At 60.9% G+C, this 56,169-nt stretch carries 55 protein-coding genes and 7 pseudogenes (1 of these 62 cut by a window edge); 25 read left to right on the plus strand and 37 right to left on the minus strand.

Going from position 1 to position 56,169, the window contains the following annotated elements; translation table 11 throughout:
* Nucleotides 1–428 precede the first annotated feature (428 nt).
* Nucleotides 429–1,274 (plus strand): annotated as a pseudogene (locus Q2K57_RS15125) (IS5 family transposase).
* A 126-nt stretch (nt 1,275–1,400) separates the two neighbouring features.
* On the opposite strand, the gene merR reads toward Q2K57_RS15125, so the two are convergent.
* Complete coding sequence (merR, locus tag Q2K57_RS15130) at nt 1,401–1,847, minus strand: Hg(II)-responsive transcriptional regulator (protein WP_112056286.1); 447 nt, start codon at nt 1,845–1,847, stop codon at nt 1,401–1,403.
* A gap of 73 nt (nt 1,848–1,920) precedes the next feature.
* Here merR and merT point away from each other — a divergent pair, with 73 nt between their 5' ends.
* The 6 genes from merT (at nt 1,921) to Q2K57_RS15160 (ending at nt 5,018) form a co-directional block, all read left to right on the plus strand.
* Complete coding sequence (gene merT / locus Q2K57_RS15135) at nt 1,921–2,271, plus strand: mercuric ion transporter MerT (protein WP_112056284.1); 351 nt, start codon at nt 1,921–1,923, stop codon at nt 2,269–2,271.
* Nucleotides 2,272–2,284: 13 nt separating this feature from the next.
* On the plus strand, nt 2,285–2,581 hold the full coding sequence (merP, locus tag Q2K57_RS15140) for a mercury resistance system periplasmic binding protein MerP (RefSeq protein WP_006911918.1): 297 nt from the start codon (nt 2,285–2,287) through the stop codon (nt 2,579–2,581).
* A 2-nt stretch (nt 2,582–2,583) separates the two neighbouring features.
* Nucleotides 2,584–2,841, plus strand: a complete 258-nt coding sequence (merF, locus tag Q2K57_RS15145; RefSeq protein ID WP_008957403.1) for a mercury resistance system transport protein MerF — start codon at nt 2,584–2,586, stop codon at nt 2,839–2,841.
* A gap of 73 nt (nt 2,842–2,914) precedes the next feature.
* Nucleotides 2,915–3,160, plus strand: a complete 246-nt coding sequence (gene merF, locus Q2K57_RS15150) for a mercury resistance system transport protein MerF (RefSeq protein WP_112056282.1) — start codon at nt 2,915–2,917, stop codon at nt 3,158–3,160.
* Nucleotides 3,153–4,802: a mercury(II) reductase gene (gene merA / locus Q2K57_RS15155; RefSeq protein ID WP_304525588.1), complete on the plus strand. Its 1,650-nt coding sequence runs from the start codon at nt 3,153–3,155 to the stop codon at nt 4,800–4,802. The genes merF (Q2K57_RS15150) and merA (Q2K57_RS15155) overlap by 8 nt, the downstream gene beginning before the upstream one ends.
* Nucleotides 4,803–4,883: 81 nt before the next feature.
* On the plus strand, nt 4,884–5,018 hold the full coding sequence (locus tag Q2K57_RS15160; RefSeq protein ID WP_008957399.1) for a hypothetical protein: 135 nt from the start codon (nt 4,884–4,886) through the stop codon (nt 5,016–5,018).
* 25 nt (nt 5,019–5,043) lie between these two features.
* Here the strand turns inward: Q2K57_RS15160 and Q2K57_RS15165 are convergent, their stop codons facing one another.
* A complete protein-coding gene (locus Q2K57_RS15165; protein WP_146742507.1) occupies nt 5,044–5,247 on the minus strand; it encodes a hypothetical protein in 204 nt (67 codons plus the stop codon).
* Nucleotides 5,248–5,331: 84 nt separating this feature from the next.
* A pseudogene (locus Q2K57_RS15170) lies at nt 5,332–5,939 on the minus strand (transposase); the annotation flags it as partial.
* Between the two features lie 113 nt (nt 5,940–6,052).
* On the opposite strand from Q2K57_RS15170, the pseudogene Q2K57_RS15175 reads away from it, so the two are divergent.
* Nucleotides 6,053–6,668, plus strand: a pseudogene (locus Q2K57_RS15175) (recombinase family protein).
* Between the two features lie 259 nt (nt 6,669–6,927).
* Here the strand turns inward: Q2K57_RS15175 and Q2K57_RS15180 are convergent.
* From Q2K57_RS15180 to Q2K57_RS15250, 15 genes are all read right to left on the minus strand, one after another.
* Nucleotides 6,928–8,979: a bifunctional DedA family/phosphatase PAP2 family protein gene (locus Q2K57_RS15180; RefSeq protein ID WP_112056271.1), complete on the minus strand. Its 2,052-nt coding sequence runs from the start codon at nt 8,977–8,979 to the stop codon at nt 6,928–6,930.
* A gap of 39 nt (nt 8,980–9,018) precedes the next feature.
* On the minus strand, nt 9,019–9,567 hold the full coding sequence (locus Q2K57_RS15185; RefSeq protein WP_112056273.1) for a phosphatase PAP2 family protein: 549 nt from the start codon (nt 9,565–9,567) through the stop codon (nt 9,019–9,021).
* Between the two features lie 54 nt (nt 9,568–9,621).
* Nucleotides 9,622–10,785 carry a glycosyltransferase family 9 protein gene (locus tag Q2K57_RS15190; RefSeq protein WP_112056275.1) on the minus strand — a complete coding sequence of 388 codons (1,164 nt, stop codon included), beginning with the start codon at nt 10,783–10,785 and terminating at the stop codon, nt 9,622–9,624.
* A gap of 286 nt (nt 10,786–11,071) precedes the next feature.
* Complete coding sequence (locus Q2K57_RS15195; protein WP_112056277.1) at nt 11,072–11,926, minus strand: IS5 family transposase; 855 nt, start codon at nt 11,924–11,926, stop codon at nt 11,072–11,074.
* Nucleotides 11,927–12,315: 389 nt separating this feature from the next.
* Nucleotides 12,316–13,086 carry a copper resistance protein B gene (locus Q2K57_RS15200; RefSeq protein ID WP_112056280.1) on the minus strand — a complete coding sequence of 257 codons (771 nt, stop codon included), beginning with the start codon at nt 13,084–13,086 and terminating at the stop codon, nt 12,316–12,318.
* A gap of 9 nt (nt 13,087–13,095) precedes the next feature.
* Nucleotides 13,096–14,880, minus strand: a complete 1,785-nt coding sequence (locus tag Q2K57_RS15205) for a copper resistance system multicopper oxidase (RefSeq protein WP_304525589.1) — start codon at nt 14,878–14,880, stop codon at nt 13,096–13,098.
* A 56-nt stretch (nt 14,881–14,936) separates the two neighbouring features.
* A complete protein-coding gene (locus Q2K57_RS15210; RefSeq protein WP_304525590.1) occupies nt 14,937–16,304 on the minus strand; it encodes a sensor histidine kinase in 1,368 nt (455 codons plus the stop codon).
* On the minus strand, nt 16,285–16,950 hold the full coding sequence (locus Q2K57_RS15215) for a response regulator transcription factor (protein WP_304525591.1): 666 nt from the start codon (nt 16,948–16,950) through the stop codon (nt 16,285–16,287). Before Q2K57_RS15215 ends, Q2K57_RS15210 begins: the two co-directional genes overlap by 20 nt.
* 4 nt (nt 16,951–16,954) lie before the next feature.
* Complete coding sequence (locus tag Q2K57_RS15220; protein ID WP_112056397.1) at nt 16,955–17,425, minus strand: plastocyanin/azurin family copper-binding protein; 471 nt, start codon at nt 17,423–17,425, stop codon at nt 16,955–16,957.
* Between the two features lie 250 nt (nt 17,426–17,675).
* A complete protein-coding gene (locus Q2K57_RS15225; protein ID WP_240724526.1) occupies nt 17,676–18,116 on the minus strand; it encodes a DUF411 domain-containing protein in 441 nt (146 codons plus the stop codon).
* A 104-nt stretch (nt 18,117–18,220) separates the two neighbouring features.
* Nucleotides 18,221–19,006 carry a cytochrome c gene (locus Q2K57_RS15230; protein WP_112056399.1) on the minus strand — a complete coding sequence of 262 codons (786 nt, stop codon included), beginning with the start codon at nt 19,004–19,006 and terminating at the stop codon, nt 18,221–18,223.
* 337 nt (nt 19,007–19,343) lie between these two features.
* On the minus strand, nt 19,344–19,670 hold the full coding sequence (locus tag Q2K57_RS15235) for a hypothetical protein (protein ID WP_276605467.1): 327 nt from the start codon (nt 19,668–19,670) through the stop codon (nt 19,344–19,346).
* Nucleotides 19,671–20,243: 573 nt separating this feature from the next.
* Complete coding sequence (locus Q2K57_RS15240; protein ID WP_112056401.1) at nt 20,244–20,657, minus strand: hypothetical protein; 414 nt, start codon at nt 20,655–20,657, stop codon at nt 20,244–20,246.
* 106 nt (nt 20,658–20,763) lie between these two features.
* The gene (locus Q2K57_RS15245; RefSeq protein WP_112056403.1) at nt 20,764–20,997 is read right to left on the minus strand and encodes a hypothetical protein; all 234 of its coding nucleotides are present in this window, start codon (nt 20,995–20,997) and stop codon (nt 20,764–20,766) included.
* A 9-nt stretch (nt 20,998–21,006) separates the two neighbouring features.
* Entirely contained in the window at nt 21,007–21,222 is a 216-nt protein-coding gene (locus Q2K57_RS15250) for a multicopper oxidase domain-containing protein (protein WP_258396695.1), read from the minus strand.
* Between the two features lie 255 nt (nt 21,223–21,477).
* Here Q2K57_RS15250 and Q2K57_RS15255 point away from each other — a divergent pair, with 255 nt between their 5' ends.
* The 4 genes from Q2K57_RS15255 to Q2K57_RS15270 all read left to right on the plus strand — a co-directional run bounded on the left by Q2K57_RS15255 (nt 21,478) and on the right by Q2K57_RS15270 (nt 23,120).
* Nucleotides 21,478–21,993 (plus strand): Spy/CpxP family protein refolding chaperone, encoded by a 516-nt coding sequence (locus tag Q2K57_RS15255; protein ID WP_112056405.1) that lies wholly within the window; start codon nt 21,478–21,480, stop codon nt 21,991–21,993.
* Nucleotides 21,994–22,256: 263 nt separating this feature from the next.
* Nucleotides 22,257–22,469: a hypothetical protein gene (locus Q2K57_RS15260; protein ID WP_304525592.1), complete on the plus strand. Its 213-nt coding sequence runs from the start codon at nt 22,257–22,259 to the stop codon at nt 22,467–22,469.
* 67 nt (nt 22,470–22,536) lie between these two features.
* Complete coding sequence (locus Q2K57_RS15265; RefSeq protein WP_168709075.1) at nt 22,537–22,683, plus strand: hypothetical protein; 147 nt, start codon at nt 22,537–22,539, stop codon at nt 22,681–22,683.
* Nucleotides 22,680–23,120, plus strand: coding sequence for a DUF411 domain-containing protein (locus Q2K57_RS15270; protein ID WP_112056407.1), 441 nt, complete (start codon nt 22,680–22,682; stop codon nt 23,118–23,120). The genes Q2K57_RS15265 and Q2K57_RS15270 overlap by 4 nt, the downstream gene beginning before the upstream one ends.
* Nucleotides 23,121–23,337: 217 nt before the next feature.
* On the opposite strand, the gene radC is transcribed toward Q2K57_RS15270, so the two are convergent.
* From radC to Q2K57_RS15300, 6 genes are all read right to left on the minus strand, one after another.
* Nucleotides 23,338–23,835, minus strand: coding sequence for a DNA repair protein RadC (gene radC, locus Q2K57_RS15275; protein ID WP_112056409.1), 498 nt, complete (start codon nt 23,833–23,835; stop codon nt 23,338–23,340).
* Nucleotides 23,836–23,846: 11 nt separating this feature from the next.
* On the minus strand, nt 23,847–24,458 hold the full coding sequence (locus Q2K57_RS15280) for a lambda exonuclease family protein (protein ID WP_112056411.1): 612 nt from the start codon (nt 24,456–24,458) through the stop codon (nt 23,847–23,849).
* A gap of 60 nt (nt 24,459–24,518) precedes the next feature.
* Nucleotides 24,519–25,256, minus strand: a complete 738-nt coding sequence (locus Q2K57_RS15285) for an ERF family protein (protein ID WP_112056413.1) — start codon at nt 25,254–25,256, stop codon at nt 24,519–24,521.
* 11 nt (nt 25,257–25,267) lie between these two features.
* A complete protein-coding gene (locus Q2K57_RS15290) occupies nt 25,268–25,453 on the minus strand; it encodes a hypothetical protein (RefSeq protein WP_112056415.1) in 186 nt (61 codons plus the stop codon).
* 96 nt (nt 25,454–25,549) lie between these two features.
* Nucleotides 25,550–26,518 carry a DUF932 domain-containing protein gene (locus Q2K57_RS15295; RefSeq protein ID WP_112056417.1) on the minus strand — a complete coding sequence of 323 codons (969 nt, stop codon included), beginning with the start codon at nt 26,516–26,518 and terminating at the stop codon, nt 25,550–25,552.
* A gap of 1,481 nt (nt 26,519–27,999) precedes the next feature.
* Nucleotides 28,000–29,637 (minus strand): hypothetical protein, encoded by a 1,638-nt coding sequence (locus Q2K57_RS15300; RefSeq protein WP_112056421.1) that lies wholly within the window; start codon nt 29,635–29,637, stop codon nt 28,000–28,002.
* Between the two features lie 616 nt (nt 29,638–30,253).
* Here Q2K57_RS15300 and Q2K57_RS15305 point away from each other — a divergent pair.
* The gene (locus tag Q2K57_RS15305; RefSeq protein ID WP_181463124.1) at nt 30,254–30,355 is read left to right on the plus strand and encodes a helix-turn-helix domain-containing protein; all 102 of its coding nucleotides are present in this window, start codon (nt 30,254–30,256) and stop codon (nt 30,353–30,355) included.
* A gap of 196 nt (nt 30,356–30,551) precedes the next feature.
* Nucleotides 30,552–30,716: a hypothetical protein gene (locus Q2K57_RS15310; protein ID WP_304525593.1), complete on the plus strand. Its 165-nt coding sequence runs from the start codon at nt 30,552–30,554 to the stop codon at nt 30,714–30,716.
* 814 nt (nt 30,717–31,530) lie between these two features.
* Here the strand turns inward: Q2K57_RS15310 and Q2K57_RS15315 are convergent.
* The 4 genes and pseudogenes from Q2K57_RS15315 to Q2K57_RS15330 all read right to left on the minus strand — a co-directional run bounded on the left by Q2K57_RS15315 (nt 31,531) and on the right by Q2K57_RS15330 (nt 36,779).
* A protein-coding gene (locus Q2K57_RS15315; RefSeq protein ID WP_304525493.1) for an IS3 family transposase occupies nt 31,531–33,089 on the minus strand; the annotation gives its coding sequence in 2 pieces (ribosomal slippage) (nt 31,531–32,610 and nt 32,613–33,089; 1,557 coding nt in all).
* Nucleotides 33,090–33,751: 662 nt separating this feature from the next.
* A pseudogene (locus tag Q2K57_RS15320) lies at nt 33,752–35,054 on the minus strand (ISL3 family transposase).
* 29 nt (nt 35,055–35,083) lie between these two features.
* Nucleotides 35,084–36,457, minus strand: coding sequence for an MFS transporter (locus Q2K57_RS15325; RefSeq protein ID WP_112056430.1), 1,374 nt, complete (start codon nt 36,455–36,457; stop codon nt 35,084–35,086).
* 34 nt (nt 36,458–36,491) lie between these two features.
* On the minus strand, nt 36,492–36,779 hold the full coding sequence (locus tag Q2K57_RS15330) for a metal-sensing transcriptional repressor (protein ID WP_112056432.1): 288 nt from the start codon (nt 36,777–36,779) through the stop codon (nt 36,492–36,494).
* Nucleotides 36,780–37,376: 597 nt separating this feature from the next.
* Between Q2K57_RS15330 and Q2K57_RS15335 the strand changes: the two genes are divergently transcribed.
* From Q2K57_RS15335 to Q2K57_RS15345, 3 genes are all read left to right on the plus strand, one after another.
* Complete coding sequence (locus tag Q2K57_RS15335) at nt 37,377–38,291, plus strand: cation diffusion facilitator family transporter (RefSeq protein WP_112056436.1); 915 nt, start codon at nt 37,377–37,379, stop codon at nt 38,289–38,291.
* A gap of 140 nt (nt 38,292–38,431) precedes the next feature.
* Nucleotides 38,432–39,070, plus strand: coding sequence for a thioredoxin domain-containing protein (locus tag Q2K57_RS15340; protein ID WP_240724523.1), 639 nt, complete (start codon nt 38,432–38,434; stop codon nt 39,068–39,070).
* The gene (locus tag Q2K57_RS15345; protein ID WP_112056440.1) at nt 39,067–40,302 is read left to right on the plus strand and encodes a M23 family metallopeptidase; all 1,236 of its coding nucleotides are present in this window, start codon (nt 39,067–39,069) and stop codon (nt 40,300–40,302) included. Before Q2K57_RS15340 ends, Q2K57_RS15345 begins: the two co-directional genes overlap by 4 nt.
* Nucleotides 40,303–40,612: 310 nt before the next feature.
* Here the strand turns inward: Q2K57_RS15345 and Q2K57_RS15355 are convergent, their stop codons facing one another.
* Nucleotides 40,613–41,071 (minus strand): helix-turn-helix domain-containing protein, encoded by a 459-nt coding sequence (locus Q2K57_RS15355; RefSeq protein WP_112056442.1) that lies wholly within the window; start codon nt 41,069–41,071, stop codon nt 40,613–40,615.
* A gap of 89 nt (nt 41,072–41,160) precedes the next feature.
* Between Q2K57_RS15355 and Q2K57_RS15360 the strand changes: the two genes are divergently transcribed.
* The 4 genes from Q2K57_RS15360 to Q2K57_RS15375 all read left to right on the plus strand — a co-directional run bounded on the left by Q2K57_RS15360 (nt 41,161) and on the right by Q2K57_RS15375 (nt 46,454).
* Complete coding sequence (locus tag Q2K57_RS15360) at nt 41,161–43,356, plus strand: heavy metal translocating P-type ATPase (RefSeq protein ID WP_112056444.1); 2,196 nt, start codon at nt 41,161–41,163, stop codon at nt 43,354–43,356.
* Nucleotides 43,357–43,373: 17 nt separating this feature from the next.
* Nucleotides 43,374–43,856: a signal peptidase II gene (gene lspA / locus Q2K57_RS15365; RefSeq protein ID WP_240724858.1), complete on the plus strand. Its 483-nt coding sequence runs from the start codon at nt 43,374–43,376 to the stop codon at nt 43,854–43,856.
* Between the two features lie 4 nt (nt 43,857–43,860).
* Complete coding sequence (gene lnt, locus Q2K57_RS15370; protein ID WP_258396700.1) at nt 43,861–45,363, plus strand: apolipoprotein N-acyltransferase; 1,503 nt, start codon at nt 43,861–43,863, stop codon at nt 45,361–45,363.
* Between the two features lie 74 nt (nt 45,364–45,437).
* The gene (locus Q2K57_RS15375) at nt 45,438–46,454 is read left to right on the plus strand and encodes a L,D-transpeptidase family protein (RefSeq protein ID WP_240724521.1); all 1,017 of its coding nucleotides are present in this window, start codon (nt 45,438–45,440) and stop codon (nt 46,452–46,454) included.
* Nucleotides 46,455–46,654: 200 nt separating this feature from the next.
* Here Q2K57_RS15375 and merA (Q2K57_RS15380) read toward each other — a convergent pair.
* From merA (Q2K57_RS15380) to Q2K57_RS15415, 8 genes and pseudogenes are all read right to left on the minus strand, one after another.
* Nucleotides 46,655–48,061: pseudogene (merA, locus tag Q2K57_RS15380) on the minus strand (mercury(II) reductase).
* A pseudogene (merF, locus tag Q2K57_RS15385) lies at nt 48,054–48,309 on the minus strand (mercury resistance system transport protein MerF). The pseudogenes merA (Q2K57_RS15380) and merF (Q2K57_RS15385) overlap by 8 nt, the downstream one beginning before the upstream one ends.
* A 2-nt stretch (nt 48,310–48,311) precedes the next feature.
* On the minus strand, nt 48,312–48,608 hold the full coding sequence (gene merP, locus Q2K57_RS15390) for a mercury resistance system periplasmic binding protein MerP (protein WP_112055405.1): 297 nt from the start codon (nt 48,606–48,608) through the stop codon (nt 48,312–48,314).
* 12 nt (nt 48,609–48,620) lie between these two features.
* Nucleotides 48,621–48,761: pseudogene (locus Q2K57_RS15395) on the minus strand (mercuric transporter MerT family protein); the annotation flags it as partial.
* The gene (locus Q2K57_RS15400) at nt 48,742–49,146 is read right to left on the minus strand and encodes an RNase H family protein (protein ID WP_304525595.1); all 405 of its coding nucleotides are present in this window, start codon (nt 49,144–49,146) and stop codon (nt 48,742–48,744) included. The pseudogene Q2K57_RS15395 and the gene Q2K57_RS15400, both read right to left, overlap by 20 nt.
* A 103-nt stretch (nt 49,147–49,249) precedes the next feature.
* Entirely contained in the window at nt 49,250–49,384 is a 135-nt protein-coding gene (locus Q2K57_RS15405; RefSeq protein ID WP_181463086.1) for a viroplasmin family protein, read from the minus strand.
* Nucleotides 49,385–49,652: 268 nt separating this feature from the next.
* The gene (locus Q2K57_RS15410) at nt 49,653–50,852 is read right to left on the minus strand and encodes a site-specific integrase (RefSeq protein WP_112055403.1); all 1,200 of its coding nucleotides are present in this window, start codon (nt 50,850–50,852) and stop codon (nt 49,653–49,655) included.
* Between the two features lie 339 nt (nt 50,853–51,191).
* Nucleotides 51,192–52,094 carry a LysR family transcriptional regulator gene (locus tag Q2K57_RS15415; RefSeq protein ID WP_304525596.1) on the minus strand — a complete coding sequence of 301 codons (903 nt, stop codon included), beginning with the start codon at nt 52,092–52,094 and terminating at the stop codon, nt 51,192–51,194.
* A gap of 105 nt (nt 52,095–52,199) precedes the next feature.
* Between Q2K57_RS15415 and Q2K57_RS15420 the strand changes: the two genes are divergently transcribed.
* The 4 genes from Q2K57_RS15420 to Q2K57_RS15435 form a co-directional block, all read left to right on the plus strand.
* Complete coding sequence (locus Q2K57_RS15420) at nt 52,200–53,321, plus strand: muconate/chloromuconate family cycloisomerase (protein ID WP_304525597.1); 1,122 nt, start codon at nt 52,200–52,202, stop codon at nt 53,319–53,321.
* A gap of 13 nt (nt 53,322–53,334) precedes the next feature.
* A complete protein-coding gene (gene catC / locus Q2K57_RS15425; protein WP_112055400.1) occupies nt 53,335–53,625 on the plus strand; it encodes a muconolactone Delta-isomerase in 291 nt (96 codons plus the stop codon).
* Between the two features lie 68 nt (nt 53,626–53,693).
* Nucleotides 53,694–54,668 carry a catechol 1,2-dioxygenase gene (gene catA, locus Q2K57_RS15430; RefSeq protein WP_304525598.1) on the plus strand — a complete coding sequence of 325 codons (975 nt, stop codon included), beginning with the start codon at nt 53,694–53,696 and terminating at the stop codon, nt 54,666–54,668.
* A gap of 131 nt (nt 54,669–54,799) precedes the next feature.
* Nucleotides 54,800–56,169: the 5' portion of a Rieske 2Fe-2S domain-containing protein gene (locus Q2K57_RS15435; protein WP_112055398.1), read on the plus strand. 10 nt of this gene lie beyond the right edge of the window; the window shows 1,370 of its 1,380 coding nt (coding positions 1–1,370); it begins with the start codon at nt 54,800–54,802; the stop codon falls past the right edge of the window.

A 56,169-nucleotide genomic window follows, 5' to 3' on the forward strand; every position in this document is an offset into this window, starting at 1 on the left:
GAACTATCGGGTGGCTTCATATCGCAACCGCAGCCCTGTGCGGAACCGGATTGAGGCCCTCTCTGGCGCCGTTCTCCAGTTCCATACACATGCCGAGCAATTAGGTCATCGAGGTACAGGATAAAATGGTCGCCTTCTTGGGTGTTGGAGTCACACATGTTGGCTATGCTGGCTATATGGAAGGGCATGCCGTATGAACTTGGCTCTGTGCATTGGGGCCTAGCTCCTTACGGCGCGCTACGCCGCTGAAGGGGCGCACAGATGCCACGCTCGTGGCGTTCTAGGTTAGCAGTAAGACGAGCGCGAGCAGGAAGAATGGCGATAGCAATGAGTTAAGGCAACAAGGTGCATGACGGGGCAGTTGTTAGGTTTTGTCCGAAAAGTCTGATTTGCTAATGTTTCCGATGCCGTAACTGCATAGGTGATGCATGGCAGGATGTCACGAACTCTCAGACGCAAGCTGGCAGATGACCGAAGACATCGTCTCACCGCCTCAGACAATGGGCCGCCCGCTCCGGGATGACCGCCAAGTGCTGAACGGGATCTTCTGGATCAGGCACCAAATGGCGCGATCTCCCAGAGCGGTATGGTCCCTGGAAGACCGTCTATGACCGCTTCCGGCAATGGCGAGACGATGGCACCTTCGAGGCTATCCTGAATCGGCTACATCTCAAGCTACGGGAAGACGGGCTGATGGATTTGGATACCTGGATGATCGATTCCACCTCGATCCGGGCCACCCGGGCTGCCTCTGGAGGCGGCAAAAAGGGGGATCGAAAGAACCCATAGACCATGCGCTGGGGCGCAGTCGAGGCGGCCTGACTACCAAGATCCACATGCTTTGCGATCGGCATGGCTGGCCACTAACGTTCACCGTGTCGCCGGGGCAGGATTCGGATACCCGCCACTTTGTTCCTACCATGGAGCACGTCCATTTGCCTGGGCGAGTGGGACGACCACGTAAACGTTGCCGATACATCGTGGCGGACAAAGGCTACGACAGTGATTCCCTCCGCCGGTACTGCGACCGCCACCGGATGAAGCCGATCATTGCCAGACGCAAGATGCTCCGAAAGCCACGGCCGGGGGCGTCCAGGGGATTTGACAAGCCGCGCTACCGGGAAAGAAACGTCATCGAGCGTTGCATCGGCTGAATCAAGGAACTACGCCGTGTCTGCACGCGCTATGACAAGCTCGCCAGCAGTTTCAAGGCGTTGGTATGCCTGGCCTGCATAGACCGTTGTTTGCGTGCAGACTTTTCAGACAAAACCTAGGACGTGGTACTCGGGAAGGTGAAGGATGTTGTCAGGCAAGCTAGTCATGCAAACTTTCCTTGTCGACATGGTCCATAGATGATCGCGACTCTTTGACCGCGTTGTTTTCTACGAACTGAAGGTGAGTTACTCCCTTGGGTCTTCTGCTTCTCTGAGCCCTTCATGCAATGACGCAATTAGCGGGCAAGTGATATTGCCTTGTTTTGCATGGCATCGGTCGACCATTTCGCTCAGCACCTTCTCAATTCTTTCAAGCCTGTCGATCTTCTCGCGAACGTCCCCTAACTTGTGCTCTGCGAGAGCACTGGCTTCTTGACAGTGGGCGCCATCTTCCAGCCGAAGTAGGTCACTGATCTCATCCAGACTAAAGCCTAGCTGCTGCGCCGTTTTCACGAACGTCAACCTGTCGATATCGGCGGCACTATAGCGTCGAATACCTCCGGGAGGTCGTTCGGGCTCCGATAATAGCCCTCGTCGCTGGTAATAGCGGATTGTCTCGACATTGACGCCGGCCGCTTTGGCCAGGCCGCCAATGGTCATGGTGTCCGCCACTTTATCTGCATGTCTCTTCATGATGCTTGACTCCGTACCAAGCTACGGAAGTAACCTTATCGTAGCTCCCCCCATCCCGAAAGGAGAATCGTCAATGCGGACATCTAAAACGGGGCGAGGACCCCTGGCCGCCGGAGGAGTCGCGGCCCTCCTGGCCTCGGCGTGTTGCCTCGGCCCGCTGGTTCTGATCACGCTGGGCGTTTCCGGCGCCTGGATCAGCAATCTGGCGTCGCTGGAGCCCTATCGCCCGCTCTTTATCGGCGTCGCGCTGATGGCGATGTTCTTCGCCTGGCGTCGCGTCTTTCGGCCAGTGGAAAAGTGCCAGCCGGGAGAGGTGTGTGCCGTGCCACGGGTCAGGACGGGCTACAAGGCGATCTTCTGGCTCGTATTGCTGCTGGTGCTAATCGCCCTGGTATTCCCCTACGTCTTGCCCCTGTTCTATTAAAAGGAGATCTACCATGAAAGCTCGTTTCGCCTTCATCGCGCTACTCGCCCTGCTCAGCACGCCCGCCTTAGCGGCCCTGCAGACCGTGAAGCTGTCGGTGCCGGGCATGACCTGTGCCGCCTGCCCGATCACCGTCAAGGCCGCCCTCAACAAGGTGGACGGCGTCTCGCAAGTCGACGTGAGCTACGCGGATCTCGAGGCCGTGGTCACCTTTGACGACGCCCGAACGTCGGTGGAGGCATTGACCGAAGCCACCACCAACGCTGGGTATCCATCAACCCCGACATCCTCGCAAGCGGATCGAGAGTGATCATGAAGAATCCCAAGACCCTGCTGCGCGTGAGCGTGATCGGCACCGTCCTGGTGGCATTGTGCTGCTTTACGCCGATCCTGGTGATCCTGCTTGGCACGGTGGGCCTGGCGGCGCTGACGGGCTATCTCGACGTTGTGTTATTGCCGGCCCTGGCCTTCTTCATCGGCCTGACCATTTATGCGATTTGGCGTAAGAAGCAGTTCGACGCCTGTTGTGACAACGGCTCTATCAAATCAAGGAATACGCCCCCTGAGTGACATCAAGCAGCTGCACATCGCGGTCATCGGGTGAGTTGTTTACGAGCTTGTCCGCCACGGTGAAGGAATAAGCGTGAAAGATTCGCAGAAATTTTTAAGCGTCGTGCTTGGCACCGGGTTGATGGTGCTGTGTTGCGCCGGGCCAATCGCCCTGGTGCTATTCGGTACGGCGGGCCTGGCCGCGTTGGTAGGCTATCTCGATTACCTGCTGTTTGCCGCCCTGGCCATCGTCATCGGCTTACCTCTCTACGCGCGATACCACAAGCGGAAGCAGGATGCCGGCTTTACTAATGAAGACTCGGAGAAACGTGATGATTGAACTCAACGTGAGCGGCATGACCTGTGACCGCTGTGCGGATCATGTCAGGGAAGCCTTGGAGAAGCTGCCCGGCGTGCAGTCGGTGGAGGTATCCTATCCTCAGGGGACGGCATCGGTAGCCGTTGATCCGGGGACACCGGCCTCGGCGTTGACGTTTGCCGTGACCCGACTTGGCTACCAAGCTCGATTGGCCAACAGTGGGCCCACTTCCCCGGCAGGCGCATCGGTGTCCAAGGGCCGTGATGAAGACGCCCCGCACATCGCGGTGATCGGCAGCGGCGGCGCCGCCATGGCGGCGGCCCTGAAGGCCGCCGAGCGCGGCGCCCGGATCACCCTGATCGAACGCGGCACCGTCGGCGGTACCTGTGTCAATACAGGCTGTGTGCCTTCGAAGATCATGATTCGCGCGGCCCATATTGCCCACTTGCGTACGGAAAGTCCCTTCGATGCAGGCCTGAGCGCCCAGGCGCCGGTGGTGGATCGGGCCAAGCTGCTCGAGCAGCAGCAGCGACGTGTCGAGGAACTGCGTGACGCCAAGTACGAGGGGATTCTGCGCGACCACCCGGCCATCACTGTCCTGCACGGCGAGGCCCGGTTTATCGATGCCCATAGCCTGATGGTCAAGCTGAACGAGGGCGGCGAGCAGGTCGTCCATTTCGACCGCGCCTTCATCGGTACTGGCGCCCGACCGGCAGTACCGCCGATCCCGGGGCTTGCCGACACCCCCTACCTGACCTCTACCAGTGCTCTGGCCCTGGACACTCTTCCCGAGCGGCTGATTGTGATCGGCGCCTCGGTGGTGGCCCTGGAACTGGCCCAGGCCTTCGCCCGGCTGGGCAGCCGGGTCACGGTGCTGGCCCGCAGCCGCCTGCTGTCCCAGGAAGACCCGGCGGTAGGGGATGCGGTGGAGGCGGCGTTTCGCCGCGAGGGCATCGAGGTCCTCAAGCAGACCCAGGCGGGCCGCGTGGACTACACCGACAATGAATTCATTGTCGACACCAACGCCGGCACCTTGCGGGCGGATCAACTGCTGGTGGCCACCGGACGGACACCCAATACCGAGGCCCTGAACCTGGCGAGCCTCGGCGTGGAAACCGCACGTGGGGCGATTCTGGTCGATGAGCATCTGCACACCACGGTGCCGGGGCTCTATGCCGCCGGTGACTGCACCGATCAGCCGGAGTTCGTCTATGTCGCCGCCGCCGGGGGCAGCCGGGCTGCCGTCAACATGACCGGGGGCGAAGCCATCCTGGACCTGAGCGCCATGCCGGCAGTGATCTTCACCGACCCCCAGGTGGCCACCGTCGGCCTGACGGAAGCCGAGGCCATCGAGCAAGGCTTCAGCGTCGATACCCGCGAGCTGGACCTGGAAAACGTGGCGCGTGCGCTGGTGAATTTCGACACCGGTGGTTTCATCAAGCTGGTGGCCGAACGCGACTCGGTCCGGTTGCTGGGGGTGCAGGCGGTGGCGGGGGAAGCCGGTGAGCTGATCCAGACGGCGGTGATGGCGCTACGCGCACGCATGACCGTACACGACATCGCCAATGAGCTGTTTCCCTACCTGACCATGGTAGAAGGGCTCAAGCTCTGTGCTCAGACTTTCACCAAGGATGTGACGCAGTTGTCCTGCTGTGCCGGGTGAACGATATGAGCGCGACCGTGGTGCCACTGGGCGGCGGCACCACGGGTTTTGGGCATGGACACCACAGGGAGCCCTGTCACGATGAACACGACACTACCCGATTGCGGGATGATGGGGGCGATGGGCTGGATAATGCCAGTGATCGGAATTGCCCTACTATTGCTGCTGGTCCTGGGCATCGCCTGTTTGGTGAAGTATCTGCTCTCTAGCAAGTGAGCGTACTGAGCGAGCCATCAACCAGCTAATCCGTTGTGGGTTGAGTTTGTCGGCCACCTTTCTCTCTCGCATACCAACCAGATAATCCGGATACCCAGAATTCTTTGGCAATTTCAAACCCGGCGGCATCGAAATCCACAAATAAGTAGAGCGATATCTCGTAGGCCCAACCAGACAGCAACGCTTTCAGCTCGCGGGCTGCGTATTCTGCGCCATCTTGACAGGCCATGCCGTTTTATCGTGACCGATTTCGGGTGCTTTCCCGGAGTGCGTGGTCACGTTCCCGGAATCTCACCTAACGGGTCAGGCTCTAACCCTGTAGCGCCCGGTTCTCCAGCAGGCGCCTCAGCCCATGCAGAACCTGGTAAGCGTAGAGGCTCAGCAGCAGGCTCACATCGTTGCGGGCCATGACGTCCTGAACTTCGGAGGCGCCGCGATCGGTCGACAAGAGATGCACATCCAACGCCGACTTCACCTCGCCCATGCGCGCTTCGGCGCTGTCGCGTTTGCGGTTGAGCGCCAGGACTTTCTCCAGTGGCCAGTCGAACTTGCTGAGGATGGTGACTAGGAAGAAGGCATGCAGCAGTAGATCATTGGTGCCTTCCAGCGGAGGGGGGGGTTCGGTATCGCTGAGGTCGATCCATCCCATCGCACGCTGCAACATCAGGGTGCGCAGCTGACTGGCCAGCGAGTGGCGGATACGCAGCGGTTGGCGCGCGTCGACCAGGTTGTCCTCCAGCGCCCCGGTCACGTCGCTGTTATCGAGGGCTTCACGCAGCAGCATAGCGCCGCTGTCGCTGGTAGTGCGATGGCCGTCGAGCTCAACGCAGATGGACCCGTTGTAGGACGGAATCCAGGGAGATACGCTCTCCCTATAACGGATGGTCCTCGGGAATCAGGTTCTTGGCGGAGCTCACTGATTTCTCAAGAGAATACCATCTGCTATCTTCGTTTTCAGGCTGCCCTCATGAATACGCCGGGATCAGCGTTCGTAGCGCGTCATGGGCTCATTGTGTGGCGGTTACCGTCATCATGTGCTCATTGGCTACATGCGGGTGTCGAAAGCAGATGGTTCTCAAGCCACCCACCTACAGCGTGATGCGATGATAGAAGCGAGTATCGACCCGACGCACATTTATGAACACTAGGCCCCCGGCAAGCGTGAAGACCGCCCCGGACTGACGAACTTGCCTCAAGGCACTTCGGTCGGAAGACATGTTGGTGGTATGGAAACTCGATCGACTCGGTCGGGACTTTCGGCACCTGATCAATACCGTGCATTAACTCACCGGACACGGCATTGGCTTGAAGATCTTGACCGGGTATGGGGCTGCCATCGACACGACGACCCGAGCGGGTAAGATGGTGTTCGGGATCTTTGCTGCCATATCTGCATCCAAGCGCGAACAGATTTCTGAACGGACGCAGGCGGGGCTCGCCTCCACCCGCGCACACGGCAGGAAGGGTGGTCGGCCGTTCAAGATGACAGCCGCCAAGCTGCGCCTGGCAATGGCGGCTATGGGGAAACCTGAAACCAAGGTGAGTGATCTCTGCCAGGAACTCGGTATCACGCGGCAAACCTTGTACCGACACATTTCGCCCAAGGGCGAGTTGCGTCCCGACGGCGAAAAGCTGCTTGCACGAACCTGACGCGAGATAGGACGCAATGGCACAGACCACGGGTGGAGCGATACAGCTATGAGCGAGAAGGCCCTGGGATCAACTTGCCTGGAATCCAGGCCAGGTAGGCCACCATGCCGAATAGCTCGACTAGGGGCTGTAAGGCTATGACCACCACGGCAGCTAACCAGGCCTCAGGCAGCATCAGGGCGATGGGCGACAGCGCATAGTCGATCGCTAGAAGGCCAACCAGCGGGCCGCCGACGGGTAGAGGGCACCGATCAGGTCTTCAGTTGCTACCACATGGCGGCACGAGACTCGCGGGGGCGGCAAGCAGCAGCGATGTGTCGGCGGACGGGGTCAGAATGCGCGTGGCCGCGTCCGGTGCCTGCAGTGCCTGCTGCAGGAGGTCCGGCGTGTCGGTGACGCCGGAAACGTCACGCTCCAGCGCCAGCAAGCCGAACAGGTCGCGGCGTTGCTGGATCCTGAGCGAGGCGACCCACAGCGGCTGAGGTGACGCCTGGCAGGTGCCGGTCAGGGTGAAATCCGTGGGCCAGACATGCAGGACCCGGCGGCGGCCCGTCTGCCTGGCGACCAGGTGCGTGGCACGCAGAGCAGAGGGCTGACCGCCGTTGAGGCGCGGCAGCGTCGGCAGGCCGGCGGCGGCATGATCGGGACTCAGCCAATGCAGGGCGTTGATCAGGGTCCAGGGGACATCGACTTGCCAGCCGGCCTTGCTCAGGCGATGTCGCAGTCCCTCCAGATCCCCCGCCCATTGCAGGACAATGGGCTCCTCGCCTTCTCCGCCCAGGTCGGTGCGATGGTCCGGCAGCTGGTGATAGGCAGTCTGAGACCAGTCCTGCCAGGCCAGTTGCTGAACCGTGGGGTGAGGCACGTAGCGCGCGCGATCGGCGGACAGTTGTTGATAAAGGTGATACGGCCAGGCCACGGCCAGGGTCAGCAGCACCACGATCAACAGCCCACGCGCCTCCCGGAGCGGCGCGTGACGCCGCTGGTGGCTGATCGCCAGCAGGATCACCCAGGCGAAACCGATGGCGATACCGGCGCTGACGTCTGCCAACCAGTGGGCGCCCAGATAGAGACGCGAAACGGCGATCAGAGCTACTATCAGTGCCGCAGCGCCGACCACCCAGCCGCGTCGGCGGGCAGGTAGGGCCCGGGCGATGAGATAGGCCAGGAACCCGTAAAGCACCGTGTTGATGGTGGCATGACCGCTGGGGAACGAGAAGGCCTCCCAGCCGCTATAGAGCCCGGCAGTCGGACGCGGCCAGTGGACTAGCGCCTTGATCAATGGCGTGAACAGTGCCGCGCCTCCCACCGCGGACAGCCAGTAAAGCGTGCTGCGCCATGCCCGGCGTATCAGCAGCCAGGCGGCGACCGTTACGGTGAGACTGGTGGTCACGAAACCGTCGCCCAGCTCGGTGATCGCCAGCATCAGAGTGTCGCTCCAGTGGGTGCGCAGGGCCTGCAGGGCATGGAAGACCGCTTGGTTGGCCTGCACCAGCGGATCGCCGGTGAGCAGATCCTCGAGAATGCCCATAAACAGCCATAAGCAGCCGATCAGCACCGCGATGGCGATGGCCAGCATCAGCCCCTCGCCCCGGGCCGTGGCCAGCAGACGCGCTACGCCGCGCTGCGCGGTAGTCGTCTGCGGCGCACACCAGTGCTCCAGGTGGGTCACGCCAGCCTGCACCGCCTCCAGTCCCCATGTCAGCAATACGCGGCGGGTCAGCCAGACGACGGCCCAGACCAAGAGCGCCACCAGTACCATCAGCAACACCAGGCGCCCGGCGACCTGAGCGACCACATGGAGCGACTCGCCGAGCAGTACCCCGGCCAGTACGTGGGTGGTGGCCCATATGATCGCCGAGGCGATGTTGACGCTATAGAAGCGCACCGGCGACATGCCGCTCATGCCCGCTGCCAGCGGCACGAAGGCGCGCGGCCCCTGCACGAAGCGCGCCAGGAATACGCCCTTGCCGCCGTGACGTTGAAAGAACGCCTCGGCCCGCGCCACCCATTGCGGATAACGGCTCAGTGGCCAGATGCCGGTAATGCGTGACTCGTAGCGGTACCCGAGCCAAAAGGAGATGCCATCCCCGGCGATCGCCCCCGCCAGTGCAGCGAGTATCAGCGGCACGGTGCCCAATGCCCCGGTGCTGACCAGGGCGCTGATGCCGACGATCAGCACAGAGCCCGGCACCAGGGTGCCGGCAACCGGTAGCGCCTCTGCCATAGCGGATAGGGCCACGATGGCATATGCGATGGCACTGTGCTGCGACGACAGGTGCGTGATAGCGGTGACGAGCGTTTCCAGCATCGGGTAGCGGCTCCGGCCGGGGGGAATTGGAGGGATGGTTTACAGCAGGCGCACCAGACGACGGTTCAGCCAGCACTCGCGCGTATAGAAACCTCTGACAACCAGCGCCGCCAGACAGCCCGTCACCAGACCGCCGAGAACGTCGCTTGGGTAGTGGGTGCCGACGTAGACGCGCGACAACATCACCAGAAGGCCGGCTAGCGCGAAAGCACCGCCCGAGCGGAAACGGCGTTGCAGCAGGAACGTCGCCGCGATGGCGGTGACGGCGGTGGCATGGTCGGAAGGAAACGATGGGTCCGCACTCGGCGCAATGAGCAGATGTGACAGGCCGTCGGTATAGGGGCGGGCGCGTTGCACGAACAACAGGACCAGCTGGTTGAGCATCAGCCCACCGATAAACGCCAGGCCTGCCGAGGTTGCTAAGTGACGCTCCCGATCACGCTGCGAGCGGGCCCACCACAGCGGCACCACGGCCAGCACCATCAATAGTACGCCGAAGCGTGTGATGGCGATCATCAGGGTGTTGAGCGCGGGAAACTGGCTGGCCAGGCCGTTAATGGCATGCAGCAAGGCGATATCGGGTGACATGGGGGACTCCGGAGACGGGAACATTGCCGCGCTCCCTTCACTCTATCGCGACGCTCATGTCGCTGGATTGAAGGGAAGCACCGCCTTTCGCGACAGCTCGGCGGCATCGTGGCGTGTGTGGGTGAAGGCGATGTGATGGGAGGCGGACAGGCACAGCGTCGCGTAGTCGAGCGCAGCCACGATCTCCGCCGGGGAAGGCGACAGCAATACCTGATCGGCCCGGCCACGGGGTGTGAATTTCCGAGAAATTGAAGTGTTGAGCACGGCAGTAACCGGCACCCCGAGCGCGGCCGCCATGTGCATGGGGCCCGTGTCCGGCGTGATCAGGCGCGGCAGCTGCGTCAGTGTGGCGGCAAAGTCGCGCAGCGGCATGGTGGAGGCCAAACAGCCATGACCGCCGCTGCGGGCTTCCAGATCCGGCCGCATAGCGGCTTCTTCCGGGCCGATCAGCAGAAGGAAGCGTAGGCCGCGATCGTTGAGCGCATCGCATAGCGCCAGCCAGAAATACAGCGGCAGGCGTTTGTTCAGGTGGCCGCCCACGAACACGCCAATATCGAACGGTTTGTCGGCCAGTTGCTGGAGTCCGACTCGCGCCCGGGCTTGTTCGGCGTCCGAGACCGTCATCCAGGGACGTGCCTCGCAATCCAGCCCCAAGGCGCGAGCGATGACCGCGGCCACGTCATAGACATGCCTCTGGCCGGGCGGAACGCGGTAGACATGATCGTAGAGGCCGGCCAGACGCGAATCGGCGCCCATGGTGCGTCGGGCGCCGGCGGCCATCAGGCAGAGCCTGCCGGTCAGGGACGTGTCCGCCACCTGGATGGCCAGGTCATAGCGTCGCCGGCGCAGCGTGCGCCACAGCGCGACCAGTTTCCAGGGACGGACGAGCATGTCCCGGCCGAGAGCGTGGCAGTGGGTCAGTGGCATGCCCGCGAACAGGGAGACGGTGGTGTCGGTGGCCAGGTAGTCGATCTCGAGATCGGGGCGCCCTTCGGCCAGCGCGTGGATCAGCCGGGCACTTATCAGGGCGTTGCCGATGCGAAAGTTGGGGCGCACCAGCAGGACCCGCTGGACGTCCTCCAGGGTCGCCGGGGTCGCGGCGGCACCGGCGGCCGATGCGGCGAGCCGGCGGTACAGCCAGGCTTTGGCAAGCTTTTCCAGGCGCTTGCCCAACTGCCGCATGGCGGTGTGACGGCGTAGGCGGGTGAGCAGGAACATGACAGGGCCTCTCAGGGAAGCAAAGAGCGGCCACTATAGAGATGCTGTCTTAACGAACGCTTAATGACTTTTTGTTGCGCCGGGGAAGCGATCACTTACAGCCGCGAGGCGACCAGCGAGATGATCGCTTCGTGATCGCCTCTCAGCGTGCCCGATGGTAGTCGCCGAGCAGCGTCTCGCGGCGCTCGTCGAAATGACTCTGGGCGGCGATCATCGCCGACAGGCGAGCCTCGTTCTCGGCGACGAAGGCCAGTAGGATCGACTTGTGGAGTTCGGCGTGCAGGTACTAGGTTTTGTCTAAAAAGTCTGCGCGCAAACAACGGTCTATGCAGGCCAGGCATACCATCGCCTTGAAACTGCTGGCGAGCTTGTCATAGCGCGTGCAGACACGGCGTAGTTCCTTGATCCAGCCGATGCAACGCTCGATGACGTTCCTTTCCCGGTAGCGCGGCTTGTCAAATCCCCTGGACGCCCCCGGCCGTGGCTTTCGGTGCATCTTGCGTCTGGCAATGATCGGCTTCATCCGGTGGCGGTCGCAGTAGCGACGCAACGGTTCGCTGTCATATCCCTTGTCCGCCACGATGAAGCGGCAACGCTTACGAGGCCTGCCGGAGGGGCCAGGCAGCTGAACGCGCTCCAGGGTGGGAATAAAGTGCCGTGTATCTGAGTCCTGTCCCGGTGGCAGGGTGAAGGTCAGCGGCCAACCCTGCCGGTCACAAACCATGTGAATCTTGGTCGTAAGGCCGCCACGACTCCGTCCAAGGGCATGGCCTAAGGGGGTCTTGCTGCCCCCCTTTTTGCCGCCTCCTGAGGCGGCCCGGGTGGCGCGGACCGATGTCGAGTCAATCATCCATGTGTCCAGATCCATCAGCCCGTCTTCACGCAGCTTGAGGTGGAGTCGATTCAGGATAGCCTCGAAGGTGCCATCGTCTCGCCATTGCCGGAAGCGGTCATAGACGGTCTTCCAGGGACCATACCGCTCTGGGAGATCGCGCCATTTGGTGCCTGAGCACAGGATCCAGAAGATCCCGTTCAGCACTTGGCGGTCATCTCGGCGAGGGCGGCCCATCGGTTGGGAGGGCGAGACGATGTCCTTAATCATCTCCCAGCTTTGATCGGAGAGCTCGTAGCATCCTGCCATGCGGTCACCTATGCAGTTGCGGCATCGGTCACATTAGCAAATCCGACTTTTCGGACAAAACCTAGCAAGGTGTTCGTTTCTGATCTGGATCATCTGGGCCTGCTCCACATTGACCTGATAGAGCTTGGCGGGGCTCAGGATCTGGGAGTTGGTCACCCTTTTTCAATGATCACAGAACCACTTGGCTTATCGCCAGTGATGGCGAAGGATGAGGCAGAGACCAGGCGCAACATCGCGGCACCGTGGAAATGAGTTGACGTTTCATGGTCCACCTCCTTGATTGGTTGACGTTGTAATTATGAAAATAAAAACTGAAATGTGATAAAAATAGATAAAAACGCCACATTAATATGTGGCGCAGAAGAAATATCGAGATATGCAAAATGAGGTTAATACCATATCCTCACGCCGGCGACGACGCCGGTATCTTCGGTGGCATCCCCCGAGGCGCGGGCCAAGTCAGCCGTGTCACCATAGGACTTTTCCCAGTAGCCGCCGATATAGGGGGCGAACTTTCGGGTGATTTCATATCGCAACCGAAGCCCGGTGCGAACCGAGTTGAGGCCCTCACCGACGCCAAATTCCGGCACCTCATCGGCTGCCGCTGCGACTTCCAGGCGCGGTTGCAGGTAGGTCCGCTGGGTGATCCGCAGGTCGTATTCGCTTTCCAGGCTGGCCGAGACATCGCCGTCCTCGCTGACCCTCAGGTCGAGATCGGTTTCGAAACGATAAGGCACGAGCCCCTGGAGATTGATGACGCCGAAGTAGCGTTCGGGGTGATCGTTCGAAGCGATGCCACCCTGATAGCCGATACCGCCCTGGAGCTCCCAGAAATCGGTGATCAGACGGCTGTAGAGCAGATCGAGATTTTCGAATTCCGCATCCTCATTGTCACCCTGGACATTCTCGCCTTCCCCCTTTAGATAGACTCGATTGACATCGCCGCCGTACCAGGCCTGGAAATCCCAGACCAGGGCATCCTCGCCCTTGTCGGGGGAAGCATATTCCAAGCGATCGACGAGTATCGAGCCCCGTGAGTGTTCGGCCATCGGCGATGGCCAGTTCGCCGGGGCATCGTAGCCATCGCTGGCCTGAGCGCCAGCGGCCAACAGTATGGCGAGGGTAGAACCGGTACCGATAACGACAGTCTTGGACTTCATGAACATTCCTTACGCGACTTTGACGACCCGGAACATGCCGGCATCCATGTGATAGAGCAGGTGACAGTGGAAGGCCCAGCTGCCCTCGGCATCGGCGGTGATCAGGGCAGATACCCGTTCGCCGGGCTTGACGTTCAGGGTGTGCTTGCGGGGAATCAGCTCGCTGGCGCCGTTCTCCAGCTCCATCCACATGCCGTGCAGGTGAATGGGGTGTTCCATCATGGTGTCGTTAACCAGGATCAGGCGCAGCCGCTCATCCTTCTCGAAGTGGATGGGGCCGGTCACTTCGCTGAACTTCTTGCCGTCGAAGGACCACATGTAGCGTTCCATGTTGCCGGTCAGGTGCAGCTCCAGTTCACGACCGGGAGGACGCCGGTCCGGCCAGGGTGTGAAGGCCTTGAGGTCGCGATAGACCAGCACGCGGCGTTCGCTCGGGTCGATGCCGACACCGGCCTGATCATAGCGAGAGCCGGGTTGTGCGGCGCCCACGGGGAGTATCGCACCGGCCTCGTGGGAAGCCATGTCCTGCATGCCGGACGGGCCCGAGTTCTGCATGTTGGAATGGTCCATGCCCTGCATGCCGGACGGGCCCGAGCTCTGCATATTGGAATGATCCATGCCCTTCATGCCGGCCATGTCCATGTCGCCATGAGCGCCCATGGCCTCCATGCCACGGTCGGCGATCTGGCGCCGCGCCGGGACGGCGGCGGTCATGCCCAGGCGCGGCGCCAGGGTGCCCAGGGCGAAGCCGCTGCGATCCATGGATTCGGCGAACAGCGAGTAGGCGCCGTCATCCTTGGGCGTGACGAGAACATCATAGGTTTCCGCCACGCCGATGCGGAACTCGTCTACTGGGACGGGCTGTACCGGTTGGCCATCGGCGGCCACCACCGTCATCTTGAGGCCCGGGATACGCATGTCGAAGTAGCTCATTGCCGAGCCATTGATAATGCGCAGTCGTAGCGTCTCGCCGGGCTTGAACAGGGCGGTCCAGTTATCGCTCGGGGCGTGGCCGTTGAGCAGGTAGGTATAGGTGCTGCCGGTAACGTCGGCGATATCCCGCGAGCTCATGCGCATCTGGGCCCACATGGCTCGTTGGGCCGCGGTATCGGCGAAGCCGTTTTTCTCCACGTCGGCGAAGAAGTCGGCGACGGTGCGCTCCTGGAAGTTGTAGTAGCCTTCACCGAGCTTCAGGTTGCGAAAGACACTGGCCGGATCCTCGAAGGTCCAGTCGGTCAGCAGCAGCACGTGCTCGCGGTCATACCGAAAGGGCTCCCGCTCGGCGGCATCGATGACCAGGGGACCGGCATGGCCGAGCTGTTCCTGCAGCCCCGAGTGGCTGTGATACCAGTAGGTGCCGCTCTGGCGAACCGGGAAACGGTAGGTGAAGGTTTCACCGGGCGCGATACCGGCGAAGCTGAGGCCAGGTACGCCATCCATGCCGGGTGGCAGGATCAGCCCATGCCAATGAATGGAGGTCGGTTCCTCGAGCAGGTTAGTGACTCGAAGCACGGCATCCTGGCCCTCCTTGAGGCGGATCAGCGGGCCGGGGCTGGTGCCGTTGATGCTGATCAGGCGAGCTGTCTTGCCGGCGATGGGCAGAGTATCTCGGCGTATCGCTAGGGCCAGGTCGGGCCCAGTTTCGACGCCTTGCGGATAGCCAGCGGCTTGACCCCAGGGATTGGCCCAGGCTGGGCGCAGGCTCAGGGCGGCGGTACCGAGACCCAGGGCGGCACCACGCTTGAGCAGCTGGCGGCGTGATAGGGGAAGCCTGGATTGCTTCGCGGCGACCATGGACGATTCCTTCGCGATGAGGTGAGAGGAATCGATCATGCCGGGGTAAACTGAATCTAGCCTGAGTCGCTGGAGGAATTTACGCGTGCTGTGGCGGTTGGCAGCACGATGGTGACGGCCAGGCCCCCCGCGACCGTCGCGGCGAAGGTCACGCGCCCCTCATACTGCTCGACCAGCTGCCGAAGGATCGACAGCCCCAGGCCATGACCCGGGCGCCCTTCGTCGAGGCGGAGCCCGCGTCGGCCCAGTTGGGCGAGATCCGCCTTTGCCACGCCGGGACCGTCATCCTCGATGACCAGCGTCAGCGTCAGCGTCGTCGTCACGCTCAGGCGACAGTGAACGTCGCGCTGCGCCCATTTCCCGGCATTGTCGAGGACGATCCCCAGCATCTCGGTGAAGTCCTGGCGCTCGACGCTGACCGTGGCCCGACCATCCTGCGGTCCATCAAGGTGAAAGCGCTTGTCGGGGTGCAGGGTGGCGAACATCTCGATCAGTCGCTCGGCCTCCTGCCGGACGCGGGTGAACTGGCCGGCATAGGGGCCAGCGATGCGTGAACGACGCAGCTCCGCGTCAAGCTGAGCCTGCATGTCCTCCAGGCGGGTCAATAGCTTTAGGCGGCGATCGCCGTCGATGGGGCGGGAGCCGCGAAGCACCTGCGTGACGGCCGCTAGGGGCGTCTTCAGCGCATGAGAGAGGTTGGCGACGGCGTCCCGCGAACGCTTGAGTCGCTTGTCCTGCTCGTCCATGAAGCGGTTGAGCTGACCGACCAGGCCATCCAGTTCTGATGGCGTGTCCAACTGCAGGCGCTCGCGATACCCCGCACGCAGTTCATCGAGTTGCCGCTGAAGCCGAACCAGGGGTGACAGTCCTGCATTCACGGCGACCAGGTTGAGCGTAATTAGCAGGAGCAGTACCAGGCCCGCGATGCCACCGACCCACCAGTGCAGGGTGGCCAGGCCGGCTTCCACCTCGGCGAAGTCCTCGCCAATCAACAGGGTGCCGGAGGTGCCGTCTTCCAGGGTAAAGATCTCACGATAGACCAGCAGGTGCCGCTCATCCTGCCCCCGCACCTCGAGCAGGGTATCGTCAACGCCTTCCAGGTAGGGGGTGAGAGTGCTCAGCCAGTCGGGGTGGGAGGTGCTGACCGTGTCATCCAGCCGCAACACGTAGAGGTGATGAAACATCTGCGAGGTCAAGCTGGCGGAGTCCAGCCAGGGTTTCACCTGGGACTGTTCCTGATGCAGCCGTTGCAGCGTGTAGTGCGCCTCCTGGCGCAGTCGATCGCCCAGGAAGTCGCGGGCCAGCTCACGCAGCAGGATGCCATGCAGTAGCCAGGTGATAGCGACGGCAATCAGAGCCACGCCACCCAGCCAGAGGAACAGGCGAAAGCGCAGGCTACGACGATCAGCGCGAAGCAAAGACATACCCCTGGCCGCGACGCGTCTGGATGATGTGCTTGCCCAGGCGGCGGCGCAGCCGCCCGATATAGACCTCGACCAGGTTCGGGGCGGGGGCATCCTGGTCCAGGGTGTAGAGCTGGTCGAGCAGGCGCACCTTGGAGTGCACGTGATCCGGATGATGCATCAGGTAGCGCAGTAGCCGAAATTCGGTGGCCGTAAGGGAGTGCCAGGTCGCCCCGTCGGTGCTGACTTCTTGAGTCTGCTCGTCCAGTTGCACCCCGTTGACGGTCAATCGCTGGGCCAAGCCGCCGGACTGTCGTCGTAACAGGGCATGCAAGCGGGCCAGCAGCTCGGCCTCGTGAAAGGGCTTGGTCATGTAATCGTCGGCTCCTCGCCGCAACCCCACGACCTTGTCTTCCCAGGTGTCTCGTGCGGTCAGTGCCAGGATGGGCAAACGATGGCCCTGCTCCCGCCAGCGTTGCAGCAGCTCCAGGCCAGAACCGTCGGGAAGGCCGATATCGAGGATGGCGAGGGAATAGGCTTCCGTGGCCATCAACGCGTCGGCCACACGCATGCGTGTGGCCGTATCGACGCTGTAGCCCTCGTCCTGCAAGGTCTCCGCCAGGCTCTCGGCCAGTAGGTCATCGTCCTCGACTAGCAACAGCTTCATGCGTTCATCCCTGGAAGTGGATCTCTCCGTTCATGCCTGACTCGTAGTGGCCGGGAATGTTGCAGGCGAATTCTAGCGTATCGGTGTCCTGCGGGGCGGTCCATACCAGGGTCGCGGTCTCACCCGGGGCGATGGTCACGGAGGGCATGCCGCCGCCGTGCCCGCCGTCACCATGTCCACCGGACATGTTGTGGCCGCCGCTCGATGCCATCTCGCGCATCATTTCGCGGTGTTGCTCCTGAGCGGCGGCGTTGCCGATCACGAACTCGTGCTTGAGGTTGCCGGTGTTGGTGATCTCGAACTTTACCGTCTTGCCTGGCTCGATATCGAGCTTGCCAGGGGTGAACCACATGTCACCGGCCTCGAAGCTGATGGTGCGGTCCACCTGAGCGTGATTCTCACTGCCATGTTCGCCGCTGGCCAGGACCGCGGTAGAGGCGAGGCCCAGGGTCATTGCTAGGATTGTCTTGCGCATATGGATAGCTCCATTGGGTCAATCGGCAGGTCCGTTTATAAGTCATCAAGCTGAATTTGGGCTGAATGCCGAAAGGGGCTTAGCAAGGAAACAGTGAGCATCCGACCTCATCTTCCAAGCGGCGAGGCACCTTCTCATCACAGGGTCGTCAGGGACTAGAGCGAGGTCACTCCGGTCCCTGGACGGAGGATGCCGGACGCCCGCCGGCTGTCTCTCGATAGGTGTCCGGCGGGGCATCAGGCGGGTCTCGCTATAGAGTCATGAAGGGCGACTCCTGGTGGTCCCGGAACTGGTAGACCTCATAGGGCTCCGTCTGCGGCCCCGGCATGCCTGGCGTGCCACTCGGCATGCCGGCGAGCCCGATGCCATTGGTGTCGGGTTGTTGTTCGAAGAGCGCTTCTACTGCTGCCAGGGGGACATGCCCCTCGATCACATAGTCGTCCATGATGATGGTGTGGCAGGCGCCGAGGCCGAAGGGGACGCCTGCCGCCTTCTTGATCGCGCTCAAGTCCTTGTCATCGACGATGGTGACGTCGATACCCGTTCGTTGCAGGTGGCGGGCATAACCATCGCAGCAGCCGCACTGGGGATTCTTGTAGAGTGTGGCCTCGTCCGGCAGGGCAGCATGAGCGGTGGTGGCGCCCAGCAGCAGACCGGTCGCCAGCAGCAGGTGAGGCATGGTGAGTTTCATGAGCGATCTCCCTTGTCGGAGGTAAACAGATATTTGATGAGGGTGGCAATGCCGAAACCTAGGCACAGTCGACCTGGCAGGCGGGGAGGAGGAACCAGAGGGCCTCAATGCGTGTGGCCGTCCGCATAGTGGTCGTTAGTGGATTGTGGCGAGGACGAGGCATCCTGGCGCGAGTCGGCCAGCTGGAGTTTTGCTGCGGGTTCTGCGTCTGCCGAGGCGGAGCCTGAGGAAGCCGACTTGTGCTCGCTCATGGCGGTCATGTCACCATGCTCATGGTCGTGGCCGTCATCTGCCGGCTCGTGAGAGTCGTTTGCTGAGCGAGCCATAGCGCTGGTGTCACCATGGTCGTGGTCGTGGCCATCATGCTTCGCTTGATCGGCCATTGGGCTGTCAGGACGGACCAGGTCCTGGTAATCCTGCGGCGAGAGTTCGGGCAACCGCTGCAGGAAGGCCACGATCTCCCATAACTCCTGGTCGTCGTGGGTCACGCCCCAGGCTGGCATGCCAGTCATCTTGATGCCGTTCTTGATGACCCAAAACTGCTGCGCAGGATCTTGATGAGTGGAATCCGAGAATGTCGGTGGCATGGGATTGAGACCGGCACGAAGTACCGTGCTCTCGAGGCTGGGCTTGAGGTGGCAGGCCGCACAGAGGCCATCATAGGCTTTGGCCCCGGCTTGAACCATGCTGTCACTGCTTAGGTCGGGAGCTTCTATCTCTTCGGCCCCGGCCTCTACCGAGGCGTGCATGGTAGAATGCAGGACTGACTTGACAAGCGGAAGGTGCTCGTCCGTTGCTGCGACGTTGTACATTCCGCTATGCATGACCGCCATTCCTCCGACGGCAAGGAGGAGTAGGGTAATGATTCCACCTAACGCAAGTTTGAACATCTTTAACATAGTCCTATATATGGGTATCGGGTCTGGAATGGTTGTCTCCCGGCTTTTTGAGCGCCCGGGCCGATCTCCTACCAGCCTTTCATTGCATCTACAGGTGGCTGGAGGTGAAACGCTTGTTGCAAAGTAGGCTTTTTCGGCGACGTTGCTTACCGTCTCATCCTACAGGCCCCGCAGGTCGACCGCCGTATCCATTCGTCAGTGTTTGTCAACGGTCATGGGAGGCTTGCCTACTCTCATGGTTTAATCTTCGGTTCGTGTAAACGCAGGGCATTGCCCACCACGGAGAACGAGCTGAATGACATTGTCACGGAGGCAATGGTCGGAGACATCAGCAGGCCGACGGCGGGGTAGAGCACCTCGGCGGCGATGGGTACGCCCAGGCTGTTGTAGCCGAAGGCAAGATCTGATTCTGCTTGATATTGCGCATGGAGGCGCGTCTAAGGCGGCGAGCGAGAACGATGCCCTTCAGGTCGCCCTTGACCAGGGTGACGCCGGCGCTCGCCATGGCCACGTCGGTGCCGGTGCCCATGGCGACGAAGCGCCCCTCGGCCTGCAGTGCCTTGACCTGCTCCGGCAGCACCCCGGCGATGATCTCGTCGATTCCCAGCTCCTTCGCTACGGCCTGGGCCGTGGTCTGGCTGTCACCGGTTAGCATGACGATGCGGATGCCTTCCTCATCAGGGCGTGGATAGCTTCGGCTGTAGTGTTCTTGATCGGGTCGGCGCCAGTGTCGAGGCTTCTTCGTGACAATGGTTGTCTCGGCGTGACGTCATGTCAGTAACTCTATTGCTGACCGGCTTGCTATAGATCGTTTGCCTTATCGAGCAGGCGGCGACTTGGGGCCGAAGAAAGATTGTGATCAATAACTACTCTTCTGGCTTGAATGCCTTAGTGTTACCCCAAGGTCAAGCCGTGGCCGTTAAAGGTCATATTTTAGCAATAGAGGGTTTGATTTTGTGCGTGCACTTTCCCCGTGTTTCATGAAAGTGGTTAGTATGGGCGACTTTTCTGAATCTAGGCTGAATAGGCAAGTGAGGTCGCGGTGTGTCGAGCAGTGAGGGGGTGACCTTTCTCCCCAAGATCTGGTCTGGTGCTATTTTGGTAGCAGCCAAAGTGTGCTATCAGGGGTGGGGTGTGTCTCTTCAACGCAGCTAGCGTTGAAGAGACATCCGGCAATGACTAGGCCAGCAACGATCGGCCTAGTCGGTGACGAACTAATTGGCTAGTTTTATTCGAAGTCCAAGTGCAGGTTATAGCGCTTGGAAACTTCATCAGGGCTTCCCATCGCATTCCCTTCCACTTCCAGAATATAGGTTCCGGGCGCTACTCGTTTGGTAATCAGGAAGTGACCTCGTTGATCTGAGTCCTTGGAGACGAGGCGCCCTTCTTCGTCGTATAGACTTCCCTGGATATTGACGCTAGCACTAGAGTCGCTGGCCAGGTGCTCGCTACTGAGCTGTACGATGCTCTCATCGATTACTTGAATTCTATAGCGTTTGGGGTTGGAAGATATGATCTGGCTATCACTCTCTCCCTCGTTCAACATCAATAGCTCTGACGTCTGATTACCGGTGACGGCAAAGGTCGTCATTGAAAATAGACCTAGCATGGTAGCACCGAGAATAGTGGCATAACGTTTCATGATTGACCTCCTTGGCTGTTTGGCAAGAACTAGCATGGAGGGGAAAGCTGAAACGGCACTGAAAATACACAAAATTGATTTGATATGACCTAGCCGTCATTTTTATCTAGCCATACCATGCCATGCAGAGTGTCGAGTGAAGGCTGGAGTATAGGGCATCCTCGACCTTGTCGGGGGTAGCATATTTCAAGCGATCGAAGAGTATCGAGCCCTGTGAGTGCTCGGCCCTCGGCGATGGCCAGTTCGCCGGGGCATCGTAGCCATCGCTGGCCTGAGCGCCAGCGGCCACCAGCATGGCGAGGGTAGAACCGGTACCGATAACGACAGTCTTGGACTTCATGAACATCCCTTACGCGACTTTGACGACCCGGAACATGCCGGCATCCATGTGATAGAGCAGGTGACAGTGGAAGGCCCAGCTGCCCTCGGCATCGGCGGTGATCAGGGCAGATACCCGTTCGCCGGGCTTGAACCACATGTCACCGGTCTCGAAGCTGATGGTGCGGTCCACCTGGGCCGTGGCCTGACTACTCTGGTCACTACCACCTTTAGTGCCGCCGGCCACGCTGCGGTGGCCGACTAGCCGAGTGCGATCGCCAGTAATGTCTTGCGTATGTGGATACCTCCGTTGGCGTCAGTGGAAGGGTCCATTTCTTCGCATCAACCTGAAACGAAGCTGAAACCGTTGCCGCTCACTGTCTCACTGAACACCTTGACTTGGGGGGTGCACATAGGTTGTAAGTTCATAACGGTAGTTCATGCCCCTTGCCCAACCAAAGAAGTCGTCGTCACTGCGATCATCAAAAATAGGAGAAAGACCATGATCAACTATAAGCAAGTAATCGCCATTGCGCTGGCCTCTGGTCTGGGCATCGCCACCAGCGGTGCCGCTTCTGCTCACGGGATGCATCAAGGCACCCAGGGAGCTGGCGGCATGATGATGGGCGGCGGCCAAGCTGGCATGGGCCCCGGCATGATGATGGGCGGTGGCCAAGGTGGCATGATGCCCTGTCCCCTGATGGGCGGTATGGGAGCCATGGGCGGCGCGGCAGCAATGCTCGACGACGAGCAGCTGAGCACCCTGCGCGAAATGCGCAAGGCACATCGTTCCGCCTACTTTGAGCGGATGGGTGAGATGATGAACCTGCGCGAGGAGATGCTGCTGCTTATGCAGGCTGATCGTCCGGATTCAGAGGAGGTAAAGACACTCCATGGTCAGATGGCTGATCTGCACGGCGAGATGATGGCAGACGAGGTACGCATGCGTAACCAGATGCAGGACCTGCTGACAGACGAGCAGCGAGAGCGGATGCGGCGGGGCAACGCAGCGCAGTAACGCTCCCCTAACGCTCCCCAATTCCTCTGCGCACTCCGCCAGGCGTGGAGCGTTTCTTGATATCGCTCCGGGTTGTGCTGGATAGATATGGTTACTCGCCCGCCTAGCGCAGAATGGCCTCGCGATAACGAGGAAATCGCCATGACCGGTCAGGCCAGACAACCGCATCTCACCCTATGAGGAAGCTTGCTAGCGCTGTTGTTAGCTGTGCTGCTGTTGGTGTCCAGCCTGGCGGCCCAGACGGCCATGCCGACGGCTGCGACGTGGCCCAGGTCAAGGTGCTCAATAACGCCGATCCCGAGTGTGGCGTCTGTGCGGCCATTTCGACAGTAACCCTCGTCATTACCTACTATCAGAATACCCTGGCCGGCATCGGCATCGGCATCGGCATCGGCATCGGCATCGGCATCGGCATCGGCATCCAGGCCGCGGTCGAATTCATCGCCCCGTCCCCGCTCAAACCTCCAAGATCCTGACGCCCACCCTGGTCACACGATGTCCCCAGCATGTCGGCAGTAATATATTATCGTTAGGAGTCACAACATGATGTTGAGCAACGAATGCTTCGCCCTTATGGGCTTGATGGGCTGGCTGATGCCTTTGGCCTTCATGCTGTTTCTGGGCCTCGGCACCGCCGCCTATGCCAAATATGTGATCACGTTCCGTCATTCTCAGGAGAATCGCTCGTGAACCGCCTCGTCCCTTCGCTGTTCTTCTCTGCCGCCTTGTCACTTGGCACCGGCACCGCCCAAGCCGGCTTGCCGGGCCAGGCTATCCTTTATAAGAACCCCCAGTGTGGCTGCTGCGACGAGTATGCCCGCCAGCTTGAGGCGCTTGGCGTCAGGGTTGCCATCGTAGACGACGTACCAATCGGTCAGGTTAAGGAGCGAGCCGGACTTCCCTACGGACTGGGTTCCTGTCACACCATCGAGATGGGCGAGTATGTCATTGAGGGTCACGTGCCCTTCGAGGCAGTGGAGCGGCTCTTCGAGGAGCAACCCGACACAGACGGTATGGGCTTGGCGGGTATGCCCATCGGCACCCCGGGTATGCCAGGGCTCAAGCAGGAAGAGTGGGATATCTACCAGTTCCGTGACGGTGAGGCACAACCCTTCGTGACATTGTGACTGCTTGAGTCGATGCATCGACGGTCCGGATGCACGAGCACCCGGACCATATTCATCTTTCAAACGACTATTTGTTATGCGCTAGGCATGGCCGACGTTGCCAGCCAGTATGGGTCGAGTTTCACATCCAATGACGAAGCGCCAAAAAATGAAAGCGACCCCTTACAAGCCGGCGCCGCCCCTGAAGGCAGCGCCGGCGTTGTGTTTTCGTTGACGTTCAGAGGTATCCAAGCTCTGCAAAGGATGAGCATCCTTCTGTCCCAACCACGATGTGATCGATGATGCGGATTTCCACCAGGCCCAAGGCTTCTGTGAGCCGCTGCGTGATGCGTCGGTCTGCATCGCTGGGCTCGGGATCGCCAGAGGGGTGGTTGTGAACCAGGATCACCGCAGCAGCATTGCAGGCTAGGGCTTGCTTGACGACCTCACGGGGGTAGACGCTCGCCGAATCGATGGTGCCGCGGAAAAGCTCCTCGAAGCAGATCACCCGATGCTGGCAGTCGAGGAATAGGGCACTGAATACTTCATGCTCATACTCCTGCAACAGCACCTGCAGGTGCTCGAATGCCAGCCCGGGCTTGGTAATCTTGCGTCCCTTGGCCAGTCGTCGGCGAGCGAAGGCTTTGGCGATGCTCAAGAGCTCCGCTTCGGTCACAGTATCGGTTATGCGATAGGTGCCGGCGGTCTCGCCGGCACTCAGCTTGCAGTGGTTCATGATGTTGCTCCTCAGGCCGCCATGACCATGTCCATGCGGCGCTCCAGTTCCTCGTAGAACGCCTCGACCCGCTCGGCGATGGTGCGAATCATCACCTCGTCCCGGTAGGCCCGCTTCACGAACAGCGGCATGCCCGGCCAGTAGCTGACGAAGTCGATCCACTCCCGCTCGCTGACCCACAGGCCACCCTGGCACTGCGCGACATGCTCCTGGGGCAGCTCGTCTGCTAACAGCAGCTCGATCTGATACTTGGGCAGCTTGGTTTTTATCTCGACGAGGCCGTTGCCATCCACCAGGCAATCCGGCGAATAGCCGACTCCGTGGTTCAAGATGATGCCGACCTGCTCCAGGCGTGGCAGCCCAGCGGATTCGTGATAAAGATCGCGGGCCACCGGCTCCAGCTCGTGGCCGCGCAGTGTATGAGCATTGCCTTGGAAGGTATCGGAGGGCTCGCCAGTGATGCGCTCACCGATCAGCTGGTGCATGTAGCTCATCGCACCGGCACCGAAGCCTCCCGGCCCCTTGCCCTTGACCAGCAGAGTCTTCAGTTCGGACATGGTGATGATGCCCAGACGGGCGGCATGCCACTCGGGCGTGCCCTGTTCCAGTGTCAGGATCTGCATGACGTTCTCCTTCTCGATGACACGGCATAAGCCAGCGAGGGGAAGCCCCTCGCCAGCCGGTCAGTGATGTTGGTGGTTGGGTTGTGCCCGCTTCTGTAGGGAGGCACGCAGCTTGTCGAAGTCGCTACGTGGCACCTGCTCGGCGTCGCTGTACCTACCGACGAACCATTCCTGAGTCGTCGGGGGACAGGCGGCAATCAGCTGCCGGATCTGCCCGGCCTGGAAGGGGGTGACCAGCTTGACCGGGTCAGCGGTCTGACCGTTGTCGTCCTGGCCGCGGGTTGTGATGTTGAGCAGGGCACACAGCACGTAGCGCTTGCCGTAGCTAGTGGACGAGCCGAATGCCTGGACGGCGTTCTTGCTGCCGCTGGTATCGGCCGGCAGCAGCATGCTGGTCTCTTCCCGATGGCCGTCCTGATGCATGAGCACACCGGTGACCTGAATCCCGCGCTCCTGTGTCTGAATGCGAAAGCTCACCGCGAAGCCGTGTGTCTTCATGATCGGGCGCACGGTATCGACGATGTCTTCCAGAGTGGCGTAGTGGCCGTTGTTGGTTTTCCCGCGCTCGGCGATGCTGGGCAGTTCGGTCTGCATGGCCGCCATGGCAGCGCTATAGGCCATCAGCGCCTGGCGATCGAGCACGCGCTCCTGCATCTGCAGCAGGCGCTCCATCTTGTCGATATCGACCTCAGGGTTGAGGGCGGCCCGCTCGATCACCTGGATGATCGCCGTGCTGTCCGGGATGGCTTGCGTAACCGGTGCTTTGTTGACGGTTTTGGGATGAATAGGGGTTGCCATAATGGCCTCCGTTAGCGATAGCGTTGGATGACGTCAGGGAGTTGTTCGATAGGCACCGGCTCAAGGGACAGGGCCACGCGATAGACGCGGCCCTTGGCTAGCACGTGGGTCTCTGTTGCGTGTTCGCCGGCCTCCAGCAACTGACGCGTCAGCTGGGTCAGGACACGGCACATTTCGAACGTCATGGGCGGTTGCATTGGCATCTCCAGAAACAGTAACGCCCGGCCTTTGAAGGGGCCGGGCGCTATGCCGTGATGAGGGAAAGACTGAGTGGGGATGTCGCTACTGGGAAATCAGCCCACCAGCGCAAGCGCCGACTCCAGGGCCTTGTCCTTGAGATTGGCTCCCTGGCCAAACCAGGCGGAATCCATGCGGTAATCATTACCACGGGCGCGCTTCTCATGGTCCACGTACTCGGTGACCGCGTTTAGCAGCCCCCAGGCGGTGCTTTGCGCCGTGCACAGCCGCGAGCCGCGCCCCTCACCCTGGAAAAGCTTATGGACGCGATTGAGGGCACGGACGTTGGGCAATTTAGAGGGATCTTCCAGCGGTGCCTCGGTGTTGCAGATCACCGCCTGGAAGTAGGCTCTCGCTTCCTCCTGGCTGACCTTGCGCTCGGCCAGCGTTTTCAGGCGATACATGAAGTCGTCCCACTGTGAGACAGATATCCCCAACTGCTGCTTGACCAGCTGAGGACGGAACTCGGTGCTGTGAGACACTTTCACCCCTTGCGACATACCGTCCACGGCAATGGACAGGGTGTTGTTGCATACCACCCGCACCGAGGTCGGGGTGGCGACGGTGGCCAAAGACCCATCACAGGACGTCGCCAACAGCAGGTAGTCGTTGACCTGGTCCTGGCCCTTCAATGCCCCGCCCAGGCCACTCTTGGCCAACGCCCAGAACTTGCGACCGCCCTTGAGCACACCGGCAGTCTCGAGCTCATAACCCGCGTATTCCGTCAGATCCCGGTAGAACTCCAATACCTCTTCTGGCTGAACCACCTTGTAGCGCTGGGAGACCACTGATAGCGGGACCTTGGTGTCTGAGCGATAGAGCACCTTCTGCTCCGGAAAGGAATGGATGCTCCCCAGGTGGCCCGCGCCATCTGCAATGAAGCGCACTGGAGATTCATCGATGTGCCAATCCATGCCGGCTTGCTGCCGCCAGACTTCCAGCGGCTGGTGACGCGAAAGCTGCTGGCCCAGGCCATGCCAGGGGGTGTCACCGACGTAGGCCATGTGTTCGATTTGATGTGCCATGAGAAATCTCCTGAACGAAAAAAAGCCGGCTGAGTGCCGGCTGATGGGATAAGAGGATGAGTCGTGCCGGGTCAGGCCAACTCACGAAACGCGTGGCCACACCCCAGACAGAGCCAGGGGATGCCTTCTCCGGGAGGGAACAGGTTTACAACTAGGCGATCGCCAGCCGCAGCTCCAGCGATGCCACCTGATGCGCCGGCGACGACAGCGGCAGCGGCTCGGGTGAGCGGAAATTGTCTGGAAGAGAGCAGGTTTCCGGGAGAGTAGAGCGACCCATAGGCGCCCTGGAGCGTACCGGCCATTGCGCCGGCCGCGATCCCGAGTTTGCGGGCGCTCTCGAGGTTGATGACGCGCTGCGACTCGCAGCGTAAGCAGGGTGGGGGCATTTCATGTCTCCTGTGACGGCGGTAGAAGCCCGGAAGAGGTTTGGCTCACAGGAGTGATATAGATTTCAAAAAAAATGGAACAGAACCTTTACATGCAGCTCTGCTACTTTAGTTCTAGCGCCATTTCCGATGGGCCTGTCGGCAGCGTGCCAGAGTTCCTTCCAGACGTGCTTGTCAGGAGTGTGAGGCCGGGCAGCAGTCATCGCGGCTGACCCACACGATGATGAGGCGGGTGTTTTTGAGCACGACGTTACGACGTTAGGCACCAAGTTTTTCGAAAAAACAGCCTCAGGAGTGGGCAACAGACGAGATTTGCAGCAGCGAACGTCGTCTTGTCGTGGACGTTCTGTATATGTCCAGTGAAGGCACATCCGGATCTCAAGTTCTGGATCGTGGCAGATTGCCTATAGCACGATATCTCGATTGTCTAGGTCGCCCAGCAGCGAGGTCTCTATATCGACCTTATCCAGACCTGAATCCGCAAGGCCAAGCGCCAGGACTGGCTGCTGGCCGCGCCGCTTCTAACGGTCCGGACTGAAATCAGTAACCAATCGATTCTCCTGTCTTACTCTGAGGAGGTCGTCATCAGGAACCTTTGGTATGGGGCTCAATCGCCGTGGGTTGGCCAGGGATCGACGCTGTGCGGTGTTCAGCGAGCATTGCCTGGCGGATCTGGCTGATGGACAGGTGGGCTGGGCATCTGGCCCGCCCTCGGGAGTTTAGCTTGGGCACGTTCCACTGAACCGAGTCCTGGCGAGGGGGTAGGGTAGTCGTCGGAAACGCTGGGCGGTGATGACGCGCTACTTAGATGACGGCACATTGCCGATTGAAGGCGACCAAGTGGAGATTCTGATTCTCCACCTGGTCGCCGGGAAGATCCAACTGGCTGGTCGCCCGGCCACTGCGCATGAGCCCGCAGGCCTCCAACATCATGAGCCTGAGCCGGCCTACCAAGCTTCACGGCCACGAGCCCCATGCCTACCCTGAAAGGCATACAGGGTAGGCTTCCGACCTAGAAAGCCGGTCGGGTCCAAAATCCCCCTCCAAACTGGCAGGTAACCGCCTAAGTCTCGACACGCGATGAATGCAGATTGGTCAGAAATGCTGCATGGCGAGCCCTTTTGGACCGATCACCCAATGGCGTTTCGAGCCACGTTTACCGTTGCTACAGCAGGTAATCCCCTGGGCATCCAGCAGTGGGGCGGCACGCTTGAAGGCTGCGCCAAGGCCGCGCGCCTCACGTGGCCATTGGCTGTCCGACACACAGGTCGGCCGGAACTGGCCCAAGATGGCCAGCCAGACCCCCGCCGGATTTTCGACGGCTTCCGTGATGGCGTTAATCCTCAGGTATTCAACAACTGCCTTGGCAATCGGCTCCTCTTCAGTCATCTCGCAGAGCCGCTCATTGCGATATGCCTCGTATTGCGACCAAAAGGCCTCTGCACTGCCGGTCAGTGTGTCGGAGACAATCATTCCGATACGACAGAAATCGTGCCAGCCGTCCGGTACTCTCCGATCCAAGCTCACTTGGCCGATATTGGCATGTGCCTTTCCGAGCATGCCAAGCAGTGCATTGAAGACGCGACTCTGATCTTCGCCTGGTAAGCTCTCCTGCGTATGCCATTGGGAAGATGCCTTGCCCGTCTGATCTGTTGAGGGTGATGGCATTTCCAGACTCAAGGTGAGTTCTACTAATTCAGGTTGTGTGATGACCGGTTCTAGGCTGCTCAGCAAAAAAGCACGCCGCACAGCGAGACTCGATGTAATCTCATGGCAACCAATAGCTTTCCATTCCAGCCTGCTTTTGCAGAGCAACTCAAACATACGTCGCTGTACCGCCGAACTGAGCCCGTCTTCGACATTGTCCAGGTTGAGCACATGATGCCGCCAGGCTTTTTGATCTACGTCCTTGACCTTTGAGGGTGTATCACGAATCGCATTCTCCTTGATTACCGGATCTAGCGTGCGCTTGATGACGTCTTGTAGTTGTGCCATTCCAGATTTAAGCTCTCCTGTGAGTTCCAGAACCAGCTGCTGACGTTCTGGCATCATGCAAAGCACCATGAACGTATAGATCAGCAGGTCTCGATCTTTCGGAATCGGCACATACGACTCAATGATACGCACGCCTGAGGGGGCCATCGCACTGGGACCCTGGATATACACCGTGTGAAAGGGGCGACAATTGGCGGGATGCCAGTAAGGATAGGCGAGCTCTGGCTGAATCATGTTCTCCTGTTTCGGAGGGAGCATCATCACTTTTCCATTCAGTGCGATATATCGATTACCGTAATCGTCTAGCCAGGTTCGTCCATTACCGATTTCCGCAAAATCCGGGTAGTCCCCCCGAATGATCTCAAGCGCGTCCCGGACATTTTGGTCCGAAACGTCGCGGTTGTCATGGCTCGCTGCTATGTGCTTGATGATCGGTGCAATCATCTCCGCTTCCAACATCAGTACGGGACCGCCGAAGTTCGGTACAAGGAAATATACGCCGTTAGGATCAGCTACAAGGCGATAGGCTTGGTGAAGGATCTGCCGGATGAGGTTGGCCTTGCAGGGCTTGGGTGGCCGTCCCGCCCGGGAAAAGGGCAGTTGCTGGCTCGAGCTGTATCTACAGGTGCTTGCGGAGGAGATATCCTGATAGTTTATCTGGGAGTTAGTGGGTTGATTGGGAAGATATGTACCGTTCCCTGTTGCGGATTGGTTGAGGGGATATGGGTTATCGTACATTAAGCTGGTTCCTTAGTTTTCTCTTAGGGCATGATGTTTATGTTTTTTACTTGCCTTCGCATGTTATTTGTAGCGCTGTCTGTGCGCTCGGTTACTATCAGGGTGTAGCGTATTTGGTATATACATTTTCCTGTAAGTTGAGTTTTATTTTCCGCTTGAAGCTGTAGCCAGTGCGTCGGTTTTTGATTCGAGGCCTTCCATTAATCCAAGCTGGAAATGCTATGTTTTATCGTCCTAATTCCTCCAAAAGTTGTTGTATTTATATGTGTTAAGGGTGTCGGGGCGTATGAGAAGCCCGCCGTCCTGATCTTTCATCCACCCAGTGGATGGTGAATAGCGCCAGTGAGGACCGAAGGTCATTAGCCTGGAGCAGGGTTGGCTTCGTTAAGGGGTGTTTTTCCCACCTATATCGTCTTCTGCAAGCTCCTACATGTTGAATCTCCTTCATTACTGATGTTGCCAAATTTAGCAGGTTGAACATGGAGTGAATAATGATTTTTTTTAACTTTGGGTTTGTATGTCGTTAGATGATAAAAGATGCTTTTGGATGCTTCTGGACATACATGGTAACTATTTTTGTATGAGAAATTTTCAAGGAGCCCGTCCCGATCTGTGCTTGAAGACCCGTAGCTGGGGCGTCAGGCATATCGCCGATGAACTCGGTGTCAGCAAGAACACCGTCAAGCGCTACCTGCGCCAGGGTGGATGGGCGCCCTAGGCCAGCCTGCAGCGCACCCGTTCACTTGATGTTCTGGATCACTGTCTGCAGTACCGCCTCCTGCAGCTCATCGGCATTGCCGCCGTGGTGCTGCAAGTCCTGTAGCTCGAACACGGTCTTAACCGTCAGCCTGCGGACGCTGGAACGCGCCTGCGAATCCTATTGCCAGGCGCTGGCCGCCGAAGACAAGGCGACGGTGAGATTCGAGACTCCACCTCGCGAGCAGCTTCAGATCGATTTCGGCAGCCGCCAGATCACCATCGGCAACGAAGCGACCAAGATCTACCTGTTCGTCACTACCCTCGGATACCCCCGCCGACACTACGCCCACTCCTTCCGTCACGAGCGTCAGTTGGTGTGACCGCCGGCATGGAAGAGGGGCTCATTGGCTCCGTAGGGTGCCAGAGCAGGTACTGCTGGATAACGCCTGGGCACTGGTCGACCACCACAATGCCGCCAGCCTCTAGGCGGCCTTCAACGATTAGCGTTTGGTCTTTGCCCGCTACTGGGGCTTCCGGCCGGTGCCCAGCACTCAGTATCGCCCCGTACCAAGGGCAAGGACGAGCGCGGCGCTGGCTACGTGCAGCGCAACGCTATCGCGGCCGGACATTTCTAATCGGGGTCAACAGGGGGGCTGGAGGCCTACCTGATTTGGTGGATGCGTGAGATTGCCGACCAGCGGATGCAATACGCCACCGGTGAGCTGCCGGCGGTTCGCTTCGCAGTTGAAAGGGCCAGCCTGCAACCGCCGAACGACAATCCGCCCTTCGAGCAGACGTGGAACTCGGCAGTTGCTTCCAGCGCGATGCCACCGTTGAGGTCGCCACAAACCTCTACTGCGTGCCCTGCCGTCTGATAGGCGAGCCGGTTTTAGTCAGCGTGACCGACGGTGACATGCGGGTTCAACATGTCGGCCAGGAGTTAGCCCGCCACTCCGAGTTGAGCTGGCGCCCTGTGGTGCGGTTCCTGCCGTACCATCTGCAGTGCATTGTCAGCTATCGGCCGCCCAAGGTGGCTACTACGGGGGCTCTGGAGCCAAGCGGGAAAGTGGCTACCTTGGATCTATCATCCTCGACTGGCTGCTGCACCACAGTCACGTCATCACTTTTCGCGGCTGCAGTTACCGACTGTCGGAGTCTGTCAACATAGTTGGCACATGAAATGACTTCGGCTCTTTAAAACCCTGCTGCCTGTGGCACCGGGTCCCTCTCGGGGTTCAGGTGCACTACCTCTGGCAGGCTGAGTTTCCGGATGTCACCCGACCAGCGCTTCGGGTGACGTTGCTTCGCCGCCTCGAAGACCTCTCGGCGCTGCGCCAAGATGCCTTTGGCCTCGCCGTTATGGCGCTGGCTCGGCGTGACGTAGCGAAGGGCGCTGTGACGGTGCTCGTGGTTGTACCACTCGGTAAATTGCTGAACCCAGTCCTGGGCCTCGGCTAGGGTGGCGAAACCGTCGGCGGGGAAGCCCGGCCGGTACTTCAGCGTCTTGAAGGCCGACTCGGCGAAGGCGTTGTCATTGCTGACCCTCGGCCGGTTGTACGACGGGGTGATGCCCAAGTCGTAGAGCTTCTCCAGGAATGTTGCCGCCTTCATCGGACTGCCGTTATCTGAGTGCAGAATCAAGGGCTTGTGAAGATCGGTGAGGTGCTCTCGCCAGCAGGCCTTCTGGATCAGCTCAGCGGCCAGCTCACCGGTCTCCGTCTCGTAGACTTCGTGCCCAACGATCTTGCGGCTGAAGACATCCATGATCAGGTACAGGTACCACCAGGTGCCACGCGCGGGGCCGGGAAGCCACGAAATGTCCCAGCACCAAAGGCGGTTCGGCGCCGTGGCTTGATGCGTGGTCGGAGGGCGCTTGCGCTGTGGGGCCTGCTGGTGGCCCCGGTGATGTTGCTGGCCAACTTCATGAAGCACTCGGTACATCGTCGACTCAGAGGCCAGGTAGCAGCCCTTATCCGCTTGATCGGCCACGATGAAGGCCGGAGGGCGGCTCCGATACTCGGGGGCATTGCACAGCGCCACGATTGCCTCTCGCTCCTCGGGAGACAGCTTGTTGGCCGGCTCCGGACGGTCGGCATCGGGACGGCGATCAGCCGTCACCTCGCCCTCAGCGACCCAGCGGTAGTAGGTCCTTACGTTGATGCCCATCACCTGACAGGCCTTGGCCAGCCGAGCACCGTCACGCTGGGCATCTTGCACCAGGGTCACGATGCGCTGGCGATCCGGGAGGCTGGTCAGTCGTCCTCGTCGTTGGTCGTGCCCCAGATCGCCTCTGCCTTTTTTGACAAGGCCAGCAGCGCCGCCGTCTCGGCCAGTGCCTTGTCCTTGCGGCGCAGTTCTCGCTCCAGCTTGCGGAGCCGCTTCTGCTCCTCCTTGCGGGCCTGGCGCTGTTGCTTGGCCTGCGCTGGGGCATCGCCATTGGCGTTCATGCAGGCATCCCGCCAGGCCTCCACCTGCTCGGGGTAGAGCCCGCGCTCACGGCAATAGGCGCTGAGTTCGGCCTCGTTCATCGGGGCCGTTTCCAGGACGATCTGGAACTTCTCTTGGCTGGTCCACTGGTCGGGCTGGGTCGAACGTGATGGCAAAACCTGTCCTCTTGTTCTGGCCTGTTTTCGCCAATTGTAGAGGGTTGTCGCGGTGATGCCTTCCTGCTCGGCCAGTTCCGGGACGGTCATGCTCATGGGCGGCGCCATCTTCTTGAGGATGGCTTCCTTACGTTCTGCGGGGTAACGCATGTTGATCACCTCTCAATCCGTTTAGGTGACAACTACGTTGACGTATAGGGTCAGGCGCGGACGGCCACGACGTTATCTCTCCAAGGTGTGAGAACCATCACACATCAATTTATGACATTGAACCGTTCAAGCTGATGTAGAGTCAGGCAGTTAAAAATTCCCACCTCGACTCCCCTCCCAGCGGTTCACCTCTAAGGCGATCATCTCAGTACCAGCAGCGCATCAGTCACACTGGGCGCAGAGCCGATGTGGCACTGAACTGCCTATTTCTGGCGACAATCGAAGACGCATTCCTCAGAAGCATCGGGCTGCTTTCCCTTTGGCGTTCCGGTTTTGTGGAGCCCATTGAGTCACCAGCGCTCTCCCCTGCACATTTATGCCCGGCAGATCATGGTGCTGCGCTTGTTGCTTGAATTCAGGAACGCCAATAAAGGTTGTCCGCTTTTCATCAACTGCACCAAGCGGTGCGGTACCCAAGGTTTTCTGGTGCTCCAAACGGTCTAGCTGCTCAACCTGCCTGAAATACTCCAGTTCTTTGCGGTATTCCTTTAGCTCAGCGGGGAGGCGGGGATGGCAACTTGCTGCTGGCGCGGCTGAACAGCATCAAAGAATTCTGGGTATCCGGATTAAGTGGTAGATGGAGCCTCCTGCTCCTTCGACCATTAACTCTCCCAGAAGGTTGATAGATCGACGCCGTAGTTCTTCTCGGGCTCGGGGAGACCCATGCTGTAGGTCATGGTGGCCTTGCCCAGGAAAGGGGATTCCTTTATCTGTGGCGCCTTCTTCTTGTGCTTGGTGGTGTAGAGCATCCGCGCCTGCATCACCTCGAATGAGTAGCCCCGGCCATCCCGGTTCTTGTCCTTGGCCAGCCGGTTGATCGACTCCGTGAAGGCGTTGGTGATCGGGATGTCGGTCTCGAAGTAGGTCAGCATCTCCTCACGCCATGAGCTGACGGCGCTGACAAGATCCTTCCAGACCTCCTTCTGCCCCTGCGGGATGTCGTCAATCCAGGCAGCTAGTGCCTGCTCAGCATCTCGCCGGGTGGCACAGTCCCAGATGTGGTAGAACTGTTCCTTGTGCTCTTAGGCTGACAGCAGCTGAGGGAAGGCCCCCCGTCCAGGTCTCCATGATGAGCCGTTCGCGGTCTGAGACATCGTGAGCCCGCTTCAGCAGGATCTTCCTATCACCCTTGAGCGTCCGTCGCTGGTTGGCCGTCAGCTCCTTCCTGAGCCCCTTGCGGACCTTCTCCAAGGCCTCGTTGGCCATACGCACCACATGGAACTTATCGACCACGATGCGGGCCTGTGGCAGCACCGCCTGGACGGCACGGAGGTAGGGCTTCCACATATCCATGCTGACGATCTCGACCTTGTCGCGCTCGGTCATGCTCATGAGCCGCTTCGTCACCGCGTCCTGCTGACGACCGGGCAACAGGTCCAACAGGGTGCGCTCTTCCAGGTTGGTCAGGATGCAGCGGTAGCGGCGGTTCAGGTAAAGCTCATCGATGCCCAGGCAGTGAGGTGTCTCAAAGCGGTGCCAGGCAGCCAGGAACTCAGCCTTCTTCTTGAAGATCTCGCGAACAGTCTTCTCGTCGAGGCCGGTGGTATCGGCTACATAGGCGTAGGGGTGGTTGAAGGCCTCCTTCTCGACGTGGCTGTAAAGCCTCCGCGTCATGCGGTGATCGTCTACCATTTCCGGTAGAGCTGGCCGGAACGTCCTTCCACACGCCCGGCAGGTGTAGCGGCGACGGACTACCCAGAGGGTGACCCGCTTTCCGTGGATGGGCAGGTCTCGGTAAGCCACATCGCGCTTGCCAAACCTGACGAACTCTCCCTCTACGCGGCACTCCTCGCAGGCCACAGGGACCGGAGCTTCAACCTGAAAGTGGAGGTCATGCTCTTCCATCTTTGTGCCCAGGATGCGGTATTCCGGTGAGTGAAGGACGTTGTCAGGCAGAATGCTCATGCAAACGTTCCTTGAGCCTCTTTGTCATGTCACGACGGCCATCTCGTGTGATGGCCGTCGATCACAAAGGTGTGCCGATGCCGGCCTCTCGAATGATGGTGGGGATGGCGATGCGGTTCCGGCCCCTCCCATCCCTCATGCTCATGTTGGTGGTGCTCGTCGTGATAGTGCAGATAGGTATGCGCCACCGGGTCGTGGTCATGCTCGAGGACCAGCGGATCCCGTGCCGGCCAGACACGGGTCGCGAGCGCCGTCGACAGCAGCGCAATCGCCCCCAGCAGGGCGAAGGTCTCGATCAGCCCCACCTCGGCCCCAACCCAGCCGGCCAGCGGATAGGCCACCAGCCAGCAGGCATGCGACAGCGAGAACTGGGCGGCGAACAGCGCCGGACGGTCCTCGGAGTGGCACGACTGCTTGAGCAGGCGCCCAGTGGGCGTCATGACCAGCGAGGCGCCGGCGCCCAGCAGGAACCACAGCCCCATCAGGCCGGCGAAGCCGGGCGCGAACAGGCCGAGGAACAAGCTCACCGTCATCAGCGCGGCGCCCGCGAGCATGATCGGGCGTTCGCGCACGCGATCCAGCACCTTCGGCAGCAGCAGGGCCACCAGCATCGAACCGCCCCCCACCGCCGCGAAGGCCATGGCCACCGCCTGCTCGCCCAGTCCCAGGGTAGAGCGGACGTAGACCACGGTATTGACGATCTGCATGGCGCCGGCGGCCGACACCACCATGTTCAGGCCCAGCAGCCCGCGCAGCCGAGGCGTCTTCAGGTAGATCCTCATGCCGTGAGAGACCTTACGCCACACGCTCGGTGCCTCGTCCTCCGCCGCCTGGGGCGACGGCAACACCACCGAGACCACCAGACCGGCCGAGACCAAGAAGGCCAGGCCGTTGAGCAGGAACAGCACATCGAAGCGCATCACCATCAGCAGCGCCGCGGCCGCCATGGGGCTGAGCAGGTTCTCGAGGTCATAGGCGAGCCGCGACAGCGATAATGCCCGGGTGTACTGTCCCTCGTCCTCGAGGAGATCCGGGAGCGTCGCCTGGAAGACCGGGGTGAAGCCAGCAGAGGCGGCATTGAGCAGGAAGATCAGCACATAGATCTGCCAGACCTCGGTGACGAAGGGCAGCGCGCAGACCACGGATGTCCGTAGCAGGTCCAGGCTGACCAGCAGAGTGCGGCGCGGCAGACGCGAGGCATAGGCCCCGACCAGCGGCGCGATGCCCACATAGGCCACCATCTTGATCGCCAGGGCCGTGCCTAACACGATCCCCGCTTTCCCGGCCGCCAGGTCATGGGCCAGCAGCGCCAGGGCGACAGTTGTCAGCCCGGTGCCGACGAGGGCGGTGACCTGGGCCATGAATAAATGGCGGTAACGACGGTGACTCAGCACTTGGAGCACGGGTCCTCCTCGAGGCGTGGCTGTCGGTTATCGGTTACAGGTAGCGAACGATCGCCTTGAAGTCTTCAAGTTGTGCGCGCTGGTCTTGATTCCGGCCCCTGTCGTGGGGGCCGATCGCTGCTTCCAGGCAGTGGTCGATATGGTCGTGCACGAGGGTTCGCTTGGCCTGCTGGATCGCCTTCTCCACTGCATGCAGCTGCTGGGCGATGTCCAGGCAAGGCCGCCCGTCCTTGATCATCTGGGCCACGCTCTGCAGATGTCCCCGGGCGCGACTCAAACGCTTGATGATGTCGGGATGCGACTGGTGGGTATGCGATGTCATGCGCAGCTCTTTGTTGGTATTCCTATCCCTCTGGGGGGGGATTAAGCTCAAAGACGCTATCGTGCCAATGCCCCAGGGGACTCGGCCAGATCGCGCCTCACTATCGGTCTTCGCCCCCGAACTGGTCTGCCCGTATGCTCCTCAACCGCCTGTGTCATCGCCTCGGTCACCTGACCCTCCTGCTGCTTATCGTGCAGGGGCTGGTCATGTCCGGCATTGGCGAGATACGCGCTCATGGGCCGGTCGATTCGGCGGCGGTCGAGCACAGGCTCCAGGGGGGGCTCCCGGAAGCGCATGGCCACGCGCATGCGTCGACCAGTTCCGTGAAGTCAGGCAGCTGTGGCTCGGCGAGGACTGACGTTACCACCATCAGCAGTAAAGCCAAGCTCATCAGCCAGGCGTGCGAGTAAGGCTTGGGTATCACAATGGGCTCCTTCTGGGGGCATGGAACATGGTAGCCAATTTGGTGCAGCGCCCACTATGCAAAGTTCCACACGCCTAATCCCAGCTCACTCTTCAACAGAGTTCGGGCTTGAAGCTTGAGTCGCTATAGGTTTTATATTGCTGGGTCATCACGTGACACCACAAGGATAACGCATGGGACATCATCACGATCATCCCCACATTGATCCCACCTCTGGTGATCGTCGGGTGAGCATCGCCATCTGGGCCAACGGGATATTGACCATTGCCCAGATCGTTGGGGGTATCCTGGCGGGAAGCCTCTCGCTGATCGCGGATGCGCTGCATAATTTTTCCGACATGGCTGCGCTTGTCATTGCGTTTGCTGCCCGCAAGATCGCGAGACGACCGCCAGACTCACAGATGACGTTTGGCTATGGCCGAATCGAGGTTGTCGCAGCGCTGATCAACTACACCACCCTCATTATCGTTGGCATTTATCTAATTTATGAAGGCGCCATGCGCATGATCGACCCGCCAGAGATTAAGGGCTGGATAGTCGTAATCACCGGTATTGTCGCTCTTCTTGTCGATGCGCTAACGGCCTTGCTCACCTGGTCGATGCAAAAACATAGCGTCAATATCCGCGCCCTCTTCCTGCACAACCTGTCGGATGCCTTTGCGTCCATCGCCGTGATCATCGGGGGCTCACTGATTCTGCTGTATGATATGCGCTGGGTAGACCCTGCGATTACGATCGGCATTGCGCTCTATATTCTTTATCTCGCCTTTACTGAGATAGGCGGCCCTGTCCGGACACTGATGTTGGGCTCGCCACCCGATATCGATGGTCAATCAGTCATTGAAGCCCTGCGTGACGTCCAAGGGGTTGAGGATGTGCATCATGTTCACCTATGGCAAATGCAGGAGAACACCGCCGCGCTTGACTGCCACGTGGTTATCACGGAAGCCGGATGGCGCCAGCTCGAGGCGATCAAGGTAAATATCAAAGCTCAGCTGAAAGCGCGCTTTGGCATTGGCCACTCCAGTTTGGAATTTGAGCATATTGATCACGCTCATCAGGATGCCAACCTTTTTGGGCATGAGTAACACGCCATATTTGCTTGCTCAGGCACCCATCAGCGGCTGAGCTCCACTCAGCAGCATCCTGAGCTTGCTTTAAACCCAACTCTTTGAAATTGAGAGAAAGAATGTACAAAAAAGCGACTTTTATCCTGGTCGGAGCGTTGATGCTGACGGCCATCATCGTGATCGTGTCGAGGCCCTCGCTGTTGGGCATGGGCGCCGAGACGGCCAGCCGAGAGGGGGCACAGGCCGAGAATTCGCTGGTGCGTGCACACTCGCCGGTCCTGGGGCCGGAAGAGGCACCTGTGACGATCGTGGAGTTCTTCGACCCGGCCTGTGAGGCCTGCCGCGCCTTCTACCCGCTGACCAAACGCATCCTGGAAGAGTACCCCGAGAAGGTGCGGCTGGTGGTGCGCTACACCCCCTTCCATGGAGACGTATCCGAAACCGCCATTCGCGTGCTGGAGGTCGCCAGGCGTCAGGATGCCTTCCAACCGGTGCTGGAGGCGCTGCTGGCTCGCCAGAGCCAGTGGGCGGCTCATGGCAGTGTCGATGAGGAAGCGATCATGGAGATCGCCAGCGAGGCCGGGCTGGACAGAACCGCAGCCGAAGAGCAGCTCAATTCACCAGAGGCACAGGCGGTCTACGACCAGGACAAGGCTGACGTCGAGGCCAACCAGATCAGCAAGACGCCGACCTTCTTCGTCAATGGCGAGCTGTTGGACCCCTTCGGCATGCAGGAGCTGGTCGACGCCGTTAACCGTGAGGTAGCCGAGGTCTCCGGCGAAGAGGATGCATCATGACACGACGCTGGTTGCTAGTGGGACTGATGGTCCTGAGCCCCGTGTTGGCCGAAGCCCGTGGGCAAGAGCGTGCCGGATTATCACCTGCCAAGCCGGCATCGGACAGGGCACAAGCTATCGCGAAGGTGGGTCGCGTCGCTCAAAAGCTCACCGTGGAACCAGGGGATACCCTGGACGCACTGCTGCAACAGCTTGGCGTGAATACCGAGACGCGCACCCAAGCGGCGACCTCGCTGGCGGAGAGGTTCGACCCGAGACGATTGCGGCCCGGAGATCGTATCACTTTCACCTCTCTGGCGACGGGACAGCCGGTGTCGGTGGCCATCGAGCGTGACTCGGGTATTCAGTACGTCGTCACCCTGGGTGAGCGTCCGTCGACGCGCATTGTCCAGCCTCGCCTCGACACCCTGACCCTGGGTCGTGAAGTAGTCGTCAAGACGTCACTCTATGCCGCCTTGGCGGCTGAGGGGGTACCCAGGCGTTTCGCTGCAGAGCTTGACATGCTGCTGGGCGGACTCATGGACACACGCCGAGATATCTCGGGTGGCGAGCGCCTGCAGTTACTGTGGGAAGAAGATCGCCGTGAGGATGGCACTCGAGTCGGGCCTCCCCGTCTGACCTATATGGGGTTGGCTGACCAGGCGGAGCGGCTGGAGCTAGTATGGCCGGCGGACCAGAGAGCCAGCGTGATGCTCTTCAAGGACGGTAGCCTCCAAGACACCTTGCAGTTCCCGATTCTCGGCGCACGCCTGACATCCCCCTTCGGCAACCGGCGCCATCCCGTGTACGGCGGGGTCCGACGTCATGACGGTATCGATCTTGCCGCGCCTCGCGGCACCCCGGTCATGGCCACTGCGCCGGGGCGCGTCTCCTTCATCGGTCGCCGGGGAGGTTATGGACGTGTTGTCGAGATAAAACATGATACGGGCACCATCAGTCGCTATACGCATCTCAGCCGTTTCGCTGCCAGCCTGGCGGTCGGGGCCCCCATCAAGGCCGGCGACAAACTGGGTGAGGTAGGGGCTTCCGGACTCGCCACGGGGCCCAACCTGCACTACGAAGTGAGAGTGGATGACCGCCCCGTAGATCCCCTCGAGGAAGGGCAGCGCATTATTCTGAGTGAGTCACCCACACGCCAAGAGTATCGCAGCGCACTGTTCGAGGCTCGGACACGTCTGCAAAAAGCCATCGGAACGTCCGCTGCTTCCGGTCTTGCCGCAATGGTGAACTGACAAGCCTTTAGGTGGACTTGCTGTGAAACACGCCTCGGTGGGCACAATGTACCTAGCGTCGCGTGACGCTACAGCCTCAGCGGCACTCACTTCACACGGGCAGGGGTTATGGACGGTGTCTCGCCAGTCACACTGGGGTTTTTAGGCAGCCCCGCCGCCGGCGCGATGATGTATGTCATTAGCCGCGAGATCATTCCCCAGGCCCACCGCAGCGGTCACCAGAACAAGGCGACCCTGGGCTTCTCTATGAAGTTGGTGATCATGCTGTTCCTGAATGTCTCAACTAGGGCACGCTGGGACGCACAGGAGGTTATCCCAAATCGTGAGCGCCTTTGTGGGCTGCCTCACTGATACACAACTGGTGATCACTCAGCACCTCGATGATGCGACAGCTCTCGACCTTGCTGCCGGCGCACTGGCTCACCATCCGCTTGAGCTCGTCACGCAGTGCCGAGAGCCGCTGCAGCCGCGACTCCACTTCCTCCAGGTGATGCTTGGCAACGGCATCGACCTCCTGACAGGGCATGTCGGGCTGGTCGGACATCGCCAGTAGCTCACGCACCGCATCCACCGAGAAGCCAAAGTCTCGGGCATGGCGAATGAAGGTCAGCCGCCTGACAGCTTCTTCGCCATAGCGCCGCTGCCCACCCTCGGTACGCGATGCATCGCCCATCAGCCCGATGCGCTCATAATAGCGCACCGTTTCAGGCTTGCAGCCGGCGCGCCGTGCCAGCTCGCCGATACCGATGGCATGGCTAATCTCCGGCATCCTGATGCTCCTCTCGCATGACTTGAACCTGTAGTTGCTACAGGGATTATGCTTCAAAATAAGATTAAGACATTCGGAGAAGCAACGCCATGACCGAACCAACGCAAAGCACTATCTCGTCGACGCTGACACTGCAGGTGGAAGGCATGGACTGCGGCGGCTGCGAGCGCAAGGTAGAGGCCGCTCTGGGCCGCCTGGAGGGCATCGGGGAGGTGTCGGCCAGTTCGGTCACCGGATCGGTGAGGATTCACCCTCAACAGGATACGACGCCTTCTCATGAGGCGATCGAGCGGATCCTTAACGAGCTCGGCTACCAGCTTGCCACCGATGATGAGGGAGATGAGGCGGATGCCGCTCCGGCCTCTTGGTGGCAGACCGCCAAGGGACGCTTGGTGCTCGTCACGGGGGGGCTGCTGGCTCTGGCCTTCGTTCTCCGCCTGGTCTGGCCTAGCCTAGGCAACTGGCCCTTCGTTGCGGCCACCCTGGTGGGGTTGGTGCCCATTGCACAAGGCGCCTGGGGTGCGCTGAAGATGCGCAACCCCTTCACCATCGAGATGCTGATGAGCATCGCCGCCTTGGGGGCCCTGGCCATCAATGCCGCCGCCGAAGCGGCAGTGGTGGTCTTCCTGTTCGCCGTAGGCGAGTTGCTGGAGGGGGTGGCCGCGTCGAGGGCGCGACGCAGCATCTCGGCCCTGGCGGACCTGACGCCGTCCACGGCGAGGCTGATGGAGGATGGGGATACCCGTGAGGTTTCGGCCGCCTCGCTCACGCCTGGGCAGCGAGTCCTGGTGCGACCGGGCGACCGCGTGCCCTGCGATGGACGTATTCTGACCGGCGAATCCGACCTGGATGAGTCACCGATCAACGGGGAGTCGGTGCCCCGCACGCGGGCGCCGGGGGACGACGTCTTTGCCGGCACGGTCAACCTCGATGCCGCCCTGGAGGTGGAGGTAACCCGCGGCGCCGAGGACAACACCATCGCACGGGTCATCCGCCTGGTGGAGGAGGCCCAGGCCGCCAAGGCGCCGGTGGCACGTTTCATCGACCGCTTCGCTCGCTACTACATGCCGGCGGTGGTGGGGCTCGCCCTGCTGATGGCGGTGGTGCCGCCGCTGGTCTCGACCATGGCCTGGTCGGAATCGATCTATCGCGCCCTGGCCCTGCTGTTGATCGCCTGTCCCTGTGCTCTGGTGATCTCAACCCCCGCGGCGATCGCTGCCGGCCTCTCGGCGGGCGCCCGGCGGGGCCTGCTGATCAAGGGCGGCGCGGTGCTCGAACAGCTGGGTAAGCTGCGGACGGTGGCGCTGGACAAGACCGGCACCCTCACCGCCGGCACCCCCAAGGTCACCGACGTGGAGGACTGGGCCACTGGCCAAGGCACGCAAGAGATCCTGAGGCTGGCGGCTGGGATGGAACGTGACTCCAGCCACCCCATAGCCACGGCCATCCTCGCCCACGCTGAGCAGTTGGGCCTTTCCCTTCCACTGGCGAGTGAGAGCCGCGCCCTGTCGGGCCGAGGGGTCGCCGGTCGGGTCGAGGGGCGTGAGTTGAGCCTGATCACCCCCCGCCACCTGGCAGAGCAGGCCGCTCTCGATCACGACCTGAGCGCTCGGATCGCCGAGCTGGAGGGGGCCGGCAAGAGTCTCGCCGTGCTGGTCGAAGGCGAGCATCCGCTGGGCCTGATCGCCGTGCGCGATGAGCCGCGTGACGATGCCCGGGAGGGGCTGACGGCGCTGTCGCGCCTGGGCGTGCAGGCAGTGATGCTCAGCGGTGACAATGCGCGTACCGCCGCGGCCATCGGTGACAGCCTGGGCATCGAGGCACATGGCGAGCTGATGCCCGAGGACAAGGCCCAGCGCGTTCGTGACTGGCAGGCCGCCGGCCGAGGCCCCGTCGGCAAGGTGGGCGACGGCATCAACGATGCGCCGGCGCTGGCCGCGGCAGAAGTGGGCATCGCCATGGGCGGCGGCACGGATGTGGCACTGGAAACCGCGGATGCGGCGCTGCTCAAGAACCGCGTCGGCGGCATCGCCGAGCTGATCGCCCTGTCCCGAGCCACGCTGCGCAACGTCAAGACCAACGTCGCCCTGGCGCTGGGCCTGAAGGCCATTTTCCTGGTGACCACGGCGCTGGGCATCACCGGCATGTGGATCGCGGTGATGGCGGATACCGGCGCCACCGTGCTGGTGACCCTGAACGCCATGCGGTTGCTGGGTTATCGCTTCTCGCCAGGCAATGCCACGACTGGCTCGGCAAGCCCGCGCTACCAGGCAGCCACGTCATGAGAACGAAACGGATAGAGATGGCGCCGCAGAGCCGCTACTGGTTGGCACTGGCCGTTATGGTCGGCCTGGCCGACCAGGTCATCAAGGGGCTGGTGCAGGCGCTGATGCCGTATGGCCAGACCATCCCGCTGACCCCATTCTTCAACTGGGGTCACTGGTGGAACACGGGGGCGGCCTTAAGCTTCCTCGCCGATTCAGGTGGCTGGCAGCGCTACCTCTTCCTGTGCTTTGCAGGGTTGGCGACTATCGTGCTGACGTTCCTGTTGTGCAGGCCCAGGCCCCGCCTGGAGGCGCTGGGGTACAGCTTGATGCTGGGTGGCGCGCTGGGTAATGGCATCGACCGCCTGGTGCGAGGGTATGTGGTGGACTACCTGGACATCTACTGGCGAGAGTGGCACTGGCCCGCCTTCAACCTGGCGGATATCGCCCTGTTCCTGGGTGTCATCGCCTTTGCGATTGCGGCCTTGCGTGAGCGTCCCTCCCCCAGATTGTCTGAGTGACGGCATGGATGCACAGAACCAGCCAGTCCGGGACATGACGCCTGTCGGACGGCTCTCTCCGGTCCTCGGCTGTTTGCTGGCCCTGACCGCCGGGGGGCTGACCACCCTCAGCGCCGCGCCCTTCACGCTGTGGTGGCTGGGCCCTGTGGCGGTGGCCCTGGTCTATGTCGGCATCCATGCCCTGACACCCGCTCAAGCCGCCCTCCGTGGCTGGTGCTATGGCGTGGGCCTGTTCGGCTCCGGTGCCTCCTGGGTCTTCGTCGCAATCCACGGCTATGGGGATACGGGGGCGCTCCTGGCGCTCTTCCTCACCGGTCTGTTCGTGGCCAGCCTGGCGCTGTTCTATACCGTGCCCTTCTGGCTCTATCGCCGCGTCACGGGCCGACGCCTGGCCTTCCTCAGCTTCGCCGGCACCTGGGTTCTCAGCGAGTGGCTGCGCACCTGGCTGTTTACCGGGTTTCCCTGGCTGCTGCTGGGCACGTCCCAAGTGGACTCGCCGCTGGCGGCCTGGGCCCCGGTGGGCGGCGTCTATCTTCTGTCGCTGATCACCGCCCTGACCGGCACCCTGGGCGTGGAGCTGCTGCGCCGACGCTGGTGGGCCCTTGCCCCTATCGCCGCCCTGTGGCTGGCCCCGTTAGCCTTGCCGGGTCAGTGGACCAGCCCGGCCGGCGAGCCGCTCAGCGTGGCGCTGTTGCAAGGCAACCTCGACCAGAGCATCAAGTGGAGTGCCCAAGGCCAGCGCGAGGCGGTCAACATCTACACGGCGTTGACCGGGGAGCAGCCCGACGGCATCGACCTGATGGTCTGGCCCGAGGTGGCGCTGCCAATGTTCGAGGAGGAGGCGCGGCCCATACTGGAGCGGGTGCAGTCCAACCTCGCCCCCGACACCGCCCTGCTCACCGGCATCCTGCAGCGCGACGGCGGCGACTACTACAATAGCGTGATCGGCCTGGGTAACGCCGAGGGCCACTACCGCAAGGCGCGTCTGGTACCCTTCGGCGAGTACCTGCCGCTGGAGAGCCTGCTCGCCGGCACCATCGCCTTCTTCGACCTGCCCATGCCGACCATGACGCCCGGGCCCGAAGCTCAGGGGCCGATCCACGCCGCCGGAACCACCATCGGTAACGCCATCTGCTACGAGATCATCTATGCCGACCGGGTCGCCGAGCAGGCGCGCGCTGCCGAGCTACTGCTGACGGTCTCCAACGACACCTGGTTCGGCCGCTCCATCGGCCCCCTGCAGCATTTGCAGATGGCCCGTCTGCGTGCGCTGGAGAATGGCCGATACCTGATTCGCGCCACCAGCAACGGGATGACTGCCATCGTCGATCCTCAGGGCAGTGTCACAGCCCGCGCACCACAGTTCCAGGCGACGAGCCTTCGCGGCGAGGTGCGGCCCATGGTGGGAAACACGCCGTTCACCCGAACCGGTAGCTGGCCAATCTGGCTATTGGCCGCCTTACTGGTGCTGCATGGATGGCGACTTAACACACGTCGGTCTGGATGATAATGGTCCAGTCAAAAAAGGAGAGAATTATGGCGTTATCGAAACCTCACTCTGGTACAGCGAGAGAAGCTCCATTGTGGCAGCTCCGAAAACGCACAGTGGTGGGGGTGCTGGCCGGTTGGCTGGCACTCATCGGCGCTTCTCAGGCCGAAGAGGAGGGCGAATGGCCCCGCGGCCACTATCCGCTGCCTGAGGAAGGCAATGTGATCGGCGACACCTACCGCATAACGGTGGATGATCGAGAGGATACCCTGCTCGATATCGCCAGGCGACACAACCTGGGGTACCGGGAGATCATGCGAGCCAATCCGGACACCAGCATCTGGATCCCCGGCGAGGGAACCGAGGTGACCATTCCCGGACGCTTCATCCTGCCCGATGTCGAGCGCAACGGGATCGTCATCAACATCGCCGAGCTGCGCCTTTATTACTATCCCGAGGTGGATGACGACGAGACGCCGCGTGTCGAGACCTATCCTATTGGCATCGGTCGCGAGGGCTTCGGTACGCCCCTCGGTGTCACCAAGACCACCATGAACATCAAGAATCCCGCCTGGTATCCACCCGAGTCGGTTCAGCGTGAAGCCAGGGCACGCGGTGAAGAGGCGCCCAGCGTGGTGCCCCCAGGCCCGGACAATCCGCTGGGAGACCATGCCATTATCCTTGGATTCGATGGCTACTTGATCCATGGGACCAACCAACCGGATGGAATCGGCATGCGTGCCAGTCGTGGCTGTATTCGCATGTTCCCCGGGGACATCGAGTCGATCTTCGACCGCGTGCCCGCCGGCACCCAGGTCCGAATCGTCAACCAGTCCATCAAGATCGGCTGGTACGAGGGGCAACTGCTGGTTCAGGCATTCCCGCCTTTGGAGGGAGAAGGGCACAGCATGTCCACATTGGTAGAGACCATCACACGTCTCAACCAGCGCAACGCCGAGGGCTGGAGCTTCGATTATGAACAACTTCGCGGACTATTAGATGACCCCAGCGGTCGCATGGTAGCCCTGAATCCCAAGCCGGAGCCGGATAGAACGCATGACACTGACTACCAGGGTATCTACGCAGAAATCGCGCTGGGCAGGCCATGATGACGACGACACGGCGAGTCCTGTCAGTCTCGTGACGCTGACTTCAGGCGTGGATGATACAGGATCTATCGTCCTCTGCAGGGCCACTTTGCCTATGGTCATGTCACTCATGTCGGCACCTGCGAAGTCTCCGAAAAGAGTTTACTGGCCTTACCATGGTACGGTGGTAAAGGACGCAGACGTGTAGGCAACGCTATCGTTCACCCGGCACAGCAGGACAACTGCGTCACATCCTTGGTGAAAGTCTGGGCACAGAGCTTGAGCCCTTCCACCATGGTCAGGTAGGGAAATAGCTCATTGGCGATGTCGTGTAAGGTCATGCGTGCGCGTAGCGCCATCACCGCCGTCTGGATCAGCTCACCGGCTTCCCCCGCCACCGCCTGCACCCCCAGCAACCGGCCCGAGTCGCGTTCGGCCACCAGCTTGATGAAACCACCGGTGTCGAAATTCACCAGCGCACGCGCCACGTTTTCCAGGTCCAGCTCGCGGGTATCGACGCTGAAGCCTTGCTCGATGGCCTCGGCTTCCGTCAGGCCGACGGTGGCCACCTGGGGGTCGGTGAAGATCACTGCCGGCATGGCGCTCAGGTCCAGGGTGGCTTCGCCCCCGGTCATGTTGACGGCAGCCCGGCTGCCCCCGGCGGCGGCGACATAGACGAACTCCGGCTGATCGGTGCAGTCACCGGCGGCATAGAGCCCCGGCACCGTGGTGTGCAGATGCTCATCGACCAGAATCGCCCCACGTGCGGTTTCCACGCCGAGGCTCGCCAGGTTCAGGGCCTCGGTATTGGGTGTCCGTCCGGTGGCCACCAGCAGTTGATCCGCCCGCAAGGTGCCGGCGTTGGTGTCGACAATGAATTCATTGTCGGTGTAGTCCACGCGGCCCGCCTGGGTCTGCTTGAGGACCTCGATGCCCTCGCGGCGAAACGCCGCCTCCACCGCATCCCCTACCGCCGGGTCTTCCTGGGACAGCAGGCGGCTGCGGGCCAGCACGGTGACCTGGCTGCCCAGCCGAGCGAAGGCCTGGGCCAGTTCCAGGGCGACCACTGAGGCCCCGATCACGATCAGCCGCTTGGGAAGGGTATCCAGTGCCAGCGCGCCGGTGGAGGTCAGGTAGGGAGTGTCGGCCAAGCCCGGCACCGGCGGTGCTGCCGGTCGGGCGCCGGTGCCGATGAAGGCGCGATCGAAGCGGACGGTCTGCTCGCCGCCCTCATTCAGCGTGACCGTCAGGCTATGGGCATCGACGAACCGCGCCTCCCCCTTCAGGACCGTGATGGCCGGGTGGTCGCGGAGTATGCCTTCATACTTGGCATCGCGCAGTTCCTCGACACGCCGCTGTTGCTGCTCGAGCAGCTTGGCCCGATCTACCACCGGCGCTTGGCTGCTCAGGCCGGCATCGAAGGGGCTTTCCGTGCGCCAGTTGGCGATATGGGCCGCGCGAATCATGATCTTGGAAGGTACACAGCCGGTGTTGATGCAGGTACCGCCGAGGGTGCCGCGTTCTATCAGGGTGATGCGGGCGCCGCGTTAGGCGGCCTTCAGGACCGCCGCCATGGCGGCGCCGCCGCTGCCGATCACCGCGATGTGCGGGTTCTTGTCATCACTCATGAGGGGAATTCCTTGAATAGGTAGAGGCGTTGTTACAGCAGGCGTCGTATTGCTTCTTGCGCCATAGCGCATAGAGGGTCAGGCCGATGAAGAAGGCCAGGGCAGGAAGCAGTACCACGTCCAGGTAGCTGGTCAGTGCCGCCAGGCCAACGGTGCAGCAGGATCACCAGGATGGGCGTGAAGCAGCACAGCGCCAGCAGGACGGTGCCAATCACGCTTGCGCGCAGCAGGGGCTTGGGGTTCTTCATGGTCACTCCCGATCCGCTTCCGAGGGTGTCGGGGATGAGGGGGAGCCGGCGTTGGTGGTGGCTTCGGTCAATGCTTCGACGTGCGTTCGTGAATCGTCGAAGGTGACCACCGCCTCACGATCCGGGTAGCTCACATCGACGTGCGAGACACCGTCCACTTTGTTGAGGGCGGCCTTGACGGTGATCGGGCAGGCGGCGCAGGTCATGCCCGGCACCGACAACGTCACGGTCTGCGGGGCGGCCCAAGCCGACGTGGCGAGCGTCGCGGAAAGCGCAATGCAGGCAGCGAGTCGTTTCATGGCGATCTCCTCTTAGTAGAACAGGGGCAGGAGGTAAGGAAACAGCAGCGCGATCAGCACCAAGGCAGCGACGATCCAGAAGATGGCTTTATACGTCGTGCGAACCTTTGGCATCGCGCAGGTTTCGCCTGGCTTACAAGCGGTGGTAGGCCTGTTGGTCGGCCCCGTACATTGCCATCCTGTCGGCTAGTTCGTTGCCTTCAACTCCTGCGTCCCCTTTGACGTGGGCGATGGTCAGCGACGATTTGAGGCTTTCGTACAGCGCATGCGTGGGCTGGATGATCTCCGGGTTCTTTATCGCCTCTCCATTGACTTTCTTCCAGCCGCGCTTCCGCCATTCGCCGGCCCACTTCGTGATGGCGTTGGTGGTGTACATGGAGTCGCAGTGGATCCGCACGGACGATCCCTGCGCAATTTCCTCCTTGGCCATATGTAGAGCTTGGAAAAAGGCGTTTAACTCGGCTGTATTGTTGGTCCCCTTGGGGTTGTAGAGGCCATACCAGAGCTGGTCGAGGGTGCCCTTGCGGTAGATGGCCATGCCCGAGCCGGCATCACCAAGATTGGGGTCACAAGCACCATCGCAGTAGATTTCCGTGTCGAAGGTCTCTCCCGGGTGAGTATGATCGTCCTTTTTTGACGCCTTATTCCGCCGAGATGTGCGGCCCGAAGGGGCCGAGGCCACGCTGCCAGATGTCGTCGCCTTCTTGTGTGGTGAAGATCCCGGTCTGCCGGCCGACCCAAACGACATAGAATTTGGGGGCTTTCTTTGCTGTCATGCGGCGCTCCGTGGCGGTGATGTTCTGATGCAGGAATAGAAGAGCCCGCCCCTTACAAGCCGGGCTCGGTCAGTCAACATAGTTTCCTAAAGCTCTCTGGGCGATTCGAAGTGTCTTGAATGCAGCTCGTCAGCGTAGCGCTCGATGAAGTGTGCTACCTGTTGTAACGCTTTGATAACAAGAAATACTGCTGTAGGGCCTGCAGGCTGCCTTGCCACAGCAAAACATGCGCCATGCCCGAGTGTTCAGTACTTCAAGAGTGTCCTTACTAGCTCTGCGGTAGGATGAAATCGGCCCAATTCTGCATCATGGCCCGTCGCTTATTGAAGAGGTCTCCACGGCGATAGGCCGCTTCCACCTTGTTCTCGATGGTGTGGGCCAGCGCCATTTCTGCGACGTCACGAGGATAACTGGTGACTTCGCCGGTCCAATCGCGAAAGCTCGAGCGGAAGCCGTGGGGCACGTAGTCGCCCCGTTCGCCACCCTGACCATAGCCGATGCCTCGCATCAGCTGCAGCATGGCCATATTGGAGAGAGGGCGTCCGTAGCGCGCTCCGGGGAAGACATAGGAGTTGCCCTTCACTCGCGGTAGCTGGGCCAGCAGCTCCACCGCTTGCCGTGACAGCGGCACACGGTGTTCGCGGCGTGCCTTCATTCTGTCGGCTGGGATCGTCCAGGTTTGATTGTTGAGGTCGAGCTCCAGCCAATCAGCGCGCAGGACCTCTGAAGTGCGCGTAGCTGTCAGGATCAGGAACTGCAGGGCCCTGGAGGAAACGCTGGTATAGCCCTGAAGCTCGGCCATGAAGGCGGCAACATCATCATAGGGCATAGCCGGATGGTGGCTTACCTGCTTGACCCTAGATGGTTTGGCCAGCAGCTTGTCGAGGTGCCCACGCCAGCGGGCCGGGTTCACAGGATCTCGGTAGTTGTGCGCCGCGGCGTAGTCGAGGACGTTCTCAATCCGGCCTTGCACGCGCTTGGCCGTTTCGGTCTTGCTGGTCCAGGTCGGTGACAGGATTTTCAGGACGTCTTGGGTGGTGACCTCATCGACAGGCTTGTTTCCGATGACCGGTCGAGCGTAGGCCTTCAACGTGCTGACCCATTGCCGCGCGTGCTTGGCGTTCCGCCAGCTGCGGCGGTGGGACATGATGTAGCGGGCGGCACAGCTGGTGAAGGTGGGCGTGGCCTCGTCTACTTGCTCTTCTTCTACCTTGGCCTCAAGGGGATCAAGGCCTTCCTTGATGAGGCTACGGTTCTTGCCGGCACGAGCTCGCGCTTCAGCAAGGCTGACGTCCGAATAGCTACCAAGGCCCATGTCGCGAAGTTTGCCATTGCGCCGGAACCGATAGATCCAGCTTGCTCCCCCTTTCTTGCCGATCTTGAGGTACAGGCCCTCACCATCGTTGGTCAACCCGGGCTTGGCCTCCCTGACCAGTTTCTGCACTCCACGTGTGGTGAGCTTGCCCATGGCCGCCTCCTCGTTGTCGAAGGATTAGCGTACCATACCCTAGCCCATACTCCGGCCCATACTTTGACTCTGGAAATGTCGGTACGGCTTTGGATCTTGCTGGACAGAGATTAAAAAAAATAAAGCTAAAACAATGAGTAATTATATTTTATTGGATGTTTCTGAAGCCTAATCAAGCGGACTGTCCCTCCGCCACCGCATCAAGCAAATCAGCCACCTACGGGTGGCTTTTTTGTATCTATACGTTAGAAAAGCCCGATATGGGCCGATCTGTATAACGATCGGGAACATATTAGGTTATGCAGGAACCTTTGAACCGGTGTAGGAGGTAGGCCAAAGTCAGGGATAGCGCCCACTCCGACGGTTCTCGACCAGCACGGCGAGGATAGCGTTGGCGGCCTGCATGATCTCATTTGGCTTTTCCCCCCGGCGCCGGCTGCAGAGGATGGGAATTGTGATGTGCTTCTCGGCCAGATAGACGTAGTTGATACCGTCGCGCTGAAGCCTGCGAACCTGTTCGGGGACCAGGGTGATGCCCAGGTCCGAGGCCACGAGCCCCAGCGCTGTCTGCATCTCATTGGCTTCTTGCGCGACTCTTACCCGCAGTCCACGGCGGCGGAACATGCCGAGTACGCTGTCCGCCATGCTTGGACGCGGCGTGGCTGGAAACAGGATCAGTGGGTATTCGGCCAGTTGCGCCATGGTCGGCGTAGTGCCTTCGAGAGGGTGGCCGTTAGGCAGTGCCGCCATCATCGGCTCTTCGAACAATACCTCCTGCTCTATATCGGGGTCGTCGATGCGCAACCGGCCGAATCCCAAATCGATACGCCCCGCCTTCAATGCCTGGATCTGCTGCACGGTGGTCAGTTCCGCCAGCGTCAGCTCTAGATCCTCCTTTTGTCGTAGCCCGCGCACCAGCAGCGGAAGCTGGCCGTAGAACACCGACGGAACGAAGCCGATGCCGAACAGCTGGTGCTTGTTGCGGGCGATACGCCTGGTGCCAGCGACCGTGGTGTCGACTTTCTCCAGTATCTGCAGGGTATGCTCATGAAAGAACTGACCCGCGGGGGTGAGGGTCAGACCTCGGGAACTTCGCTCGAACAGTCGAGTGCCGATTTCTTCTTCTAACTGATTGATCTGGCGAGTTAAAGGGGGCTGAGCCATGTTCAGTCTGGCGGCCGCTCGGGTCATGTTCAGCTCTTCGGCCGCTACGCAGAAGTACCGCAGGTGGCGCAACTCCATGATACCTCCAGGGTATGGAAAGGCACTTAAACAATATTGGTTCCGTCTGCAGGCTGCAATCAAACTGCCATGCAATTACCAGATTCCTGGAACTCGGAGCCATCTATGCCCCCCGTGATCAACTCAATCGAGACGTTGCTGGTCGACCTGCCGACCATCCGCCCGCACAAGCTCTCCATGACGACGATGGCCTGCCAGACCCTGGTCATCGTGCGGATGCATCAAAGCGATGATATCGAGGGTATCGGTGAGGGCGCCACCATCGGCGGCCTGGCCTATGGCCCCGAGAGTCCCGAGAGCATCAAGACCAACATCGATACCTACCTGGCGCCACTGCTGGTCGGCCAGCCCTCGGGCAACATCCATGCGCTACGTGCACGGCTGAATCGGCATGCCCGCGGCAACGCCATCGCCAAATCGGCACTGGAAACTGCACTGCTTGACGCTCAAGGCAAGCGCCTCGGCCTATCGGTGGCTGAGTTGCTGGGTGGTGCTCGCCAGTTACATCTGCCGGTGCTCTGGACCCTGGCCAGCGGCGACACCCAGAAGGACATCGACGAGGCCCTGCTGCGTCTCGAGCAGCGTCGCCATTGCGACTTCAAGTTGAAGATCGGTGCCAACTCGGTGGATCAGGATGTGCGCCATGTGGCGGCTATAAAGGAAGCCCTGGGGGACAGGGCAAGCATCAGGGTCGATATCAATCAGGCCTGGGACGAGCCCACTGCCGTGCGCGGCATTCAGGCACTTCAGAATGCCGGTATCGATTTGATCGAGCAGGCTATTCCCGCCCGCGAGCATGCCGGCCTGGTCCGGCTGTCACAGCGCTTCAATGTACCGATGCTGGCGGACGAGGCCGTTCAGGATGCCCGCGATGGGCTCGATCTGGTGACTGGCGGATTCAGCGGCGCCTTTGCCCTGAAGATCGCTAAGTCCGGCGGGCTCTTCGGGGTCCTGGAGTTGTCCCATGTGGCAAAGGCCGCCGGCATCGGCCTCTACGGCGGCACCATGCTGGAAGGCTCCATCGGCACCGCAGCGTCCCTGCATGCCTGGGCGACCCAGGACGAAATGGCCTGGGGTACCGAGATGTTCGGCCCGCTGCTGCTTAAGGACGACATTGTCGTCGAGCCTCTCCACTACCACGAGTTTGGGGTCGATCTCCCGAAAGGACCTGGACTCGGCGTCACCTTGGATGAAGACAAGCTCGCACACTACGCACGCAAGAACTGAAAAGGAGAACGTCATGCTGTTTCAGGTGGAAATGACCGTCAAGCTGCCGCCGTCCATGCCGGCCGAGCAGGTCGCCGAGATCAAGGCAACCGAGAAGGCTTACTCCCAAGAGCTGCAGCGCGCAGGCAAGTGGCGCCATCTGTGGCGCGTGGCTGGCAGCTACTCGAACGTCAGCATCTTCGATGTCGAAGACAACGCCGAACTGCAGGAGCTGGTCAGTAACCTGCCGCTCTTCCCCTACATGGAAATCAGCGTCAAGCCCCTGTGCCGCCACCCGTCCTCTATCCGCGAGGATGATGCCTGAAACGCGGATAACGCACGCCAGCGTCCGCGAGCGGAATGGAAAACCATAACAAACGAGGATAATCGACCATGACCGTTAAGATTTTTGACACCCCCGAGGTTCAAGACTTCCTGACCACCGTCGCCGGCTTCGACCAGAGCGGCGGCAACGAACGTACCAAGCAGATCATGCATCGGCTGCTCTCGGACCTGTTTCGCCTGATCGATGACTTCGATGTCAGCGAGGAGGAGTACTGGTCCGCCGTCAACCTGCTCAACGCCTTGGGCAGCCAGACTCAGTTCGGCCTTCTGTCGCCGGGCCTGGGCTTCGACCACTATCTGGATATGCGCCAGGACGCAATCGATGCCGAGGCCAAGCGCACCGGCGGCACGCCGCGTACTATCGAGGGCCCACTCTATGTGGCAGGCGCCCCGCAGGCCGAAGGCTTCGCGCGGATGGACGATGGTCAGGATACGGATGGCGAGACCATGTGGCTGACCGGTCAGGTGCGTGATGTCGAGGGCAACCCGGTGGCTGGCGCCAAGGTCGAGATATGGCACGCCAACTCCAAAGGCGGCTACTCCTTCTTCGACGAGACTCAGAGCGAATACAACCTGCGTCGCACCATCCTTACCGACAGCGAGGGCCGCTACACGGCTCGCAGCATCATCCCCTCCGGTTACGGCGTGCCGGAAGGTGCTCCCACCGATGTGGTACTGAAGGCTCTGGGCCGGCATGGCGAGCGTCCGGCGCATATCCATTACTTCGTCTCCGCGCCGGGGCATCAGCACCTGACGACCCAGATCAATCTGGCCGGCGACCCCTATACCTTCGATGACTTCGCCTTTGCTACCCGCGAGGAACTGGTGGTTCCTGCCCGCCGTAGCGAAGACGCCGCCGAGATTGCCAGCCGCCAACTGGACGGCCCCTTCGCTGAAGTGGTGTTCGACGTCGGACTAGCCAAGACCGACGCCCCCGAGCTGCAGGTTCGCCACAAGCGTCCGCGGGCCAAGGAAGACGAGCAGGACCAGGCGAGCCAACTGGCGGGTACCGCCAGGGTCTGATCGCCCGGCTGACGACACCTTTCCCTATCTGCATCGAACGTGCCCGTGCTGCCGACCCTGTCGACGGCACGGCCGGGGCCCCTGCGCTCCAATAACGTCAATAACATGATCGCCAAGCGAGGATCACCGTCATGACTACCCAGCTTGATCGTCTCGAACAACGCGTCCGCGGCGCCGTCGTCGACGACGCTGACAACGGCGTCTTTCGCTGCCACCGCAGCATGTTCACCGACCCGACCTTCTTCGACCTGGAGATGAAGCACATCTTCGAGGGTAATTGGCTGTTCTTGGCCCATGAGAGCCAGATTGCCGAGCCGGGTGACTACTTCACCGTGACCATGGGCCGTCAGCCGGTGGTGATCACCCGCGACAAGGCCGGTGAGCTGCATGGCCTGATCAATGCTTGTGCCCACCGTGGCGCCACCCTTTGCCGGCGAAAGCGGGGCAACAAGGGCACCTTCACCTGCCCGTTCCACGGCTGGACCTTCAAGAACGACGGCAAACTGCTCAAGGCCAAGAACGAGAAGAACGGCGCTTACCCGGAGGGATTCAAGCAGGAGGGCTCTCACGACCTCAAGCACTTGCCGCGCTTCGAGAACTACAAGGGCTTCCTGTTCGGCAGCCTGAGTGCCGATGTCATGCCGCTTGAGGACTATCTAGGGGAAACCCGCAAGGTGATCGATAATATCGTCGATCAGGCGCCGGAAGGCCTCGAGATTCTGCGCGGTACCTCGTCGTACACCTACAACGGAAACTGGAAGCTGCAGGCCGAGAACGGGGCCGACGGTTACCACGTGAGTTCGGTGCACTGGAACTATGCCTCGACCATGGAGCGGCGCAACTACGACGCCGGCGGCACCAAGGCAGTGGACGCCGACGGTTGGTCGAAGAGCCAGGGCGGCTTCTACTCCTATGAGAACGGCCACATGATGCTGTGGACCCGGCTGATCAACCCCGAGGTGCGCCCGGTCTACAGTCGCAAGGATGAGGTCGCGGCTGAGCTGGGTGAGGCTCGGGCCGACTCCATCGTCAACCAGACCCGTAACCTCTGTCTCTACCCTAACGTTTACCTGATGGATCAGTTCTCCACTCAGATCCGCGTGCTGCGTCCGCTCTCCGTGGACAAGACCGAGGTCACCATTTACTGCTTCGCGCCCAAGGGTGAGCCCGCGGAGAGCCGCCGGGTGCGCATCCGCCAATACGAGGACTTCTTCAACGTCTCTGGCATGGGTACACCGGACGACCTTGAGGAGTTCCGTGCCTGCCAGGACGGCTATCACGGGTCGCTGGCCGAGTGGAGCGATCTTTCTCGCGGCGCCAAGCAGTGGATCACTGGGGCCGATGAGAATGCCCAAGCAATTGATATGAAGCCGCTGCTCAGCGGGGCCTCCCCGGAAGACGAGGGCCTCTACGTGCTGCATCACCAGCACTGGGTCGAGGAAATGCTGCGCGCCATCGACAAGGAACGCAGCCGGTTTATTCCGACAGAGCCCGCCGCCCA

This window comes from Halomonas sp. I5-271120, from assembly GCF_030553075.1.
Taxonomy (GTDB): Bacteria; Pseudomonadota; Gammaproteobacteria; order Pseudomonadales; family Halomonadaceae; genus Onishia; species Onishia taeanensis_A.

Coding starts and splice junctions, on each gene's coding strand:
- Q2K57_RS15185 (WP_112056273.1), bottom strand. CDS start 9,567: ATGTCACCCGATATCGCCTTGCTGCATGCCATTAACGGCCTGGCCAGC.
- Q2K57_RS15255 (WP_112056405.1), top strand. CDS start 21,478: ATGATCAACTATAAGCAAGTAATCGCCATTGCGCTGGCCTCTGGTCTG.
- Q2K57_RS15280 (WP_112056411.1), bottom strand. CDS start 24,458: ATGCAGATCCTGACACTGGAACAGGGCACGCCCGAGTGGCATGCCGCC.
- radC (WP_112056409.1), bottom strand. CDS start 23,835: ATGAACCACTGCAAGCTGAGTGCCGGCGAGACCGCCGGCACCTATCGC.
- catA (WP_304525598.1), top strand. CDS start 53,694: ATGACCGTTAAGATTTTTGACACCCCCGAGGTTCAAGACTTCCTGACC.
- Q2K57_RS15420 (WP_304525597.1), top strand. CDS start 52,200: ATGCCCCCCGTGATCAACTCAATCGAGACGTTGCTGGTCGACCTGCCG.
- Q2K57_RS15160 (WP_008957399.1), top strand. CDS start 4,884: ATGAACACGACACTACCCGATTGCGGGATGATGGGGGCGATGGGCTGG.
- Q2K57_RS15330 (WP_112056432.1), bottom strand. CDS start 36,779: ATGACATCGCATACCCACCAGTCGCATCCCGACATCATCAAGCGTTTG.
- Q2K57_RS15360 (WP_112056444.1), top strand. CDS start 41,161: ATGACCGAACCAACGCAAAGCACTATCTCGTCGACGCTGACACTGCAG.
- Q2K57_RS15265 (WP_168709075.1), top strand. CDS start 22,537: ATGATGTTGAGCAACGAATGCTTCGCCCTTATGGGCTTGATGGGCTGG.
- Q2K57_RS15345 (WP_112056440.1), top strand. CDS start 39,067: ATGACACGACGCTGGTTGCTAGTGGGACTGATGGTCCTGAGCCCCGTG.
- Q2K57_RS15400 (WP_304525595.1), bottom strand. CDS start 49,146: ATGGCCATCTACCGCAAGGGCACCCTCGACCAGCTCTGGTATGGCCTC.
- Q2K57_RS15295 (WP_112056417.1), bottom strand. CDS start 26,518: ATGGCACATCAAATCGAACACATGGCCTACGTCGGTGACACCCCCTGG.
- Q2K57_RS15210 (WP_304525590.1), bottom strand. CDS start 16,304: ATGTCTTTGCTTCGCGCTGATCGTCGTAGCCTGCGCTTTCGCCTGTTC.
- Q2K57_RS15300 (WP_112056421.1), bottom strand. CDS start 29,637: ATGTACGATAACCCATATCCCCTCAACCAATCCGCAACAGGGAACGGT.
- merF (WP_008957403.1), top strand. CDS start 2,584: ATGAAGAATCCCAAGACCCTGCTGCGCGTGAGCGTGATCGGCACCGTC.
- Q2K57_RS15410 (WP_112055403.1), bottom strand. CDS start 50,852: ATGGGCAAGCTCACCACACGTGGAGTGCAGAAACTGGTCAGGGAGGCC.
- merP (WP_112055405.1), bottom strand. CDS start 48,608: ATGAAACGACTCGCTGCCTGCATTGCGCTTTCCGCGACGCTCGCCACG.
- merT (WP_112056284.1), top strand. CDS start 1,921: ATGCGGACATCTAAAACGGGGCGAGGACCCCTGGCCGCCGGAGGAGTC.
- Q2K57_RS15405 (WP_181463086.1), bottom strand. CDS start 49,384: ATGACAGCAAAGAAAGCCCCCAAATTCTATGTCGTTTGGGTCGGCCGG.
- Q2K57_RS15230 (WP_112056399.1), bottom strand. CDS start 19,006: ATGTTCAAACTTGCGTTAGGTGGAATCATTACCCTACTCCTCCTTGCC.
- merP (WP_006911918.1), top strand. CDS start 2,285: ATGAAAGCTCGTTTCGCCTTCATCGCGCTACTCGCCCTGCTCAGCACG.
- merR (WP_112056286.1), bottom strand. CDS start 1,847: ATGAAGAGACATGCAGATAAAGTGGCGGACACCATGACCATTGGCGGC.
- Q2K57_RS15215 (WP_304525591.1), bottom strand. CDS start 16,950: ATGAAGCTGTTGCTAGTCGAGGACGATGACCTACTGGCCGAGAGCCTG.
- Q2K57_RS15335 (WP_112056436.1), top strand. CDS start 37,377: ATGGGACATCATCACGATCATCCCCACATTGATCCCACCTCTGGTGAT.
- Q2K57_RS15200 (WP_112056280.1), bottom strand. CDS start 13,086: ATGAAGTCCAAGACTGTCGTTATCGGTACCGGTTCTACCCTCGCCATA.
- Q2K57_RS15245 (WP_112056403.1), bottom strand. CDS start 20,997: ATGAAGTCCAAGACTGTCGTTATCGGTACCGGTTCTACCCTCGCCATG.
- Q2K57_RS15180 (WP_112056271.1), bottom strand. CDS start 8,979: ATGCTGGAAACGCTCGTCACCGCTATCACGCACCTGTCGTCGCAGCAC.
- Q2K57_RS15285 (WP_112056413.1), bottom strand. CDS start 25,256: ATGGCAACCCCTATTCATCCCAAAACCGTCAACAAAGCACCGGTTACG.
- Q2K57_RS15340 (WP_240724523.1), top strand. CDS start 38,432: ATGCTGACGGCCATCATCGTGATCGTGTCGAGGCCCTCGCTGTTGGGC.
- Q2K57_RS15195 (WP_112056277.1), bottom strand. CDS start 11,926: ATGGCAGGATGCTACGAGCTCTCCGATCAAAGCTGGGAGATGATTAAG.
- Q2K57_RS15240 (WP_112056401.1), bottom strand. CDS start 20,657: ATGAAACGTTATGCCACTATTCTCGGTGCTACCATGCTAGGTCTATTT.
- Q2K57_RS15205 (WP_304525589.1), bottom strand. CDS start 14,880: ATGGTCGCCGCGAAGCAATCCAGGCTTCCCCTATCACGCCGCCAGCTG.
- lspA (WP_240724858.1), top strand. CDS start 43,374: ATGGCGCCGCAGAGCCGCTACTGGTTGGCACTGGCCGTTATGGTCGGC.
- Q2K57_RS15415 (WP_304525596.1), bottom strand. CDS start 52,094: ATGGAGTTGCGCCACCTGCGGTACTTCTGCGTAGCGGCCGAAGAGCTG.
- Q2K57_RS15190 (WP_112056275.1), bottom strand. CDS start 10,785: ATGTTCCTGCTCACCCGCCTACGCCGTCACACCGCCATGCGGCAGTTG.
- Q2K57_RS15225 (WP_240724526.1), bottom strand. CDS start 18,116: ATGAAACTCACCATGCCTCACCTGCTGCTGGCGACCGGTCTGCTGCTG.
- lnt (WP_258396700.1), top strand. CDS start 43,861: ATGGATGCACAGAACCAGCCAGTCCGGGACATGACGCCTGTCGGACGG.
- Q2K57_RS15290 (WP_112056415.1), bottom strand. CDS start 25,453: ATGCAACCGCCCATGACGTTCGAAATGTGCCGTGTCCTGACCCAGCTG.
- Q2K57_RS15355 (WP_112056442.1), bottom strand. CDS start 41,071: ATGCCGGAGATTAGCCATGCCATCGGTATCGGCGAGCTGGCACGGCGC.
- Q2K57_RS15165 (WP_146742507.1), bottom strand. CDS start 5,247: ATGGCCTGTCAAGATGGCGCAGAATACGCAGCCCGCGAGCTGAAAGCG.
- Q2K57_RS15220 (WP_112056397.1), bottom strand. CDS start 17,425: ATGCGCAAGACAATCCTAGCAATGACCCTGGGCCTCGCCTCTACCGCG.
- Q2K57_RS15235 (WP_276605467.1), bottom strand. CDS start 19,670: ATGCTAACCGGTGACAGCCAGACCACGGCCCAGGCCGTAGCGAAGGAG.
- merA (WP_304525588.1), top strand. CDS start 3,153: ATGATTGAACTCAACGTGAGCGGCATGACCTGTGACCGCTGTGCGGAT.
- catC (WP_112055400.1), top strand. CDS start 53,335: ATGCTGTTTCAGGTGGAAATGACCGTCAAGCTGCCGCCGTCCATGCCG.